Source organism: Chitinimonas violaceus (genome assembly GCF_052601015.1).
Genome location: NZ_JBQXDJ010000035.1, coordinates 1 through 46,429, shown reverse-complemented (window position 1 = coordinate 46,429; position 46,429 = coordinate 1). Strand labels below are relative to the sequence as shown.

General features: G+C 53.4%; 33 protein-coding genes. 11 read left to right on the top strand and 22 right to left on the bottom strand.

Features of this window, described 5'->3' with window-relative positions:
* Positions 1–207 precede the first annotated feature (207 nt).
* From ACUHMQ_RS12760 to ACUHMQ_RS12745, 4 genes are all read right to left on the bottom strand, one after another.
* Positions 208–1,248, bottom strand: coding sequence for a sulfate/molybdate ABC transporter ATP-binding protein (locus ACUHMQ_RS12760; protein WP_445295845.1), 1,041 nt, complete (start codon positions 1,246–1,248; stop codon positions 208–210).
* Between the two features lie 41 nt (positions 1,249–1,289).
* Positions 1,290–2,213 carry a sulfate ABC transporter permease subunit CysW gene (cysW, locus tag ACUHMQ_RS12755; protein ID WP_445295844.1) on the bottom strand — a complete coding sequence of 308 codons (924 nt, stop codon included), beginning with the start codon at positions 2,211–2,213 and terminating at the stop codon, positions 1,290–1,292.
* Between the two features lie 8 nt (positions 2,214–2,221).
* A complete protein-coding gene (gene cysT / locus ACUHMQ_RS12750) occupies positions 2,222–3,055 on the bottom strand; it encodes a sulfate ABC transporter permease subunit CysT (protein ID WP_445295846.1) in 834 nt (277 codons plus the stop codon).
* 84 nt (positions 3,056–3,139) lie between these two features.
* A complete protein-coding gene (locus tag ACUHMQ_RS12745) occupies positions 3,140–4,228 on the bottom strand; it encodes a sulfate ABC transporter substrate-binding protein (protein ID WP_445295843.1) in 1,089 nt (362 codons plus the stop codon).
* A gap of 228 nt (positions 4,229–4,456) precedes the next feature.
* Between ACUHMQ_RS12745 and ACUHMQ_RS12740 the strand changes: the two genes are divergently transcribed.
* A complete protein-coding gene (locus ACUHMQ_RS12740; protein WP_445295842.1) occupies positions 4,457–5,506 on the top strand; it encodes an NADP(H)-dependent aldo-keto reductase in 1,050 nt (349 codons plus the stop codon).
* A gap of 392 nt (positions 5,507–5,898) precedes the next feature.
* On the top strand, positions 5,899–6,987 hold the full coding sequence (locus tag ACUHMQ_RS12735) for an HD-GYP domain-containing protein (RefSeq protein WP_445295841.1): 1,089 nt from the start codon (positions 5,899–5,901) through the stop codon (positions 6,985–6,987).
* A gap of 42 nt (positions 6,988–7,029) precedes the next feature.
* On the opposite strand, the gene ACUHMQ_RS12730 is transcribed toward ACUHMQ_RS12735, so the two are convergent.
* Complete coding sequence (locus tag ACUHMQ_RS12730; RefSeq protein ID WP_445295840.1) at positions 7,030–8,979, bottom strand: M13-type metalloendopeptidase; 1,950 nt, start codon at positions 8,977–8,979, stop codon at positions 7,030–7,032.
* A gap of 333 nt (positions 8,980–9,312) precedes the next feature.
* Between ACUHMQ_RS12730 and ACUHMQ_RS12725 the strand changes: the two genes are divergently transcribed.
* Both ACUHMQ_RS12725 and ACUHMQ_RS12720 read left to right on the top strand, forming a co-directional pair.
* Positions 9,313–9,717: a YbaN family protein gene (locus ACUHMQ_RS12725; protein WP_445295839.1), complete on the top strand. Its 405-nt coding sequence runs from the start codon at positions 9,313–9,315 to the stop codon at positions 9,715–9,717.
* Between the two features lie 44 nt (positions 9,718–9,761).
* Complete coding sequence (locus ACUHMQ_RS12720; protein ID WP_445295838.1) at positions 9,762–10,181, top strand: VOC family protein; 420 nt, start codon at positions 9,762–9,764, stop codon at positions 10,179–10,181.
* Positions 10,182–10,338: 157 nt separating this feature from the next.
* Here ACUHMQ_RS12720 and ACUHMQ_RS12715 read toward each other — a convergent pair whose 3' ends face one another.
* The 13 genes from ACUHMQ_RS12715 to ACUHMQ_RS12655 form a co-directional block, all read right to left on the bottom strand.
* Positions 10,339–14,973: an RHS repeat domain-containing protein gene (locus ACUHMQ_RS12715; RefSeq protein ID WP_445295837.1), complete on the bottom strand. Its 4,635-nt coding sequence runs from the start codon at positions 14,971–14,973 to the stop codon at positions 10,339–10,341.
* 186 nt (positions 14,974–15,159) lie between these two features.
* Entirely contained in the window at positions 15,160–15,804 is a 645-nt protein-coding gene (gene alkB, locus ACUHMQ_RS12710; RefSeq protein WP_445295836.1) for a DNA oxidative demethylase AlkB, read from the bottom strand.
* A 161-nt stretch (positions 15,805–15,965) separates the two neighbouring features.
* On the bottom strand, positions 15,966–17,060 hold the full coding sequence (gene ada / locus ACUHMQ_RS12705) for a bifunctional DNA-binding transcriptional regulator/O6-methylguanine-DNA methyltransferase Ada (protein WP_445295835.1): 1,095 nt from the start codon (positions 17,058–17,060) through the stop codon (positions 15,966–15,968).
* Positions 17,061–17,366: 306 nt separating this feature from the next.
* Positions 17,367–17,936, bottom strand: coding sequence for a GNAT family N-acetyltransferase (locus tag ACUHMQ_RS12700; RefSeq protein WP_445295834.1), 570 nt, complete (start codon positions 17,934–17,936; stop codon positions 17,367–17,369).
* Positions 17,937–18,146: 210 nt separating this feature from the next.
* Positions 18,147–18,671 (bottom strand): hypothetical protein, encoded by a 525-nt coding sequence (locus tag ACUHMQ_RS12695; protein ID WP_445295833.1) that lies wholly within the window; start codon positions 18,669–18,671, stop codon positions 18,147–18,149.
* Between the two features lie 419 nt (positions 18,672–19,090).
* On the bottom strand, positions 19,091–19,729 hold the full coding sequence (locus ACUHMQ_RS12690) for a peroxiredoxin (protein WP_445295832.1): 639 nt from the start codon (positions 19,727–19,729) through the stop codon (positions 19,091–19,093).
* A 53-nt stretch (positions 19,730–19,782) separates the two neighbouring features.
* Positions 19,783–19,923: a hypothetical protein gene (locus ACUHMQ_RS12685; protein WP_445295831.1), complete on the bottom strand. Its 141-nt coding sequence runs from the start codon at positions 19,921–19,923 to the stop codon at positions 19,783–19,785.
* Positions 19,924–19,967: 44 nt separating this feature from the next.
* Positions 19,968–20,966, bottom strand: coding sequence for a sulfate ABC transporter substrate-binding protein (locus ACUHMQ_RS12680; protein WP_445295830.1), 999 nt, complete (start codon positions 20,964–20,966; stop codon positions 19,968–19,970).
* A 344-nt stretch (positions 20,967–21,310) separates the two neighbouring features.
* Positions 21,311–22,255, bottom strand: coding sequence for a GNAT family N-acetyltransferase (locus tag ACUHMQ_RS12675; protein WP_445295829.1), 945 nt, complete (start codon positions 22,253–22,255; stop codon positions 21,311–21,313).
* Positions 22,252–23,529 (bottom strand): phenylacetate--CoA ligase family protein, encoded by a 1,278-nt coding sequence (locus ACUHMQ_RS12670; RefSeq protein WP_445295828.1) that lies wholly within the window; start codon positions 23,527–23,529, stop codon positions 22,252–22,254. Before ACUHMQ_RS12670 ends, ACUHMQ_RS12675 begins: the two co-directional genes overlap by 4 nt.
* Before the next feature lie 217 nt (positions 23,530–23,746).
* Positions 23,747–26,191: an acyl-CoA reductase gene (locus tag ACUHMQ_RS12665; protein ID WP_445295827.1), complete on the bottom strand. Its 2,445-nt coding sequence runs from the start codon at positions 26,189–26,191 to the stop codon at positions 23,747–23,749.
* Between the two features lie 2 nt (positions 26,192–26,193).
* Positions 26,194–27,324 (bottom strand): LuxE/PaaK family acyltransferase, encoded by a 1,131-nt coding sequence (locus ACUHMQ_RS12660; protein WP_445295826.1) that lies wholly within the window; start codon positions 27,322–27,324, stop codon positions 26,194–26,196.
* A gap of 55 nt (positions 27,325–27,379) precedes the next feature.
* Positions 27,380–28,633, bottom strand: coding sequence for an MFS transporter (locus tag ACUHMQ_RS12655; RefSeq protein WP_445295825.1), 1,254 nt, complete (start codon positions 28,631–28,633; stop codon positions 27,380–27,382).
* Between the two features lie 614 nt (positions 28,634–29,247).
* Here ACUHMQ_RS12655 and ACUHMQ_RS12650 point away from each other — a divergent pair.
* The 3 genes from ACUHMQ_RS12650 to ACUHMQ_RS12640 all read left to right on the top strand — a co-directional run bounded on the left by ACUHMQ_RS12650 (position 29,248) and on the right by ACUHMQ_RS12640 (position 34,927).
* Complete coding sequence (locus ACUHMQ_RS12650; RefSeq protein ID WP_445295824.1) at positions 29,248–29,922, top strand: YiaD family glycine zipper/OmpA-like lipoprotein; 675 nt, start codon at positions 29,248–29,250, stop codon at positions 29,920–29,922.
* 410 nt (positions 29,923–30,332) lie between these two features.
* Entirely contained in the window at positions 30,333–31,472 is a 1,140-nt protein-coding gene (locus tag ACUHMQ_RS12645) for an efflux RND transporter periplasmic adaptor subunit (protein WP_445295823.1), read from the top strand.
* Between the two features lie 323 nt (positions 31,473–31,795).
* Complete coding sequence (locus tag ACUHMQ_RS12640) at positions 31,796–34,927, top strand: efflux RND transporter permease subunit (protein WP_445295822.1); 3,132 nt, start codon at positions 31,796–31,798, stop codon at positions 34,925–34,927.
* Between the two features lie 192 nt (positions 34,928–35,119).
* On the opposite strand, the gene ACUHMQ_RS12635 is transcribed toward ACUHMQ_RS12640, so the two are convergent.
* The 3 genes from ACUHMQ_RS12635 to ACUHMQ_RS12625 form a co-directional block, all read right to left on the bottom strand.
* Positions 35,120–35,356, bottom strand: a complete 237-nt coding sequence (locus ACUHMQ_RS12635; protein WP_445295821.1) for a response regulator transcription factor — start codon at positions 35,354–35,356, stop codon at positions 35,120–35,122.
* Positions 35,357–36,028: 672 nt separating this feature from the next.
* The gene (locus ACUHMQ_RS12630) at positions 36,029–37,852 is read right to left on the bottom strand and encodes a S8 family peptidase (protein ID WP_445295820.1); all 1,824 of its coding nucleotides are present in this window, start codon (positions 37,850–37,852) and stop codon (positions 36,029–36,031) included.
* An 872-nt stretch (positions 37,853–38,724) separates the two neighbouring features.
* A complete protein-coding gene (locus ACUHMQ_RS12625) occupies positions 38,725–39,042 on the bottom strand; it encodes a 2Fe-2S iron-sulfur cluster-binding protein (protein ID WP_445295819.1) in 318 nt (105 codons plus the stop codon).
* Positions 39,043–39,383: 341 nt separating this feature from the next.
* On the opposite strand from ACUHMQ_RS12625, the gene ACUHMQ_RS12620 reads away from it, so the two are divergent.
* From ACUHMQ_RS12620 to ACUHMQ_RS12610, 3 genes are all read left to right on the top strand, one after another.
* Entirely contained in the window at positions 39,384–41,324 is a 1,941-nt protein-coding gene (locus ACUHMQ_RS12620) for a lytic transglycosylase domain-containing protein (RefSeq protein WP_445295818.1), read from the top strand.
* Positions 41,325–41,639: 315 nt separating this feature from the next.
* Positions 41,640–42,593, top strand: a complete 954-nt coding sequence (locus ACUHMQ_RS12615; protein ID WP_445295817.1) for a complex I NDUFA9 subunit family protein — start codon at positions 41,640–41,642, stop codon at positions 42,591–42,593.
* A gap of 203 nt (positions 42,594–42,796) precedes the next feature.
* On the top strand, positions 42,797–43,453 hold the full coding sequence (locus tag ACUHMQ_RS12610; RefSeq protein WP_445295816.1) for a glutathione S-transferase family protein: 657 nt from the start codon (positions 42,797–42,799) through the stop codon (positions 43,451–43,453).
* Positions 43,454–43,551: 98 nt separating this feature from the next.
* On the opposite strand, the gene ACUHMQ_RS12605 is transcribed toward ACUHMQ_RS12610, so the two are convergent.
* Entirely contained in the window at positions 43,552–45,336 is a 1,785-nt protein-coding gene (locus ACUHMQ_RS12605; RefSeq protein WP_445295815.1) for a monovalent cation:proton antiporter-2 (CPA2) family protein, read from the bottom strand.
* Between the two features lie 343 nt (positions 45,337–45,679).
* On the opposite strand from ACUHMQ_RS12605, the gene ACUHMQ_RS12600 reads away from it, so the two are divergent.
* Positions 45,680–46,051 carry a hypothetical protein gene (locus tag ACUHMQ_RS12600; protein ID WP_445295814.1) on the top strand — a complete coding sequence of 124 codons (372 nt, stop codon included), beginning with the start codon at positions 45,680–45,682 and terminating at the stop codon, positions 46,049–46,051.
* The last annotated feature ends 378 nt before the right edge of the window (positions 46,052–46,429 follow it).

The window sequence follows — 46,429 nt, the reverse complement described above, 5'->3', positions numbered from 1 at the left end:
ATTCCCTCAACGGTCATTCGCAGATACGGCTTGTGGTAAATGGTTTGCTGAAGAAGAATTTTCTCCAGCTTCGATCAAAGCTCGTCACTGAGCATCAATCGGGGCATAGCAAACCCGCAGGGTGATTAGTATAGGAACCGTAATTCTGCGGGTTTGCTGCGCTTCTTCAATATACCGAAGTCAAAACGTCAACAGACCCTAGGGAAATCAAATCGAAAAGTCGTCAGCAAACACCCTTGCTGTACGTGGGCGGATATAAACCTTTTCCCCGCTGACATAACGGTTATGCGCAAACGCATCACGGCTTAGCTCTGCCTCTACCGGGTCGCCATTCTCCAGGCTCAGTTCCAGGCGGATGATTGAACCTATCGTCCGTACATGGTCCACCTTGGCTACCAGACTTTGCTGGCTAGGTTCACGCAGAATCTCGATATCGTGCGGGCGTACGTACGCCACTGCGCCATCCGGCCCTGCCTGCTGCTCGCCTACCTGAGCGAAACCACCATGTACACGGCTGTGAAAGAGATTCACATCGCCAAGGAACTGATATACAAACGGCGTCGCAGGGGTGTCGTACACTTGTTCCGGCGTACCGACCTGCTCAATCCTGCCTTTATTCATCACCACGACCCGGTCCGCCACCTCCAGTGCTTCTTCCTGGTCATGCGTCACAAACACCGAGGTAACGTGTACTTCCTCATGCAGGCGCTTGAGCCAACGACGCAACTCCTTGCGCACCTTGGTATCAAGCGCGCCGAATGGCTCATCCAACAGCAAAACCTTGGGCTCCACTGCCAAGGCACGCGCCAATGCAATGCGTTGACGTTGCCCACCCGACAACTGTGCCGGGTAACGGTCGGCCAACCAATCCAGCTGTACCAGATTCAACAACTCGTGCACCCGGCGTTTTATTTCTTTATCGCTGGGCCGGGTCTCTTTGGGCCGTACTCTCAAACCGAACGCCACATTTTCGAACACCGTCATATGCCTGAACAGCGCATAGTGCTGGAATACGAAACCGACCTGGCGATCACGCACATGCCGGTCTGTCGTGTCTTCACCATGGAAATGAATCTGGCCTGCATCCGGGGTTTCCAGGCCGGCGATAATGCGCAACAGCGTGGTCTTGCCGCAGCCCGATGGCCCCAATAAGGCCAGCAGCTCCCCGGTCTCGACCTTGAGGCTGACGTTATCCAGCGCCGTAAATGCACCGAAGCGTTTGGCAACCGATTGGATCTCGATACTCATTGCATCACCTGTATTGGGGTGTAGAACACGATGGGCGTCATTTATCGGGTTGAATCCGGCATAGCCACGCTGAGCATCTGGTCATCTTCCTGCTGCACAGACACCGCGTTATCTTCCGCGTGCTGGCGCTCAGCCTGCCACTCCACCCAGCTCTTGGCCGCCAAGGTCAGCAACGCTAACAACGCCAGGATGGACGCACAGGCAAAAGCCGCCACGAAGTTGTACTCGTTGTAGAGAATCTCCACATGCAAAGGCGTAGTGTTGGTCAGACCACGGATATGACCCGATACCACCGATACCGCGCCGAACTCACCCATGGCGCGGGCATTGCACAGGATGACGCCATACAAAAGCCCCCATTTGATATTGGGCAGTGTCACCTTCCAGAACATCTGCCAACCGCTTGCACCCAGCACCATGGCAGCTTGTTCCTCTTCGGTGCCCTGGGCTTCCATCAACGGGATCAATTCACGCGCGATGAAGGGGAAGGTGATAAACACCGTGGCGAGCACAATACCGGGGATGGCAAAGATGATCTTGATGTCGTGCGCCATCAGCCAGGGGCCAAACCAGCCCTGTGCGCCAAAAAGCAGTACATAGATCAAGCCGGCCACGACAGGTGACACCGAGAACGGCAAGTCAATCAAGGTGATCAGAAGGCTTTTTCCCTTGAAGTCGAACTTGGCGATCGCCCAAGCCGCAGCCACACCGAAGACCAGATTCAGGGGCAAGGCGATTGCCGTCACGGTCAGGGTCAACAACAGCGCCGACAATGCATCTGGCTCGCGCAGCGCTTCCCAATACAACAACCATCCTTTGCGTAAGGCTTCGGCGAATACCGATAACAGTGGCAGCACCAGGAAAAAGCTTAGAAAGGTCAGCGCGCCGGCAATCAACAACCAGCGTAACCAGGTTGGCTCATTGGTGGCGGTAGAACGCTGAACAGTGGAGGTGGTATGCAGCATCACAGCCCCTACTTACGCATGCCATGGCGACGTGTATGCCACCACTGGATCAGATTGATCAGCAGAATCAACACAAAGGAAATCACCAACATCACCGTGGCGATTGCCGTTGCGCCGGCATAGTCGTATTGCTCAAGCTTGCCGATGATCAACAAAGGCACGATTTCCGACTCGAACGGGATATTGCCGGCGATGAAGATCACCGAGCCGTATTCGCCCACCGCCCGTGCAAACGCCAAGGTGAAGCCCGTCAGCAACGCGGGTAATGTCGCGGGGAAGATTACTTTCTGAAACGTCTGCCAGCGGCTGGCGCCAAGGCAAGCCGCGGCTTCTTCCACTTCGGATTCAAGATCCTGTAACACAGGCTGCACGGTACGCACCACAAAGGGCAAGCCGATAAAAGTAAGCGCCACCACCACACCAAGCGGCTTGAAGGCGACCTGGATACCCAATGACGCAAGCCATTCACCAATCAGGCCATTCGGTGCATACAGCGTTGTCAGCGCGATGCCGGCTACCGCAGTGGGTAACGCAAATGGCAAGTCCACCAAGGCATCGATAAATCGCTTGCCGACAAAGTCGTAACGCACCAGCACCCAAGCTACGAGCAAGCCGGCAAACAGGTTGATTACCGCAGCCAACAGGCTCGCACCAAAAGTGAGTTTGTATGCAGCAACCAATTGATTAGCAGTGACTATCTGCCAGAATGCCGCCCAACTGAGGCTAGTTGTCTTCAGCACCAACGCGGACAACGGTAAAAGCACAATCAGGCTGAGATAGGCGACGGTGTAGCCCATCGCCAAGTTGAAACCCGGCAACACGCTGGCTTGTTTGAATTGCATCGTCATCGTGAACGGCAATGCAAACGGATTAGCCAGCCCGACAAATGTGGGGCAGATACGTCATTACGCTTCATTCCCTCCCCCTTATTTCCTGGCATAGATCTGGTCAAAACTGCCGCCATCTTCAAAGTGCGTCTTCTGCGCTTTGCGCCAACCGCCAAACACCTCATCCACCGTGAACAGCTTCACAGCGGGAAACTGGCTGGCGTACTTCTTGGCCACATCCGGGTCTTGTGGGCGTAAATAGTTTTGTGCCGCGATTTCCTGCGCAGCCGGCGTCCACAGGAACTTCAAATATTCCTCGGCCTGTTTGCGCGTACCTTTCTTATCCACCACCTTGTCGACTATCGTAACCGGCGGCTCGGCCCTTACCGATAAGCTCGGATACACCACTTCAAAACCACCACGGCCAAATTCACGGGCAATCATCTCGGCTTCGTTTTCAAAGGTCAGCAACACATCGCCAATACCGCGCTGCATAAAGGTTGTCGTGGCTGCACGGCCACCTGAATCCAGTACCGGCACATTCTTCAGAATCGCAGCGACAAACTCTCGTGCTATCTGCTCATTCCCATTGGGCTGCTTCAGCGCATACCCCCAGGCAGCGAGATAGCTGTAACGGCCATTGCCTGTTACCTTGGGATTGGGCATCACGACTTGTACACCGGGTTTGATAAGGTCGGACCAATCCTTGATCTGTTTCGGGTTGCCCTTGCGTACGATCAACACCTGCAAGCTGGTGAATGGCAGGCTGTCATTAGGCAGACGCTGTTCCCATTTTTCTGGCACCAGCTTGGCCTTGTCGTACAAGGCATCGATATCGGGCGGCATGTTCATGGTGATGACGTCCGCTTCCAGGCCATCGATCACCGCCCTCGCCTGCTTGCCCGACCCGCCATGGGACTGCTGAATCATGACATCCTCACCCGTTTTGGCCTTGTAGGCCTTAACAAACGCCGGGTTCAGATCCTTGTAGAAGTCGCGCATCACATCGTACGAAACATTCAGCAAAGCAGGGCCTGCATAGGCGACGCAGGAGAAGCCGAGAATGAAGCTTGCAGCAACCAAACGGGCAATATGGGTCATGATCTGTACTCGCACGACAAAGGTGGATATCAACACCTGTTCAATCTTTTGCCAGGCAACTACAGCCCGGACTCCAACTGTCAGCATATTGAAGAAGCGGTATTACACTGACGGTTGCTCAAACATGTTGTGAACAGGCCATTTAGAGCATAGCAACGACACCATATATCCATTAAGAATTATTAATCCCTTCTTAATGCCAAAATGACAAGCTACGATGCTCACCCACCCAGAACCCAAGACATAAGAGCTTGTTTTCGATATGTCGCGAGCAGTCGTCAGCAGGGTGCGGACACAAAACTAAAGGAAAGCGATATGCAATACCGTCAACTGGGCCAAACTGATCTGAGAGTCAGCCTGATCGGCCTTGGCACTATGACCTGGGGTGAACAGAACACGGAAGCCGAGGCCCATGCCCAGCTCGACTTTGCTATCGAGCGCGGCATCACCCTGATCGACACCGCCGAGATGTACCCGGTACCGCCTAAAGCCGAGACCTATGGCCTGACAGAACGTTACATCGGCACTTGGCTCAAGAAACGTGGACGGCGTGATGATGTGATCATCGCCAGTAAAATTGCCGGACCGCAGCGCCAACCCCATCAACCACAGCATATTCGCGGTGCAAGCAACCAGTTCGATCGGCCGAATCTGGAAGCTGCGCTACACGCCAGCCTTGATCGTCTGCAAACCGATTACCTCGATATATACCAGCTGCATTGGCCGGACCGCAGCACCAACACCTTCGGGCGATTGGGTTACCCCTGGATAGAAAATGAACAAAGCGTGGCGATTGAGGAAACCCTGAGCGTACTCGCAGAGTTCGTAAAAACCGGCAAAGTGAGGCACATCGGCATTTCCAATGAAACACCGTGGGGTGTGATGCAATTTCTGCGCGCCAGCGAAAAACTCGATCTGCCACGCATCGTCAGCATCCAAAACCCTTACAGTTTGCTTAATCGCACGTTTGAGATTGGCCTTGCCGAATTCACCCACCGCGAAAAAATAGACCTGCTGGCTTACTCACCTATGGCGTTTGGCATGCTCAGCGGGAAGTATCTTGACGGTGCCCGACCGCAAGGTGCACGGTTGACCTTGTACTCACGGTTCCAACGTTACAACAAACCCAGCGCAGAAACGGCAACGCATGCCTATGCGCACCTAGCCAGACAGCATGGCTTATCGCCTGCGCAGATGGCGCTTGCTTTTGTGAATAGTCGCCCCTTCGTCGCCAGTAATCTGATCGGGGCAACCACGCTGAAACAGTTGGAGGAAAATATCGCCAGTGTTGACCTGACGCTCAGCGCGGATGTGATAGCAAGCATCGAGGCGATTCACGCCAACAACGCCAACCCTGCGCCCTGATAGAACAGATCGCCGGCGCATTTAGATAGAGATACGTGCCGTACGCGACGACTAATATCAAAACATAGGCCAGCACCTATCATGCAGTGCATGCCTTTGTTCTGCCGGAATATTGGTGTTGCTGGATAGGTTCGAACGCCTAAGAATTTATTCAACGTCTCGCGAGCTAGGGCGAGACAAGGCGAAAACAGCTGAGGAAGCAGAATTTACAAGCGGTAAATGAGCATGCCGAGGACGTTTTCAACGCCGTGTCGCCGACGCGCCGCAGATTTAGATAGGTTTAAGAACCTGTTCATGATCTGTCGCACGCAGCTATCGACAGGGTGTAGCGCATAAGCCCTGTTCAAGGCTGCGCGGTAACATCATGAATTGCTTGCCAACGTGGAGCCCCCATGAGTTTGGCCGATGTCGACTTCAACCTGCTGCCCGATGTGATCACCGAGGTGCAAGAGCACCTGCCCGATCTGGAAAGGGACTTACATCGGTTGGTTGAGGACCCTGACTCCGCCGACCTCATTGCCAGCGCATTCCGGCACATACACACCATCAAGGGAGACTTTGGCTATTGCCGTGCCACTCCCATCATGGAGTTCGTCCACCAGCTTGAAAATGTGCTGCAAAGCCTACGGGAAAAGCACTTCCTGTGTTCTGCGCTGGTTGCCGAAGCCCTGCTGCAAAGTATGGACCAGATCCAACCCATGATCGACTGTCTGGTCAACACCCACCAGTTCGACCCTACACCACGCGATGGCCTGCTCAAACTCATCGTTCAGCTGGGCAACGCCAGGAGCCAGAACGAGGCCGACAACTTATCGCGAAAAATCCTGCTGACCGCCCATGGCGCCTGGCTTGCCGAACCAGAAGACCGTGTCCTGCAGCCCGACCCGCTTTTTCCAGACGATGCCCCCAACAGCATCATCGCCCTGGGCGAACAGCTGGCCAAAGGGCTGGCATGCCGACAACCCGCCTGGCGACAACGCACTCGCTTTCAACTCACTTGCGTTATGGCGCTCAACCAGCAATACCACCCTCCCAGCAACGAGGAAGCCTTACACATTGCCGTACTCTGGCACGATGTCGGTCTGTTGGCCGAGCCAGACGCCTTGCTGCTGACCCCACCAACGGCAGGTTCACCCGATTGGGAGCGCTACACACTACATCCAGAACGTTCAGCCTCCTGGCTGCTGAGCATCGCACCAGACTGCACGGAAGCCGCCCAGATCATCCGCCAGCACCATCTATGGGCCAACGGCAAAGGCATCGCAGCCCCTGCCTATTCCCTACCACCTCACCCTGGCGCCATGATGCTGGCGATTGCCGACCTCTTGTACGACAAGGTTGCCGGCCTGACCGACACCGACTATCGCCGTGGCATCATGCGTACGCTGTTTGAAGTCAACGGCCTGCTCGATACCCAGTTTGATGCACTGGTCATCAACGCCTTTGAAGCCGTTGCACCAACCTTGAACGAAGTCACGTAACAAGTTGGTAGCCGGCAGCCCACCGAATTGTGGGCCGTCACTTCACCACAGCGTAATGCGATCCTTATCCGCCCTCACCATCGGGTCGCCCGATTTACAGCCATAATTAGCAGCAAACGCCTGTGAGTTGGACAATATGCCGTTTACTCGGTATTTCGATACCGCATGAGCGGGAACAGTGGATGCATGTTCCTGCATTTCCTTAAGAGTGCTTGCGTCTCTATGAGTAAACGCATAGCCCTTAAAGAATTGATCCATTGCCGCAACACCTGACCACTTTTTCTGAGCCAGCTGCGTTGCAACTTCCAAGCCGGTCAGGTCTGCCACATCCTCAAGCGTCATACGTAAAGCTGGGATATTGACACCCAGCACACTCTTCACATAGTCGGCATAGTGCTGGTATTGGCGGTCTTCCATGGACTTGAAGTAGGTAATATCGCTAGCGGCAAGCCCCATAGCCGGTGGAGCAGGGACATTAGGCGGCATTGCCTGGGTACCGCTGGCGTCAAAGCCATGCCCCATTTCATGGGCAAGAATAGAAGCCCCCAGAAAGCCATAGGTAAACGCGGGTTTATTTTCGAAATCTGCCATTGGCGACGACAACAGCATACCAATATCGCCCACCAGTACATTACGACCTGGTACATATCTGGGATCGTAGCTACCCCAACCGAAACCGTCCTTGGCACCAAGTCGCGGCAGTGCCCCAGCGCTCTTAACCAGTTCTGTAAAATTCAACTGGTTCGCACGCTTAATATTGCCCAGCGCATCGTTAGCTTCAATAGTGAGGCTGCTGTAATCAGTCCACTTTTCGGGTTGAACTACCACCATGGCCATGGTATCAAGCCGTCGTAGTGCAGCATCTCGACCCGTCGGGCTCAACCAGGCACGAGTCTGAATTCTTGTCCGCATCTCCTGCTTCAACTCCTGCATCATGGTGTTGACTGCTGCCAGCTTGCTTGGCCCTATCACCTTCTCTACGTAGAAGCGGTTCAAGGTATCCGGCATCAGCGCGGCTGCAAAACGGACTCGATCATCGAAGACAGCCGTTGAATCTGCCCAAGTGGCATTCGCCAAAAATCTAGGCTTCCATGAAGGCTGCCAACGCTTCTCTTCACTGGCAAGCTGTACAGGCAGATAAGCACTGAAACTCTTCAATAGGCGCCATCTCAGAAAGCTCTTCCATTGCGGCAAACTGAATTCGGCCATCATCTGCGATAATTTGGTTTCAGTAGCCGCATCCACTTCAACGTCAGCTGCAATACCAAGTTGCTGTTTGAAGGTTGGCATATCGAACGTCACTGAACCTGAAGGTGTCGATGCCGCTGGTTCATTGATCCGCTGCTCCATACGTTCAACAGCTTCCGCATCGACAGCAGCTTGGTCTGCAGCAACGCCAGCTGCTACCAACATACGCGCGATATGATCACGCCGGGTCTCTGTTGTACCACTCGACAGCAATAAGTCACTTTGAACTAATTTCAGTTGAATTGGCTTGGTATCCTCTTCCCTATAAACACTTTGAGCTTGCAAATTTAAGGGCAGTACGGTGCCAACACGCAATAATTTCGCCATGACAACCGGTACTTCCTGGATTTGTGCCATACCATCCACCAGCTGCCATTCTTCATTCAAGGCAACCATCGTAGTAGGTGTTGGCTGAGCTTGGCTGGCAAATAGACGTACAAGCTTGCCTAAGTCGCTGTTCTCATTAGCGAGTGGTGACTGAGCCGCTGCCTTCAGTGCAGCCAGCAATGCCTGATAATTTTGTTGCGGCAAATCTGCAAATAAGTCGGGCGCATCAACCCCAGCTGTGCGCTGAGTAGACCGGTACCAATCACCATTTGCCAGCTGATCGAAATCTTGACACGCAAGCGCATCGCGCTGCACCGCTGGCTTGTCCGACCCACCACACCCAGATAATAAAAAAGCAGTCGCCATCGCCACGATGGAACCGCCCTTAAAGACATTCGAATTACTGATGAAATTCATATACTTGATACCCATCCATGATGTTGGGATATCAGTACATGCACTCGCTATAAAGTTCATCAGACAAGGAAAACCCTTACAAACCAATAGATAGCTTGCAATTTATCAGGCGACATCATTCTTTCTCGCTGGCAAAGCCTTCTAGCATTTGTTGAGCCATCTTTGGACAAATCTATTTGGCCTCTACCCAATCGCCGCCTACGCTAAAAATTCAGGCTTGCATCAGGTAGTACAAAACACTTTGCTGTAGCTGACGTGAAGCCATCAGAACGTAACTTCCGTTGTCCAATCTGACAGCATGTCGATGGACAAGCATTTACAAGAGACTTGCCGATGCCGGAGCTAACTCACGCTGTCGCCAACACCAACCTGGTTTCCCGCCTGAGGAGAGGGTTTTTCTGGGCGCTTGCAGTGGTATGCCTAGGTATGGCGACACTGGGCTTTTTGCTACCAGGGCTGCCCTGCACAGAATTTGTGCTACTGGCCGCGTGGGCTGCAGCGAAGAGTTCTCCGCAATTGCATAACAGGCTGGTCACTCATCCTCGATTTGGCCCAATACTGCACAACTGGCACAACGGCCGCAGGCTGAGTCGGCGTAACAAATGGACAATCACCGTACTGATGGGTATCAGCGCCACACTCATCGCTTGGCAGTTCAGCCCCCTGTTGGCTGCCAGCTTAATTACCTGTATGGCTTTGGTGCTGCTTTGGTTGTGGCGCCGGCTCGAACCCATGTAAGCCTGATTTGACCTTATCCCTACTTCACTTGCGAAAAAGAGATCATGCAAACTCAAATTTTCGTCAACTTACCCGTCAAGGACCTGAATAAATCGGTCGAATTTTTCACCGCACTCGGGTTCAGTTTCGACCCTCACTTCACAGATGAAAATGCCACCTGTTTGATCGTTGGCGAGAACATTTTTGTCATGCTGTTGGTGGAGCCCTTCTTCCAGACATTCACACCCAAAAAGCTCTGCAATACAAGCGAAAGTACCGAGGTGTTGCTTTGCCTATCTCGTGCAAGCCGGGACGATGTAGACACGCTGGTTACCAAGGTATTGGAAGCGGGTGGCAGCACCCCTATGCCACCCAAAGACTACGGATTTATGTACCAACACGGCTTTCAGGATATAGACGGCCATCTGTGGGAACTGATTTACATGGATCCAGATTCTCCCGAATCCAAAATGAAAAGCAGCTAAAGCCCTGTTTTTCAAACCTTGTCGGGTTCCAACTGTTTTCCAACAATGCCTATGAATGGTCCGAGCACTATGGCGCATTATCCTGCGCCATAGCAATCGCCATCCAATACTTGACTGTCGAACCACCAATCCGATCAAGCTATCTTTCATTCTGAGCCTATGACCATGCTTTTCGCAGTGCTTCAGAAGAAAAGGGTTTGAAAATCTTTGCGTATCGTTCCAGCTGGTTTGCTCGATTAGGAAAGGGAATTTCCACCGTATAGGCTTTTACGGGCACATTCATCGCATTAGCCAATCGTTGAGCAAAAGAAAACTTACCGCCACGTCCTGCCCCGCAAGAAAACAATCGGATTGGCGTTCCTTTTTTATAATATTTAACGTAGTCTTTAAGTTCCTTATAGAATTGCTTTGGGCTAACAGGCTTACCTGTAATTGAGATCACCTTTCTACTATCCCCATGAGTAGAAATATCAAAATAGGTTTTCTGTTCCGTGCCATGATATATCTCGGACGGAATTTCATGAATACCTGGAAGTCCCTGAACACTAAAACTTTGTTCATAAGGTTTACTACTGTACGATAGGCCAACATAGCGTTCATTAAATGTCATTTCCCGAATATTAAAGAAAGTATCGACACCATATACATCCTGATTAAACAAAGTTTCCATTCCAGAGTTTACTGGTGACCCACCTTCCAAACCAACCTCACTATGTATACTCCACTCTCCATTTTGGTATCGGACTGGAATAGAAGGTTTAGCAGCATTTTCTTGAAGAAATACCCGCCACGTGCCATTATTTACGTCATAACGTACCGAATAGAATTGCTCCACCACTTTAATATATCGGCTACCTTCCTCGATATAGATACCAGCTGTATTCGGTATTATTTCAGCACTTGGTCCAGCCACTTGGTAAATTTCCATCTGTTGGCCAAACTTCCACATATTTGGCACAACATTGGAAGCACCAGTTGGTATCTCAGGACGTGTGACAAGGGACTCAACTTCATATGGATCACCTGGGATAAGTATCGTACTGGGGTGCTCAATCTCAGTTTCCAATGCCTCAAGATGTTCGACACCTTTTAATGGGATATCAAGGGTATTACTTAGAGAGAGATAATTACGCAGACCAATCGCGTGGGCGGCTGATAGCTCTGCTTCACTCATTACACTCGTTTCAGATATTGATCCAAAGCTAGCCAAATCGAATACAAATCCATTCAAACTCATCGTAACGTCTATACCGTCACCCTTACGTAAGGCCTCTTCCAACCGATACCCACTGCCAATTACCGGTACTGCACTAATGGCCCGCCCAGCATCTTGATGACGAGTTCCTTCTTCCAGCTCATAGACATTGCCAACAATAGGAATTGCACCGATCACCTCCTCAGCATCTCCTTCGTAAACTCCTTCTACAAACCGATATACATTACCAATAACAGGAAGAGATCGTATTATTCTTAGAAAATCATTTCCGTGTGGGGATTCTCCAATTTGCACACGATAACGACCGACTATTGCCTCCCGTTCGGTCTGCAATAACTCATTATTTAAAATTCTTCCGCTCAGCCTGATATTTTCTTTTGCGCGAGCCGTTATCCAGGTGTTCGATAAAAGTTCCTGATTATACGAACCAACAGCTGATTTCAATTGCAGACGGGGAGAAAACACACAACCATTAACTATCAACTTATCGACGCCCGCATTCGCCACCATAAGAAATCCATTTAATGGTGTATCCCAAATTGGATAATAGCCCCACATTTCCGGATGATCTATATACTCTTCTAAGTATTGCTCTACATTGCTCAATTCCCACTCTGTCTTGGCATTACCCATTGTTGCTTTAAGAATGTCCAACGCCGGTTTTCTAGGGTCGAAATGCTTTGGTGGCTCTCCATAATTTGCCAACCAACGCTCCTGCAGATAGGTATCCAGCGCAGCGACTTTTTGCTGGGTCGTTGTGGTTCCTGCCATCACATTCTCACCGCTACCCTGGACCAGATATTGCGCCAGAAGCATCCTGGGGTTCAGCATGACCGATTGCTTCGTATCCCATTCGCGGCAGATCGCCAGAAACTTTTCCACCATCTGCGCTTCGGAACCAAAAGTAACGGGGGATACTTTGCTTTGCAGCATCAGTGATCGCTTCAACACCGTTGCGATACCATGCTGCAAGGTGCCAAACCTGTATTCGGTCGATTCACCCATACGATCAAACTTTCGCCTGACCAAATCTTCCCTGTCTTGGCGAGTCAGAACGTCAATGCCAGGAATACGAGCAATCTCAGGGTCATCAACCAAATCGTTGAAGGTTTTTCCTTGTGCATTGACCAAAGCGTTATGGCTGAAAAAAACGTTACTGCGATTGGCACTTGGCAGAAACATCTGTGATATCTGCCATTCCTTGCGAAGCTCGGAAAGGAAAGCGGTTCTGAATTGAAGCAGCTGCTCCCCCAACGAGAGGGTATCTCGCGGTGGTTCAACCAATCTGAGGTCTGGTCCGTTTGCCAAACCAAATAAGAGTGCGGCTTTATCAAGCTGAGCCTTATCCGAGAGGCTCATTTTCTCCAGAAGGCTGATCGGTGTATCGGGTTGCTGGTAGCCCGGCTCATTCAATAAACGCCTGAGTACATTGGCTCTGAAGGTTTCATCTGAGTTGCGAAGGGTGATATCCGCCTCTACCAGCCTCTTCCCCAGAACCAAGCCATCCAACTTTGTTTGCATGCCATCGTGTGTATATGCATGCAACGCATGGACGGCCTGGAGTGGCGTTGTGATCTGCCTACCCGCTTTTTTCCAATCAATCCAATCGAGATCCCCCAGCAATTTATCCAGGTACCTTGCAAAGGGTTCAGAAACATTGATCAGCGCGGTATCTACTGTTTTTGTGGGCACTCTGCCTAACAGCTCAACCGCATAGTCCAGCACCTCACTGTCAGTTTCATGCGGCCGCGCAGTGATCCAGTGATTGATCAAATTCTTGCTGTTCAGGAAATCAGCCATCTCGTCGGGGCACTTACGGAAATAACGCTTCGTAAAGTCATAGAAGCGTTCGCTATTCGCAAATTTTGGGTAGTCCTTGACCACCTCGTCCATAAAGTACGTATATGCCTGGGTATTGACTTCATCTGCCTGTTCCCGTGTCATTTTTCCGCTGCGTTGCAATGCCTCCAGCAAAATGCGGGTCGTACGGCTATCTTGCTGGGCCTCTTTATGAAGCTGAGCCAGGTTATGCCGCAAACTACTGTGGTCATCAGAAGGATAATCTTCCTGATGTATCTGGCTACGATCCCGCGCGGCAACCCAGGCCTCAAGCTGGGCGAGCGTGGGAATGGCGTCTTCCATCATTAAAGCGCTGACATCGTAATTCGCTTCACTGTAAGCAAGCTGACTGATGCGCTGACCGAAACCATCGTAGCGGTATTCAGTTACCCGCCCTGCCGGCGTAAGAGCAAAACGTAGATTCTGTTTGCTGTCGTATACATAGCGCGTAGTTCGCGCCTCACCGATCACGGTACCGTCAACAACATCGGCTTCAACCTTATAAAAGATGGTTTCAGAGATCAGCTGATTACAGCTGTCATAGCGCCGCTCTATCCGTATCCCGGTACCATCCAGTTGGCTCAACAGATTACCATCGATGTCGTACGTATAAGTGGTGCTGTTACCCTGCGCATCAACAGTCTGGCTCAAGTTTCCGTCGGCATCGTAGCTATAACGCAGCTGCTGAGCGTTCATACTCAGCAGTGGGCCATTCACCCCGGTGATGCGGTTATTTGCATCGTAGGTGTAATGGCTGGTGTCAAAATACAAAGGATCTGTCACCGTGGTGACAAGAGTCGCTGCGGTAGTGCGGCGTTCAGTGTCATAACTGAAGCGGGTGGTTTTCTTAAGGGCATCGGTAACGCTGGCGATACGGAAGTCGTTGGGAGTAACCTCCTGATAAGTAAAACTCAACGTACTGCCATCTGCCTGCGTCAGTGAAGTCAGCCTCTGACTGGTACCGTCATAGCCATATTTAAAGGTATATACCTTGCCATCAGCGACGCTGTTATCGTTCGGACTCCGGTCGATACACACTTCACTCAACCGATTGGCACTATCGTACTGGTAGTAAGTACGGCTGACCGTGGCACCATCGGCACGGACTATCTTCTCTTGACGCAGGTTACGGCCCGCGTAGACGTAGTCGATGCGATTGCCATTTGCCAATGTAGCGCTGGTCAGGAGACCATTGTCGAAGTGATAACTAACGGTATTACCGGCAGGGTCCCTGACTTGGCCTAGGCGGTAGACATTGCCATCGATACGATAATGTTCCTGTATGCGACGGCTCCCATCGACCCATATCCAGGTATCACCATCCCAACTGAGCGTATCGTGAGCACCGTCACCATCGGTACTAACGTAACTGTTGTTGCGATAGATGAAGGTTTGTACGCTGCCGTCGGCTGTGATTCGGTCAACGCTACTGCCTACCGTATTAACGGTACCGGTAAGGTTGCGCAACATCCGATAGCCACCCAACCACCAGGTATCCTCATTGTCGTCAGTAAACCTAGCCTGACTGTTATAGGTGCGTAAAACCTCAGTATCTGCAGCACCACGGCCAACAAGCCATTCATCGCGCCGCTGTAATACCAGATTTCCCTGGGCAACATTCACAAATACACCGTCACCGACCTGCCCCATCTCCCCCACAGACAACCCCATCCCAACGGGCTGCACCAAGCTGCGTTGAAACAAACCCGTGTCTTGCCCAACAACCACTGCAACCATCCTGACTACTCCATAAAACCGAGCGAACTTGCTCGACGGATGTATCCAGTTGGATGTGAAGGAAATTAATATTGACGCGTATTTTTATGCCTAGATGAAATATTGGCTGGTTTGCTAAACAAGTCAGCCATACATGCTGAGAGACGCCAAGAACCTGCTCAAAGATCGTAAGCGGGTGCTCATGTATCAGCCAGCTTTACGGAATGTCAGGTTGATACGCCTGGTCCCCAGCAGAGGGTGGTTTCCTGGTTTAAGCGTCAGCACGCCGTGATAACGCAAGCGCGCAGGACCTCCCCACACCACGACATCACCATGCTGCAAAGGAATGCGCTGGGTACTGTCGCCACAACGCAAGCCACCGAAAAGGAAGGTCGCAGGCAAGCCCAGCGATACGGAAACAATCGGCGCACTCATATCACGCTCGTTACGATCTTGATGCAGGCTGAGACGCGCCCCCGGCTGGTAGCAATTTATCAGGCAAGCATCAGGGTCAAACTCAACGAAGCCTGCTACTGCAGCGGCAGCACGTGCGAGGTGCAGAAAAGCCGACGGCATAGCTGGCCAAGGCTGATTGGTTTGCGGGTCATTCTCTGAATAACGGTAGCCACTCACATCGCTGACCCAGCCATACCGGCCACAATTGGTCATCGCTACCGACATCACATACCCACCCGGTGTCGTCATATGCCGAAATGGCGCGCTCTCCAGCACAACATCAATCGCCGTCAGGAAGGCTTCCTGCTCGGCCAACGCATAACCTCGCAACAGCATAGCGCCAGAGGCCAGCTGTAGTTGCCCATCATGTTCGTCTGCAAATAGATCTGCCTGCAATGTACTTCTCTGTTCAAAGTCTGCTGCGCGTCAACATTACGGCGTTGACAACACCTTTGGAATGCTCATTTATCATTCAGAAACTCCGATTCCTCGGATGTTTTCGCCTTGTCTTGCTTTATTTAGCTCGCAAGACTTTGAGTCAGACTCTTGATATCTGACTACGTAACCGTGAGCAGGTCCTTTGCGTTGGACTCCTTTTCAAGCAACGCGCGCTTACGTTCCACTCCCCAGCGATAACCCGAGAGACTGCCATCATTCCGCACAACCCGATGGCAAGGTATCGCCACCGCCAGGGCATTTGCCGCACAAGCACCTGCTACAGCACGCACGGCATTGGGTGCGCCAATACGTTCTGCAACCTCGGTATAGCTGGCCGTACTACCAACAGGTATCTCACGCAAGGCTTGCCAGACACGCTGCTGAAACGCGGTACCGCGTACATCGAGTGGTAGATCCAAGCCTTTGGCGGGTGCATCCACAAAACCCACTACAACAGCCACCAATTGCTCGAAGTCACTGTCGCCGCCAATCAGCTGTGCTTTGGGAAAACGGTCCTGCAAGTCACGCGCCAATGCATCGGGGTCATCTCCCAACAGGATGGCGCATACCCCACGTTGGCTTTGTGCCACCAGAATTGCGCCAAGCGAACACTGACCGATTGCAAATCGGATCACCGCATTGCTGCCACCAGCCTTATATTCGGTTGGCTTCATACCCAGCAAGCCATCAGCATCGGCATAAAAACGGCCGTTTGAGTTATAACCTGCATCGAAAATCGCCTGGGTAACCGAATCTCCACCACCTAACGCAGCCTGCACACGCTTGGCCTGGTGCGCTTTGGCGTAAGCCCTGGGTGTAAGACCGGTAATTGCCTTGAAGATGCGATGAAAGTGATAAGTGCTCAGACCCACCTGCTGCGCAAGCATATCGAGGTTGGGTGCAGCATCAGCCTGTTCGATCAAGCGACAAGCTTCCGTCACCTTGCTTGCACGTTGGGTTTGCAACGAAGGCTGATCCGGCTTGCAGCGTTTACAGGGACGGAAACCTGCCGCTTCAGCATCGTCGCAGCTGGCGTGGAACGCGACGTTTTCAGGACGGGCGAGACGTGAAGTACACGAAGGGCAACAATACACGCCTGTCGTCGCTACGGAATAATAAAAACGACCATCCGCCTGCGGGTCACGTGCGACCACCGCGGCCCAACGTGGGTCTCGCTCGGTGGCACATTCTATTGTCTTGTGTTTGGCATTCATGACGCATCCCTTCTTGCAATGGCAGCAACAAGGGGAAATATATCGAAGCGCAGCGATCAGCACACTCCGCTGCTTGCTTTTGAATTCGAACTACTGACTCAACCGAGCCAACGTAGACAGCACGCGGATACAGTAAGTCTGCACAACAACGCCAGAAGGTTTTTAGAACCTGTTCACGATCTGACACGAGCAGCTGTCAGCAGGGTGAAGCGCAGCGCAGAAACCGGAATGTACTTTGGTACATGAGGATTTCGAGCAGCACATGAGCCCTGATCACAGCTGCGCAGTAAGATCGTGATTAGGTTCTTAGCCACCGTCTGTTGCTGCAGGAGGCCACTCATGGCTCAGCAGGCCATACATATAAGTATCTTTAACCTCACCCTTGGTTATCCAACGCTGCCTTAGCAAACCTTCACAGGTAAAACCAAGGTGCTCCAGCAGATGCCTGGAAGCTTCATTCTGGGGCTCCACTTCGGCTTCAAGCCTGCGCAAGCCAAGTTGATTGAAGGCATAGTCGCAAAGACCGGCCAGCGCTTCCCTCATGTAGCCCTTGTGCCAGAAAGGCTTGCCCAGCACATAGCCCACTTCAGCACGCAGGCTGCCCAAGTCGAAACGGAACAGCAGGCAGGACCCTACTACGCATAAAGTATCACGCTCCAACACGACAAATTGCGCTGCACTCCCATCCTCGTGACGTGTTGTCGCTTTGTCATACCAAACCTGGGCATCGTCCATACTCTCCCACGTCACATAGGGTAGATGATGGTTGACCTCATCCACCGAGTGAATCGCCAGCAAATCGGGCAGGTCCTCTTGGCGAACCAAACGCAGATGCAGGCGTGACGTAAGAACTTCAGGTGATTGATAGACCTGCATGAACCAACTCATTGGCAAACAGTAAAAGCAGCTAACAAACCCTCGCTGGCGTTGTTATGCAAACTTGCCATACCCATATCTATGTCTGCATACCCAACCAGAATCGCCGCTGATTCTTGTTAGCTGCTCCAAAACAAAAAACAGCTTTACCACCGCAGTACGCCTTCTCACAACCTTGCAATACACGATATGCGAGAAGGCTTGCAGTAATTAAATATCACTAACCCTGCGCACGCCAAATCCCTCGTGCTGATATCCCTCCACCGCGGTCTGGGGGACACTGGCGGGAACTTCCAACACGATATGCTGTGGGCTTAGATCGAAGTGCGCCAACAGGCGCGAGAACGTATTACCGTGGCCGCTGCGTACATACTCAAACAAACGTGGATGTATCGGCAATACAAGAGGAGACGCTTGGTTGGCCACGACAAAATGATTCAGGCTGTGTATCAACCGGCACAGGCGGTCTAACTTCAACAATCCGTCTTCCCCACTGGCCAACCGAAATAACCGTTCAGTAGGGAAAGGTTCACCATCCGGTCCGGTTGCGACCAGAGTGGCGCGAGCCATCGTACAGTCACCGACTTGGATGGCCTCAAAAATACTCCGCAGCTCACATTTGAAAAAACGGCCAACCACGCCCTCTTCATCAAGGCTGATGGGAAAACCAGCCACCCACTGAGGGGGCAGGCTGGCAAGCCGCTCGGCAAGCTGCTCCTGTTGTTCAAGGTGCATGGCGCTTTCCAGAGGTAAAAGCCCGAATGTACCGGGCAAAATGCTGCCTCAAAATCTATATCGCTTTCCAAGCACTGTTACACATCGAAGTTACGGGGTGCCTACAACTCGGGCAATACACTCCATAACCTAATTGCAATATTACTGCGCCGTATCACCTCCCGCCGAGATATTCGCTGAAAATACCGACTGTAAATGAGCTGCTAAGTAATGCGAGTCAGAATTTGGGCACTCGCTACAAGCCCTTAAACAGCTTGTAGCGAGCAGATCCTGGCTTAAAGCCCGTTTACGATCTGTCGCGAGCAGCCGTCAGCAGGGTGCAGAGCAGCACAGAAACCGGAATGTACACTGGTACATGATGATTTCGAGCAGCACATAAGCCCTGATCACAACTGCACAGCACGATCGTAAACAGGTTCTTAGCGGTTAGGCTGCGGTGTCATCCGCAGATAAGGCCGCAAGGCACGGTAGCCACGAGGGAAGCGGCGCTTGAGTTCCTCTTCATCCTGCAGGCTCGGCACGATCACAACGTCCTCACCATCGCGCCAATTGGCTGGCGTCGCCACCTTGTATTCGTCGGTCAGCTGCAGCGAATCGATCACACGCAGGATTTCCTGGAAATTACGGCCGGTACTGGCAGGGTAAGTCAGCGTGAGACGGATCTTGCGGTTCGGGTCGATCACGAACACGGTTCGGACAGTCAAGTTAGCCAGCGAGTTCGGGTGAATCATGTCGTACAGCGTGGCTACCTTGCGGTCGGCATCGGCCAGGATAGGGAAGTTCAACTTCACATCCTGGGTATCCTCGATATCTGAAATCCAACCACGATGCGAGTCCAGCGAATCCACGCTGACTGCCAAGGCTTTGACATTACGCTTGGCAAACTCATCCTTGAGTTTGGCTGTGAATCCCAACTCGGTCGTGCAAACCGGTGTGAAATCGGCTGGGTGCGAAAACAACAATACCCAGCTGTTACCTGCCCATGAGTGCAGCGAAATCGGGCCTTCGGTGGAGTCCTGGGTAAAGTCGGGGGCGATGTCGCCAAGTCGTAGTGACATACAGATCTCTCCATTCGATCGGAATCTACTTCCGATTTATTTGATTATTGATATCAAGGTTGGAAACCCAACCCACCGTTGCCTGCTATCGGCGGACTAGGCGATGCTCCCGCCTGCATTACCGTACCGCAAGCCACGCCACAGCATAAGCCAATCAATGCGGCATGCGCCATACGAACGGGCATAGGATTCATAACCCGCCGGGCCCCTGAGCTACACCAGGATAGCGAGTAGATTTTTATTTAGCATAGATTTGATCAAACATACCGCCGTCCCCGAAGTGGGTTTGCTGCACCTTGGCCCAACCACCGAACAACTGGTCAATGGTAAAAAGACTGACGTAGCTGAACTGTTTTGCATATTTCGCCGCAACAGTCGGGTCCTGCGGGCGGTAGTAGTTTTGCGCGGCAATCTCCTGTCCTGCAGGCGAATAGAGGTATTCCAGATAGGCCTGCGCCACTTTAGCTGTGCCATGTTTGGCCGCAACCTTATCCACCAAAGCAACCGTTGGCTCCGCCAAGATTGAGACAGATGGCGTAACAATGTCGAACTTGTCCGGCCCCAATTCCTTGATCGACAGGTAAGCCTCGTTCTCCCACGCGATCAATACATCACCAATACCCCGCTCCACAAAGGTGACGGTCGATCCCCTCGCGCCGGTATCGAGTACCTTCACGTTCCTGTACAGGTTGCTTACATATGCCCTGGCTTTTTGCGCGTCCCCACCGGGCTGCTTCAATGCCCAGCCCCAAGCGGCAAGATAATTCCACCTCGCCCCGCCCGAGGTCTTGGGATTTGGCGTAATCACGTCAACCCCTGGCTTGATCAGATCGGACCAATCACGAATCTGCTTCGGGTTCCCCTTACGTACCAGAAAAACAATGGTGGAGCTGTAAGGCGCGCTGTTGTATTTGAGACGCTTTTGCCAATCCGTTGGCAGCAGCTTTGCCTTTTGTGCAATCTCATCCACATCCCCGGCAAGCGCCAAAGTCACCACATCGGCCTCCAGACCATCGATAACCGCCCGGGCCTGCTTTCCCGAACCGCCGTGCGTCTGCCTGATATTGACCACCTCCCCTGTTTTCTTATTCCACTCGCCCACAAACGCCTTATTGAAGTCCTGATAGAGCTCTCGTGTCGGGTCGTAAGAAACATTCAGGAGATTGATATCTGCCGCCCACACCGAAAAAGGCAAAAAAGCGGTGACGAGCCCGACCAGGAGAGGATTGCGATACATATGCGGCTCCGTGACGCTGGGTGAATACAAACCAGTCTAACCACAGCCATTAACAACAAAAAGGAATTATAAATAAATTTGTTATTCTTTTTTTGAATTAAAAGAAGCAGAAATTAACAGGGAACGCGGCGTTTGTGAAAACGCAATTCAACGCTCCCTGTAACGCCTCTAGACCTTAAGTCCAACACGCAACCGACTTACATATGATAAGAAAAGCAACGGCTACTCACGATCCGTCGCGAGCAGCCGCCAGCAGAGCCCAGAAACCGGAATGTACTTGGGTACATGGGGCTTTCGAGCAGCGCAAAAGCCCTGATCACGGCTGCGCACCAGGATCTATGGAATCAGAATGCACCAACCAAAGGTTCCACATACTGCTTCAAACTACCCTGATAGAGCTTACGGGCAATCGGGCAGCACAACTCCAATTCGTGCGCCTTGTAACCGCGTTGCATCAAGCCATACCAACCATGGGCCGGCCCCGGCATAAAGCCCGCATAGGCGAACCCTGCACGACGCAATTGCTGCATGGCAGCCGGGGTATGCGGGTCCAGGCGCAATTTCAGGTAAATCAGACGTTCCTTTGGCATCTGCGCTACCTCGTCCACGTTGTCGGGATGCAGATCGGACATCGTCACCTCGATCCGATGTTCCTGGCTGGTCACCGACAATGGCGTGGTTGCTACCGGTAAATCCCTGCATGGCTGCGTCGTGCCAAAGCATTGTTCGATAGGATCAAGCCAGTCGCGGCAACTTGCAGGCCACGACAAAGCCGGCAGCGGATACGGTTGTAATGGCAGACAACCCAGTACCACACTTTCGCGCCATTCATTTCCAAATGGTGATGCCACATAGTCCAGCAGCAAACCCGTCGTATGAAATCCCAGTGTTTGCGCCAGACGCTGGCTTTGCGTGTGGGAAGACACCTGCTTGATGGTCAACGTACGCAACCCGCGTTCACGGGCGTAATCGCGCAGGTAAGCCCCCAAAGTAGTGGCAATACCCATGCCTCTCGCCCCCGGGTGAACGATATTGAGCGCCAGCTCGGCACTATCCGGGCTATCGGCATGCATCCACAACACAGCATGCCCGACAATCTTCTCATCCACGCAGGCGACGACCGAATGCCAACGCTGCTGCTCGTTATTGCGGCAGATCATTGATGGCAGATAGACATCCGGATAGACATAGCAGTCACCATAAACCGTGCGAAACAAGGCGCTGACGTTATCCGCATCCTCCGGCACGAAACTGCGCACCGAGACAGCAGATTTGTTGAACTTGCTCATGCCACCAGCTCCTCTTGGGCGACATAGCTGCGCTCGTCCACCACCCGCAGCAATTTGCCGGAACGAGGATGTAGCGCGAGACTATCCGCCGAACAAGCAACAATCACAAAACGTAATACGTTCTTTTGAATTAAGGCGAGGAGGTTTGGGTACATATGCAGCATCGCCGTGTACAGGGCCTCTTCCAACTCCGCAGTCAAGCCATCACTTGCCGTTACTCGCAGTGTCAGCCGATCCATCCCATTGGCACGATCGATTAACAATTGCCATGGTGCGGCACCCAAGTGTGTTTTTACGAGGTTGCCGATTTCATCTGGAAAAAGCGACTCATAACCCACGCGAATACGATGCCCTTGGCTCGCCCGGCCACGCAGGGCGAATTTGCGCTTTGCAACGCCAGCCGGCTCACACCAGGCCGCAAGATCGCCGGTTGGGTAGCGGATCATAGGCATCAGCCGCCGTTGCAGATTGGTCACCACCAACACGCCAACCTGGCCCACCGCCTCGATAGGCATGCCTGTGACTTCATCAAGGATTTCCACCAGGACATCGCCATCAAACACACGGTGTTCGCCCAGACGGCAATCCGGCGTGCTCGCACCGATCAAACCGGCGTCCACACTGGCGCAACCAACCGAGGCATAGCGGGCATTGGGAAATACCAGGGACAACATAGGCAGCTGTTCTTCAAATAAGCTTTCCCCGCCATACAACACAAGCGTTACGCTGCTAAGCACTTGCCCACGTTCCAGGAGCTGGCTGGCAAAGCGTAACAACTGGGCAGGTACACATCCCAGCACATTGATTTGATGCACCTCGATGGCTTGCGCCAACCGGTCAGTATCCACCGCGCCGGTGAATGGGAACTCGCAGACAGGCACCGGTGAATTCGCCAAAGCACCGTGGATAAACAGAAAGCTGGTGTACAGATCGCCAGCAAAAAACAGATTGGCTACCCGGTCGCCAGGGCTCAGCTGAGTACCCACACCTTGCCCGAAGGCCCGCACGAAATCGCCCCACTCTTCCCGGGAATACACTGCCAGCTTGCCATCGCCGGTTGAACCACCGGTTTTATAGACATGACCATCAAGCATCGGCCCAGTCAGCACAGGCCAACTAGACAAACACTGCGATTGCTGCCAGAACTTTGCCGGGTCGATTACTGGCAGATCGTGTATTCGCCAGCCAACCATGGGGACATCCCGGTACAGGTCTGCATAGAAAGGAGAATTTTGGCGTGCAAATTGCACAAGGTGTTCAAGGGGAAGGGTCATCTGCATTGCTTCCTGCAAGCAACGCTCTGCCAAGCCCGTATACCAATCGGCATAAGGCAGAACATCGTCTCGCTATTGCGCTCATTTTGTTTTTTGCAAACCGGTGTGCCGGTTTGGTGTGATGCGTCTGTTATCAGCCTGCGTTAAGAACTTGTTCGCCACCCTGCTGTACAGTCTCAACCAGACAGACTTGTACAGCAGGATCGTTAACGGATTCTTAAGCAGCGTTGGCCGGCGTTACGGCTGTTAGGGCATTGGGTCGTCGCTTGTCCAGCACCAAGGGTGTTTTGCCACTTTGCGGGTGACGCTCAAAATCAGTGGACAAGGCTTGCACCACTTCCAGTACGAGCAGTGCGTTATCCAATGCTTCCGTAAGCTCGCTATGTTGCGAGAGGTGTTGGTGAACCTGGCTTGCATCGCCATCCACCTGCACCACAACACGCTCTTTACCATCCGCGAGATGGTCGATCAGAAACTGTAACGGCATGCCAAGTACTTCGGCATTCCTGGCCGGATTGAAGAAAACCGTCCCGACACGGAGCAACTGACCATGCCTGCCGCACAGTTCAAAACGCGGGGTGGGCAGGCCACACTCACAAGCACCTGGTACCCAACGGCCCAGATCACCTAGGTCGTAGCGGACCACCTTTTGACCTTCGCGTGCGCGGGAGGTAAACAACAGCCGACCTGCAACACCGGGTTCGGCCGGGCGGTCGTGCTCGCTGTCGACAATCTCGAGCCATTGGGTATCGGCCATCAGGTGGAACACGCCATCAGGCACATCGCCACAGGCATGCCCCAATGGGCCTGCATCCACCGAGCCATAAATCGCCGAGCGGATCATCGACACGCCAAACCCTGCAAGGAATTCACGCTGCTGCGAGTTCAGGTGCTCACCACCGAGCATGATCTTGCGAATACCGCCATAGGCACGCAGCTTGGCCTCTTCGCGTACGAACAGGCGATGTATCGTGCCGGGCATGCCAATCAGCGTGTTCACCTGCTGATCGACAATCAGTTGTGCAATCTCGCTGTAGTCGTCGCCATTCGGCCCACCCATGGGGAAATGGACAGCAGAGAGCTTGTCGAGAATCGTGAAGAAGCTCAGCAGGCCGCCATACAGATTACCGCCATACAGCAGGTTCATTACCCGGTCTGTCGCCGGATCAAGCCCTGCCGCAAACAAACCATCGGCCGCGGCACGCATTTGCCGGTGGTAGTCGCGATAACTGAAACCCGCAAGTTTGGGCTTGCCACTGCTGCCGCCACTGCGGAAGAACAACTGGGCATCGGCCGTCATCGGCGTCTGCTGAAACGCCACCTTGTCCATGATCGGGTGGGCAATCAAACCCTTAGGCTCAGTAGGAAGCGAATCGAGCGTGATGTGGCTGGCCAATGTATCCACCGCCAGACTGACCGACACACGACGGGTCAACCGCGCCAAGGCATATACGCCATCGTGCGGTTCGCCTTCATACGCATCATGCATCGCCCCAGCCGGCGTCACACGGCTTACGCCTGCGGCCAGCAGCTGTCGACCCAAGAACGCCAAGTCATTGTCAGCCGCTACCAGGCCACAGGTTTGCAACCGCGTACGCCACGGTTGAAGCGTATTCACCAGTTGCGCACGCGGCGCCGGCCGCAGCTGTACCGTACGGAACAAGGGCGACGCCACCAGCGCAGGTGTATGCGCCCAAATTACACGCCAACCCGCACCTTGCCAGACGTGACCTGTCACGTCGGAGAAGCTCTGATCAAGCCGTGCGAAAGCAAGCTGGGTGCTGATCTCAGCGAACTCCTGCTCGCTGGGCATCAACGCAGGCCACTGGCGTGTTCGGCGCGCCAGCGCTGCAGCCAACTTCTCCCCAATTTCCCGCAGTACAACCGGGTCATCACTATCCACCAACACGCACTGGGGGCTGGAACAAGCTTGCTGATCCAGACGACAGACTTCGTCCGCCAAAGCATCGAACTGTGCTTCGCTGGCGGCACCCGGCACCAAATAGGCAAAGCTGATGCGATGGCCCCAATCGATCCAACGGCAACCCGCAGGCAGCTGCTGCCGGATGGCGGTCAGGGCGGCATCGCCCCCCCAGGCGGAAACCGCGTCAGCAAAGCCGAACAGACGCGCCAATTCATTGTTTGGAACCGGTAGAACGGCCAAATAATCTGCCAAGATACCCGTGCTGTCGTGACGCAGGAACGCATCCAACAGCGCAGCAGTCCGGCCATCGTCGCTGCTGCTGGGACGCAACCAATTGATATTGCCCACCAGCAGGCTTTCCAGCATGGCGAAGAAGGGCAGCAATGCTGAATTGGCCGGTGTGATATGCACCACCACGCCTAGCGGCCGATAGCTCTCAAAATGCGGGCTGCGATAGTCGATCCGGCGAAGCGAGAATGGTGTTTCGCCCAGCTCACGCACCAACTTGGTTGCCAATGCTTCACGCCGGCAAAAAGCATGCAGCGCTGCGCGGCTTTCTTCGTCAATATCCAACGATTGGCCATCGTTCAACACCCACTGCGCAAAGCTTTCAGCGCAAGACAACACTATTTCGCTATCAAACGGCTGCGCCAATGTGTTGGGCAAGCGGGTTTGCAAAGACGCCAGAACGCTATCCACCTCGGTCGAGGCGGTGAGAGTGCCATGTACGAGATACATGCTTAGGATTCCTTGATCAATTCAGATGCTGCCAGTGCACAGCTGCGGCTCTTGCTGGTACCGGCGCGGCCCAGCAGTTCGAACCAGTCGGTTTCAATGCCGCAACCACAGTCGTGGCCTGGGTGCAGAATCGCCAGATCACTCATCACAACGCTGTGAGCAGGACTGGAGGTGATATAGGGCGACACGAAATGCAGAAAACCACGTGCCCCATAAGGCTGCGTGGCCAAGGTGGCTGGATGGCGGATAAAGGCGCGTGAGTAGCTGGGTACATGGAAACGGTGGTTCGGGCATTCGATGTAAGGCACCGGATGCTCCACTGCACCATAGCCATCACGGCAGCGGATATCGGGAATGCCCAGTTGCTCACCCAGACGCCGGTACAATTCAGCCTTGGGAATGGCCTGATCAGCATGAGTTTTCCACCCACCTCCCAGGAATACGAACGAATCGGGATGCAGCTGCAATGCGGGGTAACTCATTTCACGCATACGTTCGAGCGTGAACCACAGGAAAGCAGGGAAGCCGAAAATGCGTACCGGTAGCCCTTCTTCTGCAAATTCCTGCAAGGCTCGTATCACGCCGAATGGGTCGAACTCGTTGCCATGGCCGTTGTGCCGCAATGCATAGACCGCACGATTGACTGGCGCGTATTTGCAGAGGAACTGATCGGTATACGCCGTACCGAGGGTGATCGCACCCGCGGGTTCATAGCTCAACAGCAGGTAGTTGCACGGAGTATCGGGTGTATTCCAGCCATAAAGGTCGAAAATACGATCGACCATCGCCTGGGCTGAACCCAGGCTACGCTCGTCATACCGCATACGGCTCTTCTGGCCGGTAGTGCCCGAAGAGGTCAGTTCCAGCGCCTTTTCACCGGAAGAACTCAATAACAGACGCCGCTTGAAATAATTGGCAAAGAGCGGCGGCAAACTCGACCAATCCTTGATATCAGCCAGCCCTGCCCTATCCAACCCATTGGACGCCAGCCATTGGGCATAACCCGGCGACTCGTCGCAGTGATACTCAGTAAGTTCACGCATTGCCGCGTCAAACAACTGATCGCACTCGGCATCGGCGCGATAGGGGGATTCGATGGCACATAGCGCATCGACGTGGGCGAGAGAAGCCACAAGTGATCTCCTAAATAAGTGGGAAAGAGATTGAAGCGGATGGGAAATCAGATAATCAGGTCGCCGCCGTTACCAAAGGGCGGCGCTTGAGCAAGCGCCAAAGTGGCCAAATGGCAAGGCCGGCCGCAATGCTGGCCACGACGGCAAAGGCGGCAAGGCTTGCACCTGCGCCCAACTCGGCCATCACAGAGCTGCCAAGACCCAGCGTTGCTACGGAAATCATGCCGAGCATGGCTGCGACGGTTCCCTTGCCGCTTTCGCTGGCGAACAGGGTCAGCCGGTAAAGCGAGGCATTGCATATGCCCATACCGAATGCGTAGATCGTCATGCCCACTGCCAATGCCGGTAACCACCCGGTAATCAGCGTCAACACCAGCGCCAGCAACAAGCCGCCGAAAATCGGCGCGAGCGACAGACGAATCAACGCCTCAAGTTCAAATCGGGCAGCGGCATAGTTGAGCACCAGGTTGCCTGCAATCAGCCCACCAAAAATCGGCAGTTGCCATAAGCCATAGGCAATGGAATCCAAACCCAGGTTTTTCATCAGCAACAACGGTGAAAGACCAATCCAGCCAATCAGCGGAATACTGATCAGCCCCAGGGCAAAGCTGCCCTGCATAAAGCGGGCATTGCCCAGCAGTTCACGGTAACTGGCCAGGATATCGGCCAGATGCAACGGAGTCGGTTCGAGGCGGCTGCCATCCTTGCGCGTCACCCCGATGGTTTCCGGCATGAAGAACCACAGGCCGATCAACACGACGATGCTGAACAGACCCACCGCCACAAACAGGGTGCGCCACGTCATGACTTCCAAGAGCAAGCTACCGAGCAACGGCCCCAGCAGTGGTGACAACAACGCAATATTGGCAAGCAGCGCCATCAGGCGTACGGCATCAGTTTCCTCGAAAGACTCCTGCAATGACGGGTAACTGACCACCACCACAAAACCCAGACCAATCCCTTGGATAAAGCGCAGGGCATTAAATATATATATATCCCCCACCAACGGCGTTACCAGGCAGGCGATGGAATAGCCAATCGCCCCAGCCAGCAACAACGGACGGCGACCGAAGCGATCGGACAGCGGACCGATCAACCATTGAAACGCCACGCCACCAAGCAGATAAGCATTCAGGGCCATCGGCACATGGCTGACTGGCGCCTTCATATCACTCACCACATGCAGCATGGCGGGCATCACCACATCGCTGCCGACATAGGTCAGTAATTCAAACGTGGCCAATAACAGGCAGAAGTACAGCGCCTGGCGGGCAGAGATAGGTAACAACGAACGAGAGAAAGAGGACATCCGGTGACAATCTAGTTAAAACAAAAAGTTACAAAAGCGGGTGGATCTTGGGGTTGAAGATCAAAAGAGGTGGTGCAAGGAGGTCTTCAGTACAAAACCACAAATTTTTCTAATGACTTTTCCATCGAGAATGGCAATTTAGGAAATCACCAAGTCGAACACGCATGCAAAACACGCAATGAAATTCAGTATCGAAAGATTAAAAGAATCTAATAAATCAATATTTTAGGACTGCATTTTATGAGATGGTCCGCTCAACTACTGACCGAAAGTATTAGAGCTATCACCACTTCAAAAAAATCATTTTCTATGAATTACAAAAAAGAAGAAGCATATAACCAATCCTCACAATTGTCCTCACCGGGGCATATCGCCAAGCGTTTCAACGGTGCGAACCAGCAAGTTGCGATAGCAGTCCTAACTCACCAAAGGCACAATCACGCCTCGCTTTAGAACCTGCTCATGGTCTGTCGTACGCAGCTGCCAGCAGGGGAAAGCACATGAAACCGGCAAGTGCAGTCGCACATAAAGCTTTCGAGCAGTACATGAGCCCTGGTCACGCTTGCGAAGCAAAGCCGTGAGCAGGTTCTTAGAAATCGTTTAAGGAAATTTCCATGCAAGTTCTCAATGCCAAGCAAGGCATCAGCCTCGCGTTAATCGCTACTCTCTTTGCAGCCGGTTGTGCCAGTGATGGCAGCGGCATGACCAAAACAGGCCAAGGCGCTGTGATTGGCGCACTCAGCGGCGCAGTGCTCGGTGCAGCCATCAACCATAAAAATCGCGGCAAGGGCGCACTGATCGGTGCGGTGGGTGGCGGCCTGGTAGGAACCGGTGTGGGTGCTTACATGGACAAACAACGGCAGGACCTGCAAAAAGCACTCGCACCCGAAGTGCAGGCCGGTAATATCTCGATTGCTCAAGCCAACAACCACGCCATCAAGATCACCATGACGGCTGCCACTGCTTTTGATACAAACTCATCAGCGGTCAAGCCTGGATTCAATGGCACCATGGACAAGATCGCCAAGGTGGTGAATGTGTACGGTAAGACCACCATCAATATCATCGGCCATACCGATAGCCAGGGTAGCGACAAGCTCAATCAGGATTTGTCTGAAAGACGCGCAGCCTCCGTGGCGGATCAATTCCGTTCACGCGGCGTGATCGACCAGCGTCTCGACTCTCAAGGCCGCGGCAAAATGGAACCGATCGCCAGCAATGCCACCGAGTCAGGCCGGGCGCAAAATCGCCGGGTTGAGTTATTCGTAGAGCCAATCATGGCCAACTAAACCCTGGCAAAGCCTGCTATGTGTCAGCAGTCCTGAGCGGGACATAAAAACGCCGGCCCTTGGCCGGCTTTTTTCATTACCAAACATTAACAATGTTGTTAATTCCGCTGACTTTGCATTTCAATAAAGCACGCTATGAATATATGGCGTATCAAATACCATGCATTTGATTTGCCAACATTCCCTATTAATTAGCGCCTTGTATTGCGATAAATATAGGGTTACCAAGAGCGATCACTAATACACATCTATACACAAAGTGGACATATTCCTTGCAAATGCCGGTGCTACACTCAATTTCAGTCTAGGCACGCACTACGGCAATCCGTAACTACGGCCTTATTTCCCCAGGCCGTTCAAAATAGTTCGTGAATAGGCACTCAGTTAATTCCCACCCCCGAGGCCTTTGCATGTCCCGTCGCCCCATATTTTATTTAGTCGTTGTTGGTCTCGCCGGTTTGATTGCCTATGCGGCCTTCAAACCCACGGCATCAGGCGACCAGAACAATGGAGGGAAAGACCGTGCCAGCCAGATCAGTAGCGTACTCAGCCAGGCCAGCGACGTAACGCTACAGGTGGAAGCCCAAGGTACTGTGACTGCATTGAATACCGTGGAAGTGCGGCCTCAGGTTTCCAGTACCGTACGGGAAGTACATATCAAGGAAGGCCAGGAAGTACGTGCCGGCCAGCTGCTCTTCAGCCTCGATACCCGGGCCGATGCCGCCAAGGTGGCGCAGACGTCCGCCGAGTTGATTCAGGAAAAAGCCAAACTTGCCGACGCCGAACGCAGCCTGAAACGCACGCGTGAACTGCTGGCCCAGGGATTTGTATCGCAAAGCGCGCTCGATACCGCCCAAACCACACTCGACAGCAGCCGCGCCAGCGTGGCGGCAAAACTGGCAACGCTCCAAGCCTCCCGCGTAGGATTGGCCTACCAGACCCTGTCCGCCCCATTCAGCGGCCGCACAGGTGCAATTGATATCCACCCAGGGTCACTCGTGCAACCGAGCATGGCAAGCCCCATGGTCACCCTGACGCAGACCGACCCGATTGCCGTTGCTTTCACCCTGCCTGAACGCGAACTCAGTCGTCTGCTTGCCTTGCAGGCCAAGGGTTCTGCAGAAGCCTATGTCCAGCTCGATAATAACGAACGTATCGTCGGCAAGCTCAGCTTCATCGATAACGCAGTCAATACCGAAAGCGGCACGGTACGCCTCAAAGCAGAATTTCCCAATACCAAACACCTGCTCTGGCCCGGTGCGTTCGTTCGTGTCACGCTCAATTTGGGTGTGGAGAAGAATGCCGTCATCCTGCCCAGCAGTGCAGTACAGACCGGTCCAAATGGTCAGTTCGTCTACCTTGTTGAAGCAGACCAGACCGTACAGATACTGCCGATAAAACTTAAACGCGTGATCACCCGCGAAGGTAAACAGTTTGCCGTGATCGATGGCTTGCCCGGTGGCAAAAAGGTCGTGGCCGAAGGCGGTCAGAATCTGCGGCCGGGTGCCAAAGTCAGTGAAGGGCCGACCGGAAGACCGGCCAAACAGTAACCGGCGTGGCACTCGGGACTTGTGGCCCGACGATGGTTACGCAGCAAAGTCGTCAATCTGTTTCGAGCAACACATAAACCCTGATCACGACTGCGCAGCAAAATCGTGAACTGGTTTTAAGAACCTTTTCAAAGTCTCGCGAGCTATAGCAAGACAAGGCAAAAACAGCTGAGGAAGCAGAGTTTACAAGTGGTAAATGAGCATTCCGAGGCTGTTTTCAACGCCGTATTGCTGACGCGCAGCAGACTTTGAACAGGTTCTAACCGCAGCTGGCCACTACCGGCCAGTACATACGCAGTGTCTTACCCTGGTTCCGTTTAGCTATGCATCTATCCGAACTCTGTATCCGCCGCCCAGTCATGACCTCGCTGCTGTCGATCAGCGTGGTGGTACTTGGTTTGTTCGCCTATCAGAAGCTGCCGATTGCTGCGCTGCCGTCCTACGACACACCTACCATCAATGTCTCGGCCAACCTCTCGGGTGCGTCGCCCGAAACGATGGCAGCGTCCGTCGCGACCCCGTTGGAAAAGCAGTTTTCCACCATCGCGGGCTTAAAGCTGATCACTTCCACTTCCCGGCAAGGGTCCACTTCGCTGACGCTGGAGTTCGACGACGACCGCGATATCGACAAAGCAGCGGTCGATGTGCAGGCTGCGCTCTTACAAGCACAGCGCAGCTTGCCGGAAGACATGACCGACCTGCCCTCCTACCGCAAGGTCAACCCGGCCGATGCGCCGATCATCCTGATCAGCCTGACATCACCATCAATGCCTTTGTCCGAGCTGAACAACTATGCAGAAAACCTGATTTCGCCGAGTCTTGCCACCATTGCCGGTGTAGCCCAGGTGAATGTATTCGGGCAGCGTAAATACGCGGTGCGGGTAAGCGTGGACCCGGACAAATTGACTGCACGCGACCTGACGATGGGCGAAGTCGCCACCGCTTTACGCGCCGCCAATGCCAATACTCCGGTTGGCGTGCTGGATGGGCAACGCCAGCAACTGATCATCGAAGCGAACAAACAGCTGAACAATGCCGACCAGTTCCGTAATCTGATCATCGCACTGAAAGATGGCCGGCCAGTGCGGCTCAGTGAAATCGCCCAGGTCGAGGACAGCATCCAATCCGTCACTTCCTCTGCCCGTATCAATGGTGAATTGGGTGTGGTAATGGGCGTACAGCGCCAACCAAGCGCCAATACCGTCGCGGTTATCGACCGTATTCGTGAAGTTATTCCCGGGCTGATCGAGCAAATGCCCGACTCGGTAAAACTCGAATTTCGCAATGACCGCTCTACATCGATTCGTGACGCCATTGCCGATGTGAACTTCACCCTGTTCCTGACCGTGGCGCTGGTGGTGATGGTGATCTTCCTGTTCCTGCGCCGCGCCACTGCCACGCTGATCCCCACCGTTACCCTGCCGGTATCGCTGATTTCCACCTTCGCGCTGATGGCCTGGCTGGGCCACTCCCTCAACAACATCTCGCTGTTGGGTATTACTTTGGCCGTTGGCCTTGTGGTGGACGACGCCATCGTGGTGCTCGAAAACATCGTCCGTTACATCGAAGAGGGCATGAAACCGCTTGAAGCGGCTATCAAAGGTGCGCGCGAGGTCGGTTTCACCATTGTGTCGATCTCGCTATCGCTGGTGGCAGTGTTCATCCCAATTTTTTATATGCCCGGTGTCATCGGCAAACTGTTCCATGAGTTCGCGGTGGTGGTCAGCCTTGCCATTCTTGTATCCGGTATTGCATCGCTGACGTTGATTCCGCTTTTATGCGCACGTTTTCTCAAACACGAAGACCACGACAAACCAAGCAACCCAATCAGCCGGCTATTCGAACGTGGCTTCGATGCACTGCTTGGCGCTTACCAGGACGCGCTCGACCTGGCGCTCAAGTACCGCCGCGTCGTGCTGGCAGTCGCGCTCGCTACCTTCGGGTTGACCGCTTGGTTCTTCTACACCATTCCTAAAGGCTTCTTCCCCGAAGAAGACATCAGCCAGATCACCCTGCGTACCGAAGCTTCGCTTGATACTTCCTACCCCACCATGTTGGAACTGCAGGAACAAGTTGTGCAGAAGGTAAGGCAGAGCCCCTATGTCACTCAGGTCGTCTCGATTGTGGGGGGCGGGATGAACAGTAATAACGGGGGCCGGATGTTCATTACGCTAAAGCCGAAAGCCGAACGTCCTCCCATCCAGGCAGTCATCAGCGAGTTGCGTAAAGCCACCGGCAATATCCCTGGTCTGAGGGTCTTCATGACCCCCGACCAGAACCTACAGATCGGATCGGTTCAGACCAATAGTAAATTCCAGTATGTGCTGCTGGCCGTGCAGTCCGATGCGCTTTATGACTGGGCGGAAAAACTTGAGAAAGCATTGCACAAGGAAAAACTGCTGACCGATATCAGCAGCAATGCACAACGCAAAGGCTTGCAAGCCAGCCTGAAGGTAGACCGCGAACAGGCTGCCCGACTCGGCATCACCATGGCGGCCATGCGCGATGCTTTGTATGCCGCCTTTGGCGACCGCCAGGTCGCAACCATCTACACCCCGGCTGACGATTACGCGGTGATGATGCGTTTCGACGACCCATTCCGCACTGACGAAACAGCCTTGGAAAAAGTACGGGTACGTTCCACAAGCGGGCAACTGGTGCCGCTGACAAGCTTTGCCACCGTAACACGCACGATAGGCCCAACCTCGATCAGCCATCGCGGCCAGCTGCAGGCGGTTACCTTGTCCTTCAATCTGGCCGAGGGGGCAACTCTAGGCGATGCGCTCAAGCGTGTGGACGAGGTCAAGCGTGAAATCCAGATGCCAAATAGCATCCTGACCAGCCTTGGGGGCGACGCCGCCACATTTGCATCGAGCCAAACCAGCCAGATCGCCCTGATCCTGATTGCGCTGGCGGTCATCTATGTCCTGCTCGGTGTGCTGTACGAAAGCTATATCCACCCCATCACCATCCTGGCTGGCCTGCCGTCCGCCGCAGTGGGTGCGCTGGTGACGCTTCGGCTTTTCGACAAGGACCTGAGCCTGATCGCTGTCATCGGCATCCTGTTGCTGATCGGTATCGTCAAGAAAAACGCCATCATGATGATCGACTTCGCTGTGGAAGCACGTCATCGCGGAGAGACCGATCCGGTAAAGGCGATCCGCAATGCCTGTCTGCTACGCTTTCGCCCGATCATGATGACTACACTGGCCGCCATGATGGGTGCCCTACCCATCGCTCTGGGCCATGGTGCAGGGGCTGAGCTGCGCCAACCACTTGGGCTTGCCGTCGTAGGCGGGCTGATCTTCTCGCAGATGATTACGCTCTTTATTACACCTGTGCTCTATCTGTTTTTTGATGGCTTGCAGGAGCGTTTCATGCGCAAATCAGCAATACCGAAGACAATCCAAAACAGTGCGGACCCTATACCTGTCAGTCAACAACACCCTGGCTGATGCCCCTGTTTACGATCTGTGACGAGCAACTGTCAGCAGGGCAGCGCAGAAACCAGATGTACTTGGGTACATGAGGCTGCGAACTTCTTGGTGCAATAGCGCCGTAGCAGTTCGGCGTCCCCCTTGCGGGGCTTTCGAGCAGCACATAAGCCCTGATCACAACTGCGCAGTAAGATCGTAAACAGTTTCTATTTACTGACAGTACAGATATCTGACCGCAGCCTGAGCCTGATTGCGAACCTGAAGCTTTTCATAGATAGCTGTCTTCTGAACACGCACCGTATTGACGCTTTTATTCAAGATGCAGGCCACTTCCTTAACGGACTTCCCCATTGCGAGCAGGTCCAAAACTTCCCTCTCGGCCTGGGACAGCAAATTCAGGCCCGGCATGAAGTGTTCGCGCTTTATCGCCGCCTCGGATATTTCCATGGTCGTCCCCTATGCAAGCACCAATAAAACCAGCCAAGAATCCATTCAAAGCCTGCTTGGCGTCAGCACGGCAAAGTACAGCGCAAAAACCGGGATGTACTTGAGTACATGAAGCTTTCAAGCAGCACATAAGCCTTGATCACGACTAGGCATTAAGATCGTGGATAGACTCTTACACCAGCAGTCAGTTAACCGATTCTTATTCAAACTGGCAGCGGCCTTCACAGTAGTCACAGGCTTTTCTTTTCACTATCTGTTCACGACTTTGCTACGCGGGGGCCTCATTCGGCTGTACTTCCAGCGGGGAAGACATCCAGCAGCGCACCATCGTTACCGTTGCCACAGTGCTTTCACTCTAGGGTTGGCGGTATTCGTCTCACAACACAGTAAATATCCAATTTACAAATAGATAGAACGTGTGCGCCGGTAAAACCCCAATAAATTGCACATATGGGAACGTTTCCCTATACGTATTAGCAAGGAATAATCAACCTATCATATGCTTGATCTATAAGAGGTATGCCAGCGTAAATATCGCCCCCTCCCCTCTCTACTTCCAAATAGATCAGACCATCACTGGCTAACAGTAGTCCCATACGATCGACGTATATCAATAAAAAAAGGCCGGTACATTTGTACCAGCCTTTGTTGCATTTACCTCAGCTTACAAATTTACCAAGAGAAACTAAGGGTGTACTTACCGTTGTTCGCACCTGTACCGCCAGTGTGATACACCACGCGAGCGTAATACACAGCGCTTCTAAAGCTATTGTTTCTCACGGAAGCAATATCAACGCGGCGCTCACCCAGAATGCTCTTCGCCACTTGGGTACCATACTCGTTGTACAGGTAGAGGTCGTAATCCGCATTGTTGGCAAGACCCGTCAACTTACCAACGAGTGTATGGCCAGCAGGTACGCTCATCTTGTAGTAGTCGGTATCCGAAGTCAGCCCTACTGTGCCGTTCATTGTCCTCGGTGACGGAACATTATTGGCCGTTTCAATGGTGTTGTTCGGTTCAACCTCATTGTTGTCTGTTGGCCGGGTACCGCCAACCGCTGCTTGTACTGCGGCATAAGCGTCCAACATACCAGCGCCACAGCCAACACAGCTGGCCACGAAAGGCTTGGCAGAGGACTTCAGCAAGCTTTCCACTTCATCCGGCGTCAGGGTCGGCTTGGCGGAAATCATCAACGCGGCAACCGCAGCCACATGCGGCGTGGCCATGGAGGTGCCCTGGTAGTAGGCATAGCTATCGGCAACAGGCGATGTGAGCCCATCGTTCAAAGTGGAAAGCGTACCATCAGTGTCACCGGTACTCTGGTCACCGCCAGGGCCAGCAATATCCACCAGATTGCCGAAGTTGGAATAGTACGCACGGGAACCCGTCTTGCCATAGGCCGCAACAGCAATCACGCCTGTACAGTTGGCAGGGCTGGAGTTGCTCACATTACGCATCTCGTTACCTGCAGCCACCACCACGACCGCCCCATGGGCGCGTGCCGCATCGATCGCATTCTGGCTGGTGACATCACATGTACCGCCACCACCTAGCGACAGGTTCAACACACGTGCAGGATGAGTGTTGATGGGCAACCCACTCACCTCCCCGCCCGATGCCCAGATCATGGCATCTGCGATATCAGAGGTATAACCACCACATTTACCCAAAACGCGCATCGGTACAATCTTGGCGCCCGGTGCAATCCCGGCTACGCCGATACCATTGTTGGCAATGGCAGCGATGGTGCCCGCTACATGGGTACCATGCCAACTGGAGTTGGTAGCTGGTTCACCCACTTCACATTCCCCATCCGCAGTTGCATCACCCGGATCACTGGCGTCGCCGTCCCGACCATCACCGTCATTGGAAATCACGGTGTCGTTGATCATGTCGTAGCCGTTGACCACATTCGCGGCCAAGTCAGCGTGTGGGCGATACCCGGTGTCGATCACCGCTACGTTCACCCCAGTACCAGTGGAAGTATCCCAAGCAGCCAGTACATTGATACCCGCAGCGGAATTCTGCAGATCCCACTGCTCGGCCCAGCGACTATCGTTTGGTGCCACGGTCATGTGATGCAGCAGACGATCCGGTTCCGCGTATTCAACATTCGAGTCTGCCTTGGCGATCTTGCTGGCCATTGCTGCAACCTCGGTCAGGGAGCGGGCACGATCCAATTTCCAGATCTGCGCGCCAAGCCCTGTACCCCTCAGGAACTTGACTGACACACCAAGCTGGCTACCTGCAGCCTGAATGCGAGTTTGCCTTTCGGCTTGCAAAGTCGCCATCGCGGTAGCCGCGCTTGGGCTGGCCATTACGCTTGGGCTGATTACACCGCTGCGATACTTAACGATGATCCGGTCGGTTTTAACAATAGGTTTACTAGCCACTGCAATATTCTGTGCAGCGAATGCCGTACCAAGCGCCATCCCCAGCGCAATTGCCAAACGGCTATGAAGAAAAAGCGGTGCCCACTGATTACAGTATTTCATCACGATGCTCCATTTATATATTGCTTCTTCGCGTCGGGGCTCTGCCGGCGCTGGATATAGTCCACCCGTCGCAACCCAAATGCGGGGTCACAACAAGAGAGCCTGGAGGGGTATTAAATAACCGGGAGTGGTAATAGCCACTCGGATATCAAATTAACTGGGTGGGCAAGAAGCCAAAGGATTGCTGCGCGACCCGCGGCGATTCCCTATCGATACCGGGGCACTGAAAACAGCAAATAGGAACGACAACAACATGCGCAACCCTCCGACGACCACAAGAGAACTAACTCTTGGCGGCCAAGACAAAATCGGTTTGCCGTACAAAAGGTACGACGACTTGAAGCAGCAATATGTCGAGGGATCTACCCGCTCTTGCGTAAATAACCACACGGCGGGGAAGAGACCGGTCTAACGCCGATCTGTATGTGGATTCAATGTATGCGTATTCGGAAGTTGTAACAATATATGAGTATTCGACTGTAACTTAACTACAACAATATTCAGTGCATGATAACAACATATAACACTAATGCTTTTTAATCTTTTGTTTTATAAAAACTTTTTATGCATGAAAACTTAGTGCTTTGCCACATGTCTCTACGAGAATATGCATATAACATTTGGCATAAAGCACCTAATTCCAATTCACCTCTTTCACGATCAGTTGCCGACACACGTCATCCAGCCATTAAACGCAACCCGCCGAACCGGGATATCCCAAGTTCAGCAGATGGTGAATGGAACGGGAAAAATACACAGCACGTTGGCTTTCCTTCTCGCTTGTGCTTGCGAGCAGCGCATCGACCCAAATCAGGTCGACGTAACAATCGTGAACAGTTCTTAAATGGGGAATTACCAGGAAAGCATAGTGACTACCAGGTCACCCGAAATACCCCAGGAGGAAGACGCACATGGCAAGCAAGCCGCGGCAGATCCGGGGTATCAGGTAAACCTGCTGTCTGCCGTTGCGCTTCATCCAGCAACTGTTTACGCGCAAGAACATTGCGTTCCTTGCCGCTCATCACAAGCACCCCTGGCTGGGCGTCATGTTCCAAATAAACCAGACATGCGCCACAAGTACCCTGCCCGCACCGCCAATACAAAGGTAACCGACCATCACGTGCCAGTTCCCGTACGACATCAATCAGCAACCCACCACTTGCAACAGTGACCTGAAGCGGCTCGTTCATACCGCCCCCTTGGAGAATCAATCTTGTTTCAGACTCGACCAACATGACGATGCATTCCATTAATCCCTGTTCATGATCTATCACGAACAGCTGCCCGCTGACTGGGGGCCGACTCTCGGCAGTTAACGTTAGCCATATAACCGTCCCCTTTGTTGCAGTAGCGCTGTGCTCTGCTAGCTTTAATTTTACTGCGCCCGATAAGTTCACGCGCAGCAGCAGCCACCTACGTTTCGCCCGACTGCACGAACAGAACTACACATAAGTTACTGTTTATGCACGTAGGCGCGAAACATCGTGTGCTAAGCTCGCTGAAAACCGCATCAGGCAAGCCATTCCTCATTATGAAATCGTTCTTTCCGCTTCTTTCTCCGCTGTTGCTTGGCCTCATTGCACTGACGCCACGCGCTGCACTTATCGACGATATGCTCAAGGCCCGTGATTACAGCCGGGCCGGCCAGCTCGACAGAGTCGCTGAACTTACCTCCCGTACGGATGGTACGGCGCTGGAAATGTATCCCCGTTATTGGATCATCTCGGCGCAAATCGATGAAATGCCCGAATCCGAGCTGAATTTCTTTCTGGATCACTATGCAGGCAGTTACCTTGCCGAACGCCTACGAGGGGAATGGCTGAAGAGCCTGGGTAAACGCGGCCAGTGGTCGTTGTTTGAACGGGAGTGGCCCAAGCTCATCAATTGGGAAAGCGGTAGCGAATTACATTGCTATCGCCTGCAATTTGCGCTGCAACGCAATGACACCAAATTGGTTGTGCGCGAAGGGCGGCCACTCTGGTTCACGGCGCGTGGCCTTAACGAAGCCTGCATACCTGTTTTCGACGCCTTGTTCGCCAACGGCACCTTGCAGCAAGACGATGTATGGCAACGTATTCGCCTTGTGCTTGAAGCTAATAATCCTGATTTTGCTGCTCAGTTGGCGGCTCGTATCGGTAGTGCAGGCGGTATCGACCGAAAGCGCTTGCAAGCTGTCGCGAGTAATCCAGCCAAAGCCATCAATAACCTCTCTCTAAACAGCCGGGGTGGTCGTGAACTTGCCCTTTTTGCTATCAGCCGGGCTGGCCGGACCAGTGCCGACACAGGCAGAGCGCTGCTCGAGAAAGTAGCAAGCCAACTGCCCGATACCGACCGGCGCTATGCCTGGAGTCGACTTGGCTACCATGCCGCCCGCCAGTTGCGTGACGAAGCGTTGGACTACTACCAACGTGGGCAGAACCTACAGCAACTGGATGATGAATCCCGGGACTGGTATGTACGGACAGCCCTGCGTACCGGTAACTGGACTGGGGTGGCCAACGGCATTGATGCCATGTCCGCAGAGAAACAACGGGATCCCGCTTGGCAATACTGGCGTGCCCGTGCGTTTGCCCAAACAAACCAGATCCCTGAAGCAAACCGGCGCTATGTTGAACTCGCCGGTCAGCATAACTTCTACGGCCTCCTGGCCAGGGAAGAAATCGGTCCAATGGCCGAACCCAGTCGTACCGTCTACAAACCTAGCTCTGCAGACCTGCAAGCCATTCGCCAACTGCCATCGGTAGAACGGGCGCTGGCGCTGAATAATCTGGAGTGGCGTAACGAAGCCATCCGTGAATGGAATTGGGGGATGCGCGGCCTTAACGACAACCAATTGCTGGCTGCGGCAGAAGTCGCCCGTCAAACCCAATGGTACGACCGGGCTATCTACTCGGCGGAACGCACCAAAGACCTGCATGACTTCAGCCTGCGCTTTTTGGCGCCTTATCGTGAAACCACGCAGGTCTATGCCCGGCAGATCGATCTTGATGAAGCCTGGATCTACGGCCTGATCCGCCAGGAGAGTCGTTTCATCAGCGTGGCGAAGTCTGGAGCCGGTGCACAAGGTCTGATGCAGCTTATGCCAGCTACCGCGAGCTGGGTGGCAAAAAAGATCGGTATGCGTAATTACAGCCCCGCTGCAGTCAATGAGATCGGTACCAACGTACAGCTCGGCACTTACTATCTGAAGCACGTTCTGGACAGCCTGGGCGACCAGCCGGTACTGGCCACCGCCGCGTACAATGCCGGCCCTGGCCGTGCGCGCGTTTGGCGAGCATCACGCCCCTTGGAAGGTGCAATCTACGCCGAAAGCATTCCCTTCGCGGAAACGCGCGATTACGTAAAGAAGGTCATGGCGAACGCCATTTACTACTCACAAGCCTTCGGCCAGGGAGAAACTTCATTGAAGAGACGTCTGGGTATTGTGCCGGGGCGTAGTGGTAATGATGTCCCATTAGACGACACACCTTAGGGGGCAGCTAACAAAACCCTTCTGGCGTTGTTGCGCAAACTTGCCGTACCTACGTACTGTCTACGTTTGTGCGCCTAGCCAGAACCACTTTGCTGGTTTTTGTTAGCTGCTCACAACCCTTAAGCAGTTGTCAAAGTTACACATGTAAAGTTCGTGAACCAAGTTTAAAAGCAGCTTTTGACGATCTGTCACGAGCAGCCATCAGCACGGTGAAGCGCAGCACACGAACCGGAATGTATCTAGAGCAGCACATGAACCCCGATCATGGCTGCACAGTAAGATCGTGAACAGGTACTTACTTACGAGGAAGCACCAATGCCCATCCCTAGCAACGCCCCGATTCTGGTCATCGGCGGTACCGGTTTTGTTGGTCTGAGTCTGGTTGAGCGTCTGGTGGCGCGCGGCCATACCGTCACCTTGCCCAGCAGGGATCGTGAGAAAGTCAGAGAAGATCTGATTCCCTTACCCGGCGTCACTGTGATCAATGCCGATGTACACAACCCGAGGGTTTTGACAAAACTGGTGCCTGGGCATGCAGCAGTCATCAACTTGGTGGGCACCTTGCATGGTAATCAGACGCAATTTCGCCGGGCCCATGTCGAGTTGCCCGAGAAAATCATCGCCGCCATGAAACAAACTGGTGTGCAGCGTTATCTGCATATGAGTGCCTTGGGTGCCAATGCAATGGGGCCATCTCTTTACCTGCAGACCAAGGGAGAAGCCGAAGCGCAAGTTCGCAACTGCGATCTGGACTGGACGATATTCCGTCCTTCAGTGATTTTCGGCTCTGGAAAATGCTTTCTCAGCCTGTTCGCCAGTCTGCTCAAAGTAGCGCCATTTGTACCGCTGGCTGGCGCGTCGTCACGTACACAGCCCGTTTGGGTAGAGGATGTCAGCCGTGCCTTCATTCATGCATTGGAAGACGACAACCTGCGTAACCAAACGCTCAGCCTGGTCGGCCCAACGGTCTACACCATGCAGGAACTCATGCGATACACCGGCAAGACCGCTGGGACACCAAGGCCGGTCATTGCCGTGCCCGACTGGTTTGGCCAGCTGCAGGCTGCTGCCATGTCTATCCTGCCCAGGCCACCGTTGACTCGAGATAATCTGGCCTCGCTCAAGGTCGATACCATAGACCCCGCCGGTTTCGCCCCCCTTCTCGGTTGGCGGCCTATGGCCTTGGAAGCGATTGCACCGATGATTCTCGCGCAGGGTCGGGCCCGCGATCGATACCTCATGTTACGTAAGCAGCATCGCAATATGTAGTTTGCCTCAAGGGGACATCATTAGAACCTGTTCAATATCTTGCTATGCAGCTGTGATCAGGGCTTATGTGCTGCTCGAAATCCTCATGTACAACAGTACATTCCGGTTTCTGCGCTGCTCTGCACTCTGCTGACAACTGCTCGCGACAGACCTTGAACTGGTTCTTAGCCCCGATCTCGAAAAGCTCATATAGGAACTATGTAATGCTTCAACTGGTGATAGGCAACAAGGCTTACTCTTCCTGGTCGTTGCGGCCGTGGATACTACTCAAGCAATTTGGCATCCCATTTGAGGAGATACTGATCCCGCTGTACGAGGCAAACACTGCTGAGCAGATTCGACGTTATGCGCCAACTGGCAAGGTCCCCTGCCTGATTGATGGCCCTATCACCATTTGGGAGTCCATTGCCATCTGCGAATATCTGGCAGAACAGTACCCGCAGTACAAGATGTGGCCTGAAGATCGTGCCCACCGCGCTGAAGCGCGTGCACTGGCGGCAGAAATGCATGCCGGCTTCTCAGCCCTGCGCACCCACCATCCAATGAATGTACGCAAAGTCAAGCCGCCCAAACCACGCCATCCGGACGTGGAACGCGACTTGGCGCGTTTTACCACCATGGTTGAAAACCTGCGTAGCCGCTTTGCCACACAGGGCCCATTCCTCATGGGTGAATTCAGCATCCTGGATGCCATGTATGTACCCGTAGCCACACGGTGCCGTACCTATAATCTACCCGTACCAGAACAGACCAAGATCTGGATAGATCACATGCTGGCACTGCCGGTAATGCGTGAATGGTGCGCTGCTGCAGAAGTTGAGACTTGGATAGTGGCGCTGAACGAAAGCGCAGGAGAATAAACTTGCCCACAATCTTCCTGCCACCCGCAGCAGACTTTGAACAGGTTTGAAAAGAACAGGCAGCCATGGCTGCCTGTTTTTTGCTGCTATTGATCCGACTAGGCAGGTTTATGCTCTGCCTTGGCTTCATTTCGACAATCCGACTCAAATAACGCCTCCAACTCGATCACAGCATCGCGTGTGGTCTGGATCATCTGGGTTTCATCGTGGCGTACCGCATACTGACGCTCCAGCAAATCCTCGTCATGCTGCCGGAAAGCTGTCAGTGTCTCATCCACCACTTCCTGGGAGCCGCCCAATCCTGCCAGCACACTACCAGCCAGTTCCAGGCTGGATGCAAAGGTCTCACGCGTCACCACTTCCACATCCAAGTCCCTCAGACGGTAGTAATGAAAGCGATTGCGCACACGGGCATAGATTCGTAGGTTGGGGAAATGTCTCCGTGCCGTTTCCGCAGCCTTGATCGAAGATTCAACTTCATCAATTGCCAGCACTAATATCTCAGCCTTGTCAGCACCCGCAGCGCGCAACAGCTCCACTCGGGAAGCATCGCCATAGTAGACACGGTTCCCAAAGCGCCGCACAAAATCGACTTGTTCAGGATTCGCCTCCAACACGGTGACAGGAATCTTACGTGTTCTAAGCACCCGGGCAACGATCTGCCCGAAACGACCGAAGCCTGCCACGATGACGCGATGTTGCTCTACATTGATCTCGTCAAAGTCCCTTGGCGGCTTGCGTTCGAGCCTCGGCGCTATCCACCGCTCATGCACCGTGACAAATAGTGGCGTCAGCGCCATAGATACCGTCACCGTCATGATTAACAACTCGGCGGTTGCTGTATCAAGCAGCTGTTGGCTGACCGCGACGGCCAACAACACAAAAGCAAATTCACCACCCTGTGCGAGATAGATTGCCAACCTGCGGCCTGCAGGACCTTCCAAGCCTGCTACGCGAGCTATCAGATAGAGTACCAGCGCCTTGAGCAACATCAGCCCCAGGGCCAAACCCAATACCACCAAAGGCTGAGCCCGAAGCAGTCCCAGATTCGCTGCCATTCCTACCGCAACGAAAAAGAGTCCCAACAGTACGCCTTTGAAGGGTTCGATATTGGCTTCCAGTTCATGGCGGTATTCCGAATCTGCCAGCAGCACCCCGGCCAGGAAAGCACCTAGCGACATACTCAAACCGGCAGCCTCCATCCCCCAGGCCATCGCCATGACCAGCAACAGCGTTGCCATGACGAATATTTCATGGCTCTTAGCCCGCGCTACCAAAGCAAAGGCTGGTCGTAACAAGTAGCGCCCGCCAATCACCACCGCAAGTACCGCCCCGATCGATACCCAGGCAGAGGGTCGGCTCACTGCCTGAACAGCTGGGGACATTAACGGCAAAATGGCAAGTAGCGGAATAACCGCCAAGTCTTGAAACAACAGAACCGCAAAGCCATCCCTGCCATGCCGGCTGGTCAGTTGGTTCTTCTCCGCCAACATCTGCAGCACAAACGCTGTGGAAGACAACGACAATGCCAAACCTGCCACGGTAGCTGCTGTTGCATTGAGCCCAAGCAGCCAGCCAATCAACCCCAATGCCAGGCTGGTCAGCAGCACTTGTGAGCCCCCCAGACCGAACACGGCACGACGCAATACCCATAAGCGTGAAGGCTGCAGCTCCAAACCGATGATGAACAAGAGCAGCACCACCCCAAATTCGGTGGCATGCAAAATAGCGGTCGGGTCCCCGATCAGACCCAATCCCCAAGGCCCGATTGCGACCCCGGCTGCCAGATACCCCAGAACAGAAGCTAGGCCAAACCGCTTCAACAAAGGTACGGCGATCACCGCCGAGGCCAGTAAGACGACAGATTGCGATAGCAAGGTCACGAAAAAACTCCAGAACAGGTGACCGGATAATGGCAAGCAGCAACCCATAACGCCAGTGCCGCATTTACGTACGGGTAACCAAGGAAAGGGAAATACACAAGATGATAAATAGATCGGACTATGGCTAGATGACCACCCTACTATGGGCCACACCATGTATCGGGTTGAACAGACCGGATAAACCGATCTCTGTTGAGCTTACCAGGCAACGATGCTTTACTGCCGCCCCTTCGAAACGGGGATACCCCAACCAGGGCGAGTACCTCTGGCATTCAATTGCTCCCCTCCTTTACTACATAAAAGCAGCGCACGCTGCTTATTACCTTTTCAATCAGAATTTCCAATGTCTCAAATCGATTTAAAGAAGAAAACTGAAGTCGTCATCATGGGTTCAATACTGGCACTAACCGTTATGGCGCCACTCAATGCCAACGCAGGGAAGGTGGGCTTTACCGCAGTCCCAACGGCACGGACTGCATACTTCCCTGTTGGGGACTATGTACTGGAAGAATTTACCCTGAATGTATCCGCGAATGTGGCAATGAATTTCAACCATGACCAGACCGGCGCCGCAGTCACCGCCGCCAGTAACAAAGGCATGCATACTTTTGGGGGCACCACGCATGGTGGCTCAGTCAAGCAATGCGAAAGCAGCAGCTTAGCTAACCCGGTTCCGGGGATTCCCGATCTTACCAACGGTTGTCCAACCCCTTAACACCTGCCTACAGTCTGCTACGCGTCAGCAATACGGCGTTAAAAACATCCTCGGAATGCTCATTTAGCATGAGTAAACTCCGCTTCCTCGGCTGTTTTCGCCTTGTCTTGCCCTAGCTCGCTAGACTTTGAACCAGTCCTTAGCTGTTTAGTACGGCCTACCGCGCGCCAGCGATAGGGTGTTCAAAACGCCTAAGCTAGATGGTGATCTCGATCCGATTCCCTTCCGGGTCGAGCACCACACTCTCGTAGTGAATCCCCCCGGTTTTCGTGGAGGCTCAGTTGTTAGAGACAGGCGAACTGTGCCTGCTCGTTTAGCTGTCGGTAATAAGCTGTCTCCGCTTCTGCTGGTGGCACGTAGCCGATTGAGCTTAGTAAC

What these genes read in the sequence shown, in the direction of transcription:
- ACUHMQ_RS12760 (WP_445295845.1), bottom strand. Translation starts at nt 1,248, where the DNA reads ATGAGTATCGAGATCCAATCGGTTGCCAAACGCTTCGGTGCATTTACG.
- cysW (WP_445295844.1), bottom strand. Translation starts at nt 2,213, where the DNA reads ATGCTGCATACCACCTCCACTGTTCAGCGTTCTACCGCCACCAATGAG.
- cysT (WP_445295846.1), bottom strand. Translation starts at nt 3,055, where the DNA reads ATGCAATTCAAACAAGCCAGCGTGTTGCCGGGTTTCAACTTGGCGATG.
- ACUHMQ_RS12745 (WP_445295843.1), bottom strand. Translation starts at nt 4,228, where the DNA reads ATGCTGACAGTTGGAGTCCGGGCTGTAGTTGCCTGGCAAAAGATTGAA.
- ACUHMQ_RS12740 (WP_445295842.1), top strand. Translation starts at nt 4,457, where the DNA reads ATGCAATACCGTCAACTGGGCCAAACTGATCTGAGAGTCAGCCTGATC.
- ACUHMQ_RS12735 (WP_445295841.1), top strand. Translation starts at nt 5,899, where the DNA reads ATGAGTTTGGCCGATGTCGACTTCAACCTGCTGCCCGATGTGATCACC.
- ACUHMQ_RS12730 (WP_445295840.1), bottom strand. Translation starts at nt 8,979, where the DNA reads ATGAATTTCATCAGTAATTCGAATGTCTTTAAGGGCGGTTCCATCGTG.
- ACUHMQ_RS12725 (WP_445295839.1), top strand. Translation starts at nt 9,313, where the DNA reads ATGCCGGAGCTAACTCACGCTGTCGCCAACACCAACCTGGTTTCCCGC.
- ACUHMQ_RS12720 (WP_445295838.1), top strand. Translation starts at nt 9,762, where the DNA reads ATGCAAACTCAAATTTTCGTCAACTTACCCGTCAAGGACCTGAATAAA.
- ACUHMQ_RS12715 (WP_445295837.1), bottom strand. Translation starts at nt 14,973, where the DNA reads ATGGTTGCAGTGGTTGTTGGGCAAGACACGGGTTTGTTTCAACGCAGC.
- ada (WP_445295835.1), bottom strand. Translation starts at nt 17,060, where the DNA reads ATGAATGCCAAACACAAGACAATAGAATGTGCCACCGAGCGAGACCCA.
- ACUHMQ_RS12700 (WP_445295834.1), bottom strand. Translation starts at nt 17,936, where the DNA reads ATGCAGGTCTATCAATCACCTGAAGTTCTTACGTCACGCCTGCATCTG.
- ACUHMQ_RS12695 (WP_445295833.1), bottom strand. Translation starts at nt 18,671, where the DNA reads ATGCACCTTGAACAACAGGAGCAGCTTGCCGAGCGGCTTGCCAGCCTG.
- ACUHMQ_RS12690 (WP_445295832.1), bottom strand. Translation starts at nt 19,729, where the DNA reads ATGTCACTACGACTTGGCGACATCGCCCCCGACTTTACCCAGGACTCC.
- ACUHMQ_RS12685 (WP_445295831.1), bottom strand. Translation starts at nt 19,923, where the DNA reads ATGAATCCTATGCCCGTTCGTATGGCGCATGCCGCATTGATTGGCTTA.
- ACUHMQ_RS12680 (WP_445295830.1), bottom strand. Translation starts at nt 20,966, where the DNA reads ATGTATCGCAATCCTCTCCTGGTCGGGCTCGTCACCGCTTTTTTGCCT.
- ACUHMQ_RS12675 (WP_445295829.1), bottom strand. Translation starts at nt 22,255, where the DNA reads ATGAGCAAGTTCAACAAATCTGCTGTCTCGGTGCGCAGTTTCGTGCCG.
- ACUHMQ_RS12670 (WP_445295828.1), bottom strand. Translation starts at nt 23,529, where the DNA reads ATGACCCTTCCCCTTGAACACCTTGTGCAATTTGCACGCCAAAATTCT.
- ACUHMQ_RS12665 (WP_445295827.1), bottom strand. Translation starts at nt 26,191, where the DNA reads ATGTATCTCGTACATGGCACTCTCACCGCCTCGACCGAGGTGGATAGC.
- ACUHMQ_RS12655 (WP_445295825.1), bottom strand. Translation starts at nt 28,633, where the DNA reads ATGTCCTCTTTCTCTCGTTCGTTGTTACCTATCTCTGCCCGCCAGGCG.
- ACUHMQ_RS12650 (WP_445295824.1), top strand. Translation starts at nt 29,248, where the DNA reads ATGCAAGTTCTCAATGCCAAGCAAGGCATCAGCCTCGCGTTAATCGCT.
- ACUHMQ_RS12645 (WP_445295823.1), top strand. Translation starts at nt 30,333, where the DNA reads ATGTCCCGTCGCCCCATATTTTATTTAGTCGTTGTTGGTCTCGCCGGT.
- ACUHMQ_RS12640 (WP_445295822.1), top strand. Translation starts at nt 31,796, where the DNA reads ATGCATCTATCCGAACTCTGTATCCGCCGCCCAGTCATGACCTCGCTG.
- ACUHMQ_RS12635 (WP_445295821.1), bottom strand. Translation starts at nt 35,356, where the DNA reads ATGGAAATATCCGAGGCGGCGATAAAGCGCGAACACTTCATGCCGGGC.
- ACUHMQ_RS12630 (WP_445295820.1), bottom strand. Translation starts at nt 37,852, where the DNA reads ATGAAATACTGTAATCAGTGGGCACCGCTTTTTCTTCATAGCCGTTTG.
- ACUHMQ_RS12625 (WP_445295819.1), bottom strand. Translation starts at nt 39,042, where the DNA reads ATGAACGAGCCGCTTCAGGTCACTGTTGCAAGTGGTGGGTTGCTGATT.
- ACUHMQ_RS12620 (WP_445295818.1), top strand. Translation starts at nt 39,384, where the DNA reads ATGAAATCGTTCTTTCCGCTTCTTTCTCCGCTGTTGCTTGGCCTCATT.
- ACUHMQ_RS12615 (WP_445295817.1), top strand. Translation starts at nt 41,640, where the DNA reads ATGCCCATCCCTAGCAACGCCCCGATTCTGGTCATCGGCGGTACCGGT.
- ACUHMQ_RS12610 (WP_445295816.1), top strand. Translation starts at nt 42,797, where the DNA reads ATGCTTCAACTGGTGATAGGCAACAAGGCTTACTCTTCCTGGTCGTTG.
- ACUHMQ_RS12600 (WP_445295814.1), top strand. Translation starts at nt 45,680, where the DNA reads ATGTCTCAAATCGATTTAAAGAAGAAAACTGAAGTCGTCATCATGGGT.